The organism is Pantoea cypripedii (assembly GCF_011395035.1).
GTDB classification, from domain to species: Bacteria; Pseudomonadota; Gammaproteobacteria; order Enterobacterales; family Enterobacteriaceae; genus Pantoea; species Pantoea cypripedii_A.
Window position 1 is genome coordinate 333,965 of record NZ_CP024769.1, and the last position, 57,671, is coordinate 391,635.

General features: G+C 53.7%; 53 protein-coding genes (1 of these 53 cut by a window edge). 25 read left to right on the plus strand and 28 right to left on the minus strand.

Features of this window, described 5'->3' with window-relative positions; all coding sequences use genetic code 11:
• Positions 1–385: 385 nt before the first annotated feature.
• Positions 386–1,036, plus strand: coding sequence for a LysE family translocator (locus tag CUN67_RS21930; protein ID WP_208717571.1), 651 nt, complete (start codon positions 386–388; stop codon positions 1,034–1,036).
• A gap of 24 nt (positions 1,037–1,060) precedes the next feature.
• A complete protein-coding gene (locus CUN67_RS21935) occupies positions 1,061–1,888 on the plus strand; it encodes a substrate-binding domain-containing protein (RefSeq protein WP_208717572.1) in 828 nt (275 codons plus the stop codon).
• Positions 1,889–1,953: 65 nt separating this feature from the next.
• Here the strand turns inward: CUN67_RS21935 and CUN67_RS21940 are convergent, their stop codons facing one another.
• Together CUN67_RS21940 and CUN67_RS21945 are read right to left on the minus strand one after the other, a co-directional pair.
• Positions 1,954–2,739 (minus strand): SDR family oxidoreductase, encoded by a 786-nt coding sequence (locus tag CUN67_RS21940; RefSeq protein ID WP_208717573.1) that lies wholly within the window; start codon positions 2,737–2,739, stop codon positions 1,954–1,956.
• A 52-nt stretch (positions 2,740–2,791) separates the two neighbouring features.
• Entirely contained in the window at positions 2,792–3,688 is an 897-nt protein-coding gene (locus tag CUN67_RS21945) for a GntR family transcriptional regulator (RefSeq protein WP_208717574.1), read from the minus strand.
• A 185-nt stretch (positions 3,689–3,873) separates the two neighbouring features.
• On the opposite strand from CUN67_RS21945, the gene CUN67_RS21950 reads away from it, so the two are divergent.
• The 7 genes from CUN67_RS21950 to CUN67_RS21980 are packed head-to-tail and all read left to right on the plus strand — an operon-like array spanning position 3,874 to position 10,560.
• Positions 3,874–4,686, plus strand: a complete 813-nt coding sequence (locus CUN67_RS21950; protein WP_208717575.1) for an ABC transporter substrate-binding protein — start codon at positions 3,874–3,876, stop codon at positions 4,684–4,686.
• Between the two features lie 30 nt (positions 4,687–4,716).
• Positions 4,717–5,442 carry an amino acid ABC transporter permease gene (locus CUN67_RS21955; RefSeq protein WP_208717576.1) on the plus strand — a complete coding sequence of 242 codons (726 nt, stop codon included), beginning with the start codon at positions 4,717–4,719 and terminating at the stop codon, positions 5,440–5,442.
• The gene (locus CUN67_RS21960; RefSeq protein ID WP_302882496.1) at positions 5,439–6,185 is read left to right on the plus strand and encodes an amino acid ABC transporter ATP-binding protein; all 747 of its coding nucleotides are present in this window, start codon (positions 5,439–5,441) and stop codon (positions 6,183–6,185) included. The genes CUN67_RS21955 and CUN67_RS21960 overlap by 4 nt, the downstream gene beginning before the upstream one ends.
• Positions 6,186–6,198: 13 nt before the next feature.
• Positions 6,199–7,374, plus strand: a complete 1,176-nt coding sequence (locus CUN67_RS21965) for a M20 family metallopeptidase (RefSeq protein WP_208717577.1) — start codon at positions 6,199–6,201, stop codon at positions 7,372–7,374.
• Entirely contained in the window at positions 7,371–8,471 is a 1,101-nt protein-coding gene (locus tag CUN67_RS21970) for a mandelate racemase/muconate lactonizing enzyme family protein (protein WP_208717578.1), read from the plus strand. Before CUN67_RS21965 ends, CUN67_RS21970 begins: the two co-directional genes overlap by 4 nt.
• A complete protein-coding gene (locus tag CUN67_RS21975) occupies positions 8,458–9,627 on the plus strand; it encodes a M24 family metallopeptidase (protein ID WP_208717579.1) in 1,170 nt (389 codons plus the stop codon). Before CUN67_RS21970 ends, CUN67_RS21975 begins: the two co-directional genes overlap by 14 nt.
• A 9-nt stretch (positions 9,628–9,636) precedes the next feature.
• Positions 9,637–10,560 (plus strand): dihydrodipicolinate synthase family protein, encoded by a 924-nt coding sequence (locus CUN67_RS21980; protein WP_208717580.1) that lies wholly within the window; start codon positions 9,637–9,639, stop codon positions 10,558–10,560.
• On the opposite strand, the gene CUN67_RS21985 is transcribed toward CUN67_RS21980, so the two are convergent.
• Positions 10,544–11,620: a glutamine amidotransferase-related protein gene (locus CUN67_RS21985; RefSeq protein WP_208717581.1), complete on the minus strand. Its 1,077-nt coding sequence runs from the start codon at positions 11,618–11,620 to the stop codon at positions 10,544–10,546. The genes CUN67_RS21980 and CUN67_RS21985 overlap by 17 nt on opposite strands.
• Before the next feature lie 68 nt (positions 11,621–11,688).
• On the opposite strand from CUN67_RS21985, the gene CUN67_RS21990 reads away from it, so the two are divergent.
• Both CUN67_RS21990 and fdhA read left to right on the plus strand, forming a co-directional pair.
• A complete protein-coding gene (locus CUN67_RS21990) occupies positions 11,689–12,897 on the plus strand; it encodes a pyridoxal phosphate-dependent aminotransferase (RefSeq protein ID WP_208717582.1) in 1,209 nt (402 codons plus the stop codon).
• Between the two features lie 333 nt (positions 12,898–13,230).
• A complete protein-coding gene (gene fdhA, locus CUN67_RS21995; RefSeq protein ID WP_208717583.1) occupies positions 13,231–14,430 on the plus strand; it encodes a formaldehyde dehydrogenase, glutathione-independent in 1,200 nt (399 codons plus the stop codon).
• 132 nt (positions 14,431–14,562) lie between these two features.
• Here fdhA and CUN67_RS22000 read toward each other — a convergent pair whose 3' ends face one another.
• Positions 14,563–15,399, minus strand: coding sequence for an oxidoreductase (locus CUN67_RS22000; RefSeq protein ID WP_208717584.1), 837 nt, complete (start codon positions 15,397–15,399; stop codon positions 14,563–14,565).
• A 108-nt stretch (positions 15,400–15,507) separates the two neighbouring features.
• On the opposite strand from CUN67_RS22000, the gene CUN67_RS22005 reads away from it, so the two are divergent.
• Positions 15,508–16,443: an AraC family transcriptional regulator gene (locus tag CUN67_RS22005; protein WP_208717585.1), complete on the plus strand. Its 936-nt coding sequence runs from the start codon at positions 15,508–15,510 to the stop codon at positions 16,441–16,443.
• Positions 16,444–16,554: 111 nt separating this feature from the next.
• Here CUN67_RS22005 and CUN67_RS22010 read toward each other — a convergent pair whose 3' ends face one another.
• The 6 genes from CUN67_RS22010 to CUN67_RS22035 form a co-directional block, all read right to left on the minus strand.
• Positions 16,555–17,682 carry a M20 family metallopeptidase gene (locus tag CUN67_RS22010; protein WP_208717586.1) on the minus strand — a complete coding sequence of 376 codons (1,128 nt, stop codon included), beginning with the start codon at positions 17,680–17,682 and terminating at the stop codon, positions 16,555–16,557.
• Positions 17,679–18,437: a glutamine amidotransferase gene (locus CUN67_RS22015; RefSeq protein WP_208717587.1), complete on the minus strand. Its 759-nt coding sequence runs from the start codon at positions 18,435–18,437 to the stop codon at positions 17,679–17,681. The genes CUN67_RS22010 and CUN67_RS22015 overlap by 4 nt, the downstream gene beginning before the upstream one ends.
• A gap of 11 nt (positions 18,438–18,448) precedes the next feature.
• Positions 18,449–19,528, minus strand: coding sequence for a phosphotriesterase family protein (locus CUN67_RS22020; RefSeq protein WP_208717588.1), 1,080 nt, complete (start codon positions 19,526–19,528; stop codon positions 18,449–18,451).
• Positions 19,529–19,531: 3 nt separating this feature from the next.
• Positions 19,532–20,542, minus strand: a complete 1,011-nt coding sequence (locus tag CUN67_RS22025; RefSeq protein WP_208717589.1) for an ABC transporter permease — start codon at positions 20,540–20,542, stop codon at positions 19,532–19,534.
• A gap of 10 nt (positions 20,543–20,552) precedes the next feature.
• Positions 20,553–21,299 carry an ATP-binding cassette domain-containing protein gene (locus tag CUN67_RS22030; RefSeq protein ID WP_208717854.1) on the minus strand — a complete coding sequence of 249 codons (747 nt, stop codon included), beginning with the start codon at positions 21,297–21,299 and terminating at the stop codon, positions 20,553–20,555.
• A gap of 353 nt (positions 21,300–21,652) precedes the next feature.
• Complete coding sequence (locus CUN67_RS22035) at positions 21,653–22,675, minus strand: LacI family DNA-binding transcriptional regulator (RefSeq protein WP_208717590.1); 1,023 nt, start codon at positions 22,673–22,675, stop codon at positions 21,653–21,655.
• Positions 22,676–23,042: 367 nt separating this feature from the next.
• Between CUN67_RS22035 and CUN67_RS22040 the strand changes: the two genes are divergently transcribed.
• Complete coding sequence (locus CUN67_RS22040) at positions 23,043–23,927, plus strand: ABC transporter substrate-binding protein (protein WP_439332294.1); 885 nt, start codon at positions 23,043–23,045, stop codon at positions 23,925–23,927.
• A 15-nt stretch (positions 23,928–23,942) separates the two neighbouring features.
• On the opposite strand, the gene CUN67_RS22045 is transcribed toward CUN67_RS22040, so the two are convergent.
• Positions 23,943–24,812 carry a PfkB family carbohydrate kinase gene (locus CUN67_RS22045; RefSeq protein WP_208717592.1) on the minus strand — a complete coding sequence of 290 codons (870 nt, stop codon included), beginning with the start codon at positions 24,810–24,812 and terminating at the stop codon, positions 23,943–23,945.
• Between the two features lie 24 nt (positions 24,813–24,836).
• On the opposite strand from CUN67_RS22045, the gene CUN67_RS22050 reads away from it, so the two are divergent.
• Together CUN67_RS22050 and CUN67_RS22055 are read left to right on the plus strand one after the other, a co-directional pair.
• Positions 24,837–25,682, plus strand: coding sequence for a BtpA/SgcQ family protein (locus CUN67_RS22050; RefSeq protein WP_208717593.1), 846 nt, complete (start codon positions 24,837–24,839; stop codon positions 25,680–25,682).
• Positions 25,682–26,323, plus strand: a complete 642-nt coding sequence (locus tag CUN67_RS22055) for a TenA family protein (RefSeq protein WP_439332284.1) — start codon at positions 25,682–25,684, stop codon at positions 26,321–26,323. The genes CUN67_RS22050 and CUN67_RS22055 overlap by 1 nt, the downstream gene beginning before the upstream one ends.
• Here CUN67_RS22055 and CUN67_RS22060 read toward each other — a convergent pair.
• Entirely contained in the window at positions 26,320–26,826 is a 507-nt protein-coding gene (locus tag CUN67_RS22060) for a phenolic acid decarboxylase (RefSeq protein WP_208717595.1), read from the minus strand. The genes CUN67_RS22055 and CUN67_RS22060 overlap by 4 nt on opposite strands.
• A 99-nt stretch (positions 26,827–26,925) precedes the next feature.
• Here CUN67_RS22060 and CUN67_RS22065 point away from each other — a divergent pair, with 99 nt between their 5' ends.
• Positions 26,926–27,828, plus strand: a complete 903-nt coding sequence (locus CUN67_RS22065) for a LysR family transcriptional regulator (protein ID WP_208717596.1) — start codon at positions 26,926–26,928, stop codon at positions 27,826–27,828.
• Here CUN67_RS22065 and CUN67_RS22070 read toward each other — a convergent pair.
• Positions 27,799–28,314, minus strand: a complete 516-nt coding sequence (locus CUN67_RS22070; RefSeq protein WP_208717855.1) for a GNAT family N-acetyltransferase — start codon at positions 28,312–28,314, stop codon at positions 27,799–27,801. The genes CUN67_RS22065 and CUN67_RS22070 overlap by 30 nt on opposite strands.
• Positions 28,315–28,411: 97 nt before the next feature.
• On the opposite strand from CUN67_RS22070, the gene CUN67_RS22075 reads away from it, so the two are divergent.
• Positions 28,412–29,296 (plus strand): LysR family transcriptional regulator, encoded by an 885-nt coding sequence (locus tag CUN67_RS22075; protein WP_208717597.1) that lies wholly within the window; start codon positions 28,412–28,414, stop codon positions 29,294–29,296.
• A gap of 29 nt (positions 29,297–29,325) precedes the next feature.
• Here CUN67_RS22075 and CUN67_RS22080 read toward each other — a convergent pair whose 3' ends face one another.
• From CUN67_RS22080 to CUN67_RS22115, 8 genes are all read right to left on the minus strand, one after another.
• The gene (locus CUN67_RS22080) at positions 29,326–30,693 is read right to left on the minus strand and encodes a hypothetical protein (protein ID WP_208717598.1); all 1,368 of its coding nucleotides are present in this window, start codon (positions 30,691–30,693) and stop codon (positions 29,326–29,328) included.
• Positions 30,694–30,738: 45 nt separating this feature from the next.
• Positions 30,739–32,115 carry a hypothetical protein gene (locus tag CUN67_RS22085; RefSeq protein ID WP_208717599.1) on the minus strand — a complete coding sequence of 459 codons (1,377 nt, stop codon included), beginning with the start codon at positions 32,113–32,115 and terminating at the stop codon, positions 30,739–30,741.
• 56 nt (positions 32,116–32,171) lie between these two features.
• Complete coding sequence (locus CUN67_RS22090; protein ID WP_208717600.1) at positions 32,172–33,557, minus strand: hypothetical protein; 1,386 nt, start codon at positions 33,555–33,557, stop codon at positions 32,172–32,174.
• A gap of 13 nt (positions 33,558–33,570) precedes the next feature.
• Complete coding sequence (locus CUN67_RS22095) at positions 33,571–34,581, minus strand: hypothetical protein (RefSeq protein ID WP_208717601.1); 1,011 nt, start codon at positions 34,579–34,581, stop codon at positions 33,571–33,573.
• Positions 34,582–34,788: 207 nt separating this feature from the next.
• Entirely contained in the window at positions 34,789–35,412 is a 624-nt protein-coding gene (locus tag CUN67_RS22100) for a hypothetical protein (RefSeq protein WP_208717602.1), read from the minus strand.
• A gap of 115 nt (positions 35,413–35,527) precedes the next feature.
• Complete coding sequence (locus CUN67_RS22105) at positions 35,528–37,627, minus strand: FUSC family protein (protein ID WP_208717603.1); 2,100 nt, start codon at positions 37,625–37,627, stop codon at positions 35,528–35,530.
• Positions 37,628–37,982: 355 nt separating this feature from the next.
• Entirely contained in the window at positions 37,983–38,696 is a 714-nt protein-coding gene (locus tag CUN67_RS22110; protein ID WP_208717604.1) for a substrate-binding domain-containing protein, read from the minus strand.
• The gene (locus tag CUN67_RS22115) at positions 38,665–39,735 is read right to left on the minus strand and encodes an ABC transporter substrate-binding protein (protein ID WP_208717605.1); all 1,071 of its coding nucleotides are present in this window, start codon (positions 39,733–39,735) and stop codon (positions 38,665–38,667) included. Before CUN67_RS22115 ends, CUN67_RS22110 begins: the two co-directional genes overlap by 32 nt.
• Positions 39,736–39,910: 175 nt before the next feature.
• On the opposite strand from CUN67_RS22115, the gene CUN67_RS22120 reads away from it, so the two are divergent.
• The 5 genes from CUN67_RS22120 to efeB all read left to right on the plus strand — a co-directional run bounded on the left by CUN67_RS22120 (position 39,911) and on the right by efeB (position 47,494).
• Positions 39,911–42,034 carry a TonB-dependent receptor gene (locus tag CUN67_RS22120; RefSeq protein ID WP_208717606.1) on the plus strand — a complete coding sequence of 708 codons (2,124 nt, stop codon included), beginning with the start codon at positions 39,911–39,913 and terminating at the stop codon, positions 42,032–42,034.
• A 13-nt stretch (positions 42,035–42,047) separates the two neighbouring features.
• Positions 42,048–43,067: an ABC transporter substrate-binding protein gene (locus CUN67_RS22125; protein ID WP_208717607.1), complete on the plus strand. Its 1,020-nt coding sequence runs from the start codon at positions 42,048–42,050 to the stop codon at positions 43,065–43,067.
• Between the two features lie 320 nt (positions 43,068–43,387).
• Positions 43,388–44,980 (plus strand): iron uptake transporter permease EfeU, encoded by a 1,593-nt coding sequence (efeU, locus tag CUN67_RS22130; RefSeq protein WP_208717608.1) that lies wholly within the window; start codon positions 43,388–43,390, stop codon positions 44,978–44,980.
• A gap of 30 nt (positions 44,981–45,010) precedes the next feature.
• Positions 45,011–46,225 (plus strand): iron uptake system protein EfeO, encoded by a 1,215-nt coding sequence (gene efeO, locus CUN67_RS22135; protein ID WP_208717609.1) that lies wholly within the window; start codon positions 45,011–45,013, stop codon positions 46,223–46,225.
• Positions 46,226–46,228: 3 nt separating this feature from the next.
• Positions 46,229–47,494 (plus strand): iron uptake transporter deferrochelatase/peroxidase subunit, encoded by a 1,266-nt coding sequence (gene efeB, locus CUN67_RS22140; RefSeq protein WP_208717610.1) that lies wholly within the window; start codon positions 46,229–46,231, stop codon positions 47,492–47,494.
• A gap of 51 nt (positions 47,495–47,545) precedes the next feature.
• Here efeB and CUN67_RS22145 read toward each other — a convergent pair whose 3' ends face one another.
• The 6 genes from CUN67_RS22145 to CUN67_RS22170 all read right to left on the minus strand — a co-directional run bounded on the left by CUN67_RS22145 (position 47,546) and on the right by CUN67_RS22170 (position 54,638).
• Positions 47,546–47,851 (minus strand): DUF1471 domain-containing protein, encoded by a 306-nt coding sequence (locus CUN67_RS22145; protein WP_208717611.1) that lies wholly within the window; start codon positions 47,849–47,851, stop codon positions 47,546–47,548.
• 318 nt (positions 47,852–48,169) lie between these two features.
• Positions 48,170–49,642 carry an efflux transporter outer membrane subunit gene (locus CUN67_RS22150; protein ID WP_208717612.1) on the minus strand — a complete coding sequence of 491 codons (1,473 nt, stop codon included), beginning with the start codon at positions 49,640–49,642 and terminating at the stop codon, positions 48,170–48,172.
• 11 nt (positions 49,643–49,653) lie between these two features.
• The gene (locus tag CUN67_RS22155) at positions 49,654–50,769 is read right to left on the minus strand and encodes an ABC transporter permease (protein WP_208717613.1); all 1,116 of its coding nucleotides are present in this window, start codon (positions 50,767–50,769) and stop codon (positions 49,654–49,656) included.
• A gap of 5 nt (positions 50,770–50,774) precedes the next feature.
• Positions 50,775–51,878 carry an ABC transporter permease gene (locus tag CUN67_RS22160; RefSeq protein ID WP_208717614.1) on the minus strand — a complete coding sequence of 368 codons (1,104 nt, stop codon included), beginning with the start codon at positions 51,876–51,878 and terminating at the stop codon, positions 50,775–50,777.
• Entirely contained in the window at positions 51,875–53,623 is a 1,749-nt protein-coding gene (locus CUN67_RS22165; RefSeq protein ID WP_208717615.1) for an ATP-binding cassette domain-containing protein, read from the minus strand. Before CUN67_RS22165 ends, CUN67_RS22160 begins: the two co-directional genes overlap by 4 nt.
• Positions 53,613–54,638: an efflux RND transporter periplasmic adaptor subunit gene (locus tag CUN67_RS22170; RefSeq protein ID WP_208717616.1), complete on the minus strand. Its 1,026-nt coding sequence runs from the start codon at positions 54,636–54,638 to the stop codon at positions 53,613–53,615. Before CUN67_RS22170 ends, CUN67_RS22165 begins: the two co-directional genes overlap by 11 nt.
• A 116-nt stretch (positions 54,639–54,754) precedes the next feature.
• Between CUN67_RS22170 and CUN67_RS22175 the strand changes: the two genes are divergently transcribed.
• Positions 54,755–55,408, plus strand: a complete 654-nt coding sequence (locus tag CUN67_RS22175; RefSeq protein WP_208717617.1) for a TetR/AcrR family transcriptional regulator — start codon at positions 54,755–54,757, stop codon at positions 55,406–55,408.
• 300 nt (positions 55,409–55,708) lie between these two features.
• Entirely contained in the window at positions 55,709–56,356 is a 648-nt protein-coding gene (gene zinT / locus CUN67_RS22180) for a metal-binding protein ZinT (RefSeq protein WP_439332285.1), read from the plus strand.
• Here the strand turns inward: zinT and CUN67_RS22185 are convergent.
• On the minus strand, positions 56,353–57,261 hold the full coding sequence (locus CUN67_RS22185; RefSeq protein WP_208717619.1) for an alpha/beta hydrolase: 909 nt from the start codon (positions 57,259–57,261) through the stop codon (positions 56,353–56,355). The two genes, zinT and CUN67_RS22185, sit on opposite strands and share 4 nt — an antisense overlap.
• A gap of 291 nt (positions 57,262–57,552) precedes the next feature.
• Here CUN67_RS22185 and CUN67_RS22190 point away from each other — a divergent pair, with 291 nt between their 5' ends.
• On the plus strand, positions 57,553–57,671 hold the beginning of the coding sequence (locus tag CUN67_RS22190) for a sugar dehydrogenase complex small subunit (RefSeq protein WP_208717620.1). It continues 448 nt past the right edge of the window; the window shows 119 of its 567 coding nt (coding positions 1–119); it begins with the start codon at positions 57,553–57,555; the stop codon falls past the right edge of the window.

Here is a 57,671-nt window from a genome sequence, read left to right on the forward strand (position 1 = left end):
CTCCGGAAAACAAAATGGCGTATAGTGTTAACCGGTTCCCGACCTCGTCATCAGAGATTGTTCAGCCTGCCTTGTGATGCGAAGTCAGTCTCGCGAGAGAAAGCTTCCTGGTACTCTTCGGCCCGGACAAGGAGGCGGGAGCCACTCTACAGACGAAGTCACTGTGATAGCTGCTTCCAGCGGCGCGCGGCTTCCCGGTTATCAGTTCAGATTTCAGAGAAATCATAATCTGACCCTCCAAACATACAAGCGGCGCGATTTATCGCGCAATTCTGTGCACGGGACCAGAAAACCCGGCGTGATAAATCACGCCGCTACAATACGGCGCTAGCTTCCTGTTGTGGGTTGGTTAGAATCAACCATCGGCCACTGACAGGAGCGCTCCATGCTGGACATCACCCACTTTCCTCTATTTCTCGCCTCAGTCTTTTTACTCTGTATCACGCCTGGCCCTGATCTGGCCTACGTGGTCGGGCAAAGTGTGGCGAACGGGCGACGTTCCGGGGTGATCTCGGCAGCAGGGGTGGCGTTAGGTAGCTGCACCCATGCGGTTGCCAGTGCCATTGGTCTCACCGCCTTGATTGCCGCGTCGCCGCTGCTGTTTACGGTGATCAAATATATCGGTGCCGCCTACCTGCTTTTTCTCGGCAGCAAGATGGTGTGGGGGACCTTTGTCAGCCGCAGTGCAGCCAATCAGGAAGAGGGAATGGCCGTCAAAACGCGCAGCAGTGCGCGCAGCCTGTTAACACGTGGGCTGATTACCTCGGTGACCAATCCAAAAGTATTGCTGTTTTTCATCGCCTTCTTCCCGCAATTTGTCGTGGTTGATGGCAATTACCACGTGCAATCCTTCCTGATCCTCGGTCTGACTTACGCTTTGATGGGTTTAACCACCGATATTCTGTTTGCGTTGTTAGCCGGTGGTGCCGCCAGCGCGGTGGCGAAAAACGCCACGATGCAAAAGTTACTGGATCGGGTGGTGGGTGTCACCTTTATTGGTCTTGGTATTCGTCTGGCCTTAACCCGCCGTGGTTAAACCTGATGGCAAAAGGAGCCGTTCATGACAGCAAAGCACAATATCATCGGTATCGTCAGCGATGAGTTCGCCAACCCCGGCAGCGTAAAAATGCTGAATGAAGTCACACGACAGCTGAATGCGCGTGGATATCTGGCGTTGCTGCTCAATGTTGATTCGCGCGAGCATTACCTGTCGTTACTCACTAAGGCCTCTGAACTGGGCGTAAAAGGATTGATTTTCCTCACCTCCCGTTATCGTCAAGAGGCGTCAGCCTTCCCGGCTATCTGGCTGAGTGGGGAGAATGCCCTCAGAGCTGATGGCTATGATGCAGGCGCGGAGATTGGCCGTCTGCTGCTGGCGCAGGGACATCAACGTTTTGGTTTTATGCGCGGCGAAGATTCCCCAACCGTTCCGCGCCAGATGCAGGGCTTTGTCGAGAGCTTAAGCGCGGCGGATAAAACCCTCGATCAGCGACTGGTTGCCGGTAACAACGATCGTGAACGGGCTTATCAGGTGATGATGGCTTACCTGAAAAAAACGCGTGCCTCCGAACGTATCAATGCGTTGTTCTGTGAAAATGATGTGCTGGCGTTTGGGGCCTTGCAGGCGGTGCGCGATTTTGGTCAGGGCGCGCATATTGGCGTGGTGGGTTTTGATGATGTGGACGAAGCACGTTCTTCGACCTGGCATCTGACCAGCTGGGCGCAGCGAGGTGATTTGCTGGTGACTGAAGCGCTAAATCGCTTGCTGGATAACAAAGCAGATGACACCGGAGCCTGGCAGCAGGGCGAATTGCAGGTCCGTCATTCGCATCATGGCAAACATGTGCATGGTGAGATGTCAAAGTGCGGCTGTGCCAGCCGCCACTAATTGCCAGAGACCCCGCACCAACCTGGTGCGGTATGAAGCGCGATTTCTCGCGCTTTTTTTATCCGTTAAATCGCATCAATCATCCCGCCATCCACTCGCATCACCGTGCCGGTGATGTAACTGGCGGGCTTGCTGGCGAGAAACGCCGCAGTGGCACCGTATTCTTCTGGTGCACCATAACGGCCCGCAGGAATACCCTGACGGCTTTTCTCTGCTACGGCATCCGCTGTGCTGTTTTCGCGTTTCGCTTTGATGGCATCCAGCTGGCTGACGCGATCAGTAGCGATGCGTCCTGGTACCAGCACGTTCACCGTCACACCGTCCGCAGCCACTTCACTTGCCAGTGTTTTAGACCAGCCGAGTAAACTCATCCGCAGGGCATTGGACAGGGCCAGATTAGGGATCGGTGCAATGACACCGGATGAAGTCGAGGTGATAATACGTCCCCAGCCACGCTGGCGCATGGCGGGCAGCACTTTGTCCGTCAGCTGGATCAGTGAGGAAACCATCAGGGAAAACTGCTGCTGCCAGACATCGGCATCCGTGCCCTGGGCGCTGGCGGGTGGCGGGCCACCGGAATTGTTGACCAGAATATCGACATCGCCCCAATGCTGACGAATATCATTTAGCACATCATCAAATTTCTCTGGCGCAGCGAGGTCGAGTTGCCAGGCCTGGGCGGTACCGCCTTGCTGCTGGATAAGTGCCACCGTTGCGGCCAGCTTTTCCAGGTTGCGGCCGGTCACCGCGACTTTTACCCCTTCCTGCGCCAGAGACAGCGCCATCGCCCGGCCTAAACCACTTCCCGCACCACAAACCAGCGCGACCCGTTGTTGAATTTGCAAATCCATAAACCACTCCTGATTGTATTTTCAGGATCATGATGTGCAAAATCGATGCCGATTATTTGCGTGGCCGCTTAATATTTACCTGGTCATAGGCGAATTGCAGATGTTGCTGCATCAGGCTGGCGGCCAGTTCCTGTTTGTTTTCCCGCAACGCATCGATGATCGCCACATGTTCTTCACACCATTCTTTCACGCGCCGCTTGTTATGGTAGCTGCCAAATTCCATCAGGCGACGTAAGCGGTTTTGCTGCTGAATTGCCTGTAACACAAACAGATTGCCGCTGGCTTCCGCCAGCAGCTCATGAAAGGAGGCGTCGGTTTCGAAGATATCCTTCGCCGGGACCAGGGTGATATCCGGGTGAGTAATCAGCCACAGATGCTGCGCGCGCAGCCGTTTTAATAACTGGCGATCGACATGTAAATGTGGCGTCAGCAGGGCGGCTGGCTCAATCATCAGGCGGAAACCGTAACTGTTGCGTAAAGCCACGTCTGAGTTCAGGGTTTGCAGGAAACGCCAGCCATGCCCGGCATTACGTGCAATCAGGCCATCTTCCGACAGCTTCACCAGCGTGCGTGTCAGTATCCCGCGGTCCACCTCATAGCGTTGCACGATTTCGGTCTGGGTAAAGGACTCGGGTAGCGTACCGGCAATACGGTCGCGTACCAGCAATTCATACAAATGCTGATCATTGCTTTTGGTTTGTTCGATACTCAGCTGCTGTAGTTCATCGGCGCTCTTTAACAGGAAGAAACCCTGATTGGGCCGGGCTTCCACCGCGCCCAGACGGGTCAGTTCTTTTAATCCGGCGCGCACCGGTGTACGTGAAACGCCCAGCGCATCGGCAAGATGTTGTTCACGTAAATGATGACCTGGATCGAATCTTGCTTCATATATCAGGTCAAGGATTTGCCGGGCGATCCGGCGACTGCTCGCAGTTGAGTCAGGCTGCATGGAGAACGTTCCCTGAAAGTGTATTGTTATGGTCTGAATATACAATAACACGGGAAAAGTTTTGCAGCGAAATAAAGCAGGAGCTGCACGATAAGCGTGCAATTGCACCAGGAAGGGACGTGTTTTTGTCATCATGATTGTATTTGTTGATTCATAAAATCCAAAATATTAACCAGGAGACGACTATGTCCAGCTCGTATTTCACCACTCGCCGCATGCGCGGATTGATGTTCACTCTGGCGTTGTTGCCACTTGCCAGCCATGCCGCAGGGGAAAGTGTGACCCCAGGTAAACTGACTTATGGCACCGCTGCCACCTTTATGCCGTTCGAATTTGTTAAAGACGGCAAGCTCACTGGCTTCGATATCGACCTGATCACTGCCCTGAGTAAAGAACTCAAACTCACGCCAGCCCCAATGGCGATGGAGTTCAAAGGTTTGATCCCAGCCTTGCAGGGCAAGCGTCTCGACATCATCAATTCAGCGATGTACGTCAACCCGACCCGCGCCACCCAGGTGGATTTCGTGCCTTACCTGAAAATCGGCAGCCGTGTGGTGGTGCGCAAAGGTAATCCGGCGGGCATCACCGGACGTGATATGTCGCTGTGCGGCAAAAACGTCGCTGTGACCCTTGGCGGTATCGAAGAGAGCCAGGCGCGTGTGGACAACAAAAACTGCGTGGCCGCCAGCAAAGCCGCCATCAACGTGCTGACCTTCCCGGCAGCCACTGACTCAGCAGTCGCTGTCGCTCAGGGCCGTGCCGATGCGGAATATCTCTCTACACCGGGCACCGTAGCGCTGTTCAGCGAGAAACCTGGCATGTTCGAAGCGGTAGGTGCGGAGTTTGAAGCCGACACCCATATCGCCTTTGCGGTACGTAAAGGTGATAGCGAAACCCGTGCACAACTGGAGAAGGGACTGCAAAGCCTGGTGAAAGATGGCACCTACAAGCAACTGATTGAGAAATGGAACTTCCCGGATTCCGTTGCCATTTTTTAATGCGTTTCAAGCCGTTAACCGGAGATAGCTATGTCGATTGATTTAATGTGGCAGTACTTCCTTTCCCCTGAGTTTTTACAGGGGGCGTGGATGACACTGCTCATCACCCTCTGCTCACTGTTGTGTGGCGTGGTGCTGGGTCTGGTACTGGCCCTGCTACAGGAGGCTCCTTTCCGCGCCGGAAAAGCGCTGGCTTTTTTCTACCTGTGGCTGTTTCGAGGCACGCCAGTGCTGTTCCAGATCATCTTTGTCTACAACGTGCTGCCAGGCTTCGGCTTACGCTTCTCCGCGTTTACCTGTGCAGTGCTGGCGCTTTCGCTCAATGAAGGCGCGTATATGGCTGAGATCCTGCGTTCCGGTCTCCAGGCGGTGAAAAGCGGGCAACGTACCGCTGGCATGGCACTGGGCATGACCAACGCGCAGATCATGCGCAAGATCGTGTTACCGCAGGCGGCACGTATCGTACTGCCGCCGATGGGTAACCAGATGATCAGCATGCTCAAATCAAGTGCGCTGGTGTCGGTGATTGCGGTACAGGAGCTGTTGCTGGTGGCAAATCAGGCTGCCAGCGCCAGTTTCCGCTACTTCGAAGCGCTGTGTGCTGCCGGTATTTACTATCTGCTGCTGACCACGCTGTTCATGATTTTCCAGTCATGGCTGGAGCGCAGCCTCGACCCGAAACAGCGCCGCCGCAAAAGCCAGAAAGCGCAATCCCATGAAATGAAACTGCCTAAACCAGCCCGGGAGGTGTCATGAACCAGGAACGTAAACCGCTGCTGGAAATGATCGGTATCGATAAAACCTTTGGTCGTCAGACCGTACTGAAAAACTGCTCACTGAGCGTGAATCGCGGTGAAACCGTGGTGCTGATTGGCCCGTCCGGTTCGGGCAAATCGACGCTGCTGCGCTGCGTCAACCTGTTGTCCCCGGCTGACAGCGGCGATGTGTTTTTTGCCCGGCAAAATATCAGCCGTGGCGAAGTTCCGCCTCATCAGCTGCGCCAGCGTATTGGCATGGTGTTTCAGAACTACGAGTTGTTTTCGCATCTCACCGCTGCGGAAAACATCATGCTGGCCCCGATGACGGTGCTGGGTATGAACCGTATTGAGGCGCGGAAACAGGCCGAAATGCTGCTGGCAAAGGTACGTATCAATGAACGTGCCGACCACTTCCCGGATGAGCTTTCCGGCGGCCAGCAACAGCGTGTAGCGATTGCCCGCGCGCTGGCGATGAAACCGGAACTGATGTTGTACGACGAACCCACCTCGGCGCTGGATCCGGAGATGATTCGTGAAGTGCTGGATGTGATGGCGGAACTGAGTGCCGAAGGCATGACCAGCATGGTGGTGACCCATGAAATGGGCTTTGCCCGCCGCGCCGCCAATCAAATCCTGTTTATGGAAGAGGGCGAAATTCTCGAACGCGCCAGCGCCCAGGACTTTTTTACTGGCCAGGTCAGCGAACGCGCCAAACGTTTCCTCGACCAGATCTTACATTAATAGCGGAGTACCTATGAGTAGTTACCAGGCAGACAGTGTGCGCATGAAGCGGGATCTTACCGCACTGGTCGCCATCAATACCGAAAACCCGCCAGGGCACGAACGTGAGGCCGCTGAGTGCGTAGCAGGCTGGCTGCGCGAGGCGGGTTTTGATCTCTCCTTCAGCGAGTATGCGCCAGGACGCACCAACGTGATCGCGCTGCTGAAGAATGGCGACGGCCCCTGCTTTGCTTTTAATACCCACCTCGATACCGTCCCGGCCGGGACGGGTTGGTCGAGCGATCCGTTCACCCTGACCGAGCGTGAAGGGCGTTTATATGGCCGTGGTGCCTGTGATGCCAAAGGCCCACTGGTGGCGATGGTAGAAGCGCTGCGTATGCTGGCGGCCAATCGACACAGCTGGTCCGGCACGCTGATGGGTGTGTTTACCGCAGATGAAGAGGTGGCGAGTGAAGGCGCGAAGTTTTATGTGCGCGATCAACCGCCCGCTATCGACTTTGCGGTGATTGGTGAACCGACGTCCAACGCCACCTTCTCGGCCCACAAAGGCAGCCTGCGCCCGCGCGTGCGGGTAAAAGGCGTCACGGCGCATTCCGGGACGCCAGAGCTGGGTATCAACGCGATTTACCAGTCGGCGAAGCTGCTGGGGTTGATCGAAGAAGCGCATCACCAGCAGGTGCGCTGCCGCTGTCATGCGCTGGTGGGTAACGCCAGCTTAACCGTCACCCGCGTGCACGGTGGACACGCCGATAATGTGGTGCCGGACAGCTGCGAACTGCTGCTGGACCGTCGCATGGTGCCGGGCGAAGACGAAACAGCGGTGAAAGCGGAGCTGCAACAACTGCTCGATCACGCCAGAGAACAATCCGGCGTTGAGGCAGAAATCATCGCCTGGCAGCCCACCACGGGCGGCGCCACCGAAACCGACAGCAGTGAAGCCATCGTGCAGCACAGTCTGACGGCCTGCCGTCGGCATGGTCAACCGGAACCGGGTCCGTTTGGTTTCCAGGGCGGCTGCGATCTGGTGCATTTCCGTACCCTCGGTGCCAAAGGCGTGGTAGTCGGCCCGGGTGCACTGGCGGTGGCGCATAAGCCGGATGAGTTTGTGCCGGTGGAAGAGTTTATCGCTGCGGCCTACATCTACCTTGATATCGCGCTGGCCATGCTGCCTGCTGAGGCCCAGGCGTGAAGGCGCAACTGTGGCGCGGTGACCTGCATTACGCCGGGGTAACGCTGCATACCGCCGCATCCGGTGCGGTACATGCACTCGATACCCTGTGGCTTCAGCTGGAAGACCAGGGTGTACAAGGCATCGGTGAAGTGCGGCTCAACATCGCCTATCTGCATGGCTACAGCGAACAACAGGTGCTGAACAATCTGCTGGCGGCGCTGACGCAGTGGGACTGGCAGGCCGATGCGCAAAGCATGCTGGCGACTATCCATGCCGACGATAGCCCGCTGCTGGCTCCGTCACGCATGCTGCTGGATATGGCGCTGCATGACCTGCTGGCGCGTCAGCAGGGCGTCAGCCTTGCTGCCTGGCTGGGTGTCCCGGCGGCAGCATTGGGTTTCGCCACTAACCAGACGCTGTTCTGGGGCAGCGAAGCGCAGATGCTGGCGCAGGCGAAAGGCTATGTCGAGCGCGGTTTCACCCAGTTGAAACTGCGTACCGGCGTGGCGGATTTCGCCACCGATCTGGCGCGTCTGCAGATGCTGCGCGACACCTTCGGTGACCGCATCAAGCTGGCGATTGACGTCAACGGCCAGTGGTCGCTGGCGCAGGCCCACCAGGCGCTGCCGCAATTGCGTGAGCTTCAACTGAGTTATATCGAGCAGCCGCTGGCGGTTGCGGACGACCGGCATCTGGCGGAGCTGTACCCCTACGGCATTCCGATCATGCTCGACGAAAGCCTTAACAGCAGCGCGGCCATCGATCGCCTGATTGCCGCCGAAGGGGCGCTGTGGGGGCACCTGAAGCTGGTCAAGTTAGGGGGGCTGGCTCCGACATTGGCAGCGGCACGCCGTCTGCAAAGCGCAGCTGTCCCTTTCATGATTGGTCAGATGAATGAAGGCCATGCCGCGACGGCAGCGGCGTTACAGCTGTGTCGCGTGCTGCAACCGGCGTTCGCCGAACTTTACGGCGCTGATGGTTTAACCGATGACCCGGTCAGCGGCCTCGCTTATGCCCACGGCCAGGTCGCCGTGAATGATTCTCCCGGCCTGGGTGTGCAGTTTTCTGCCGCCCGCGCCACTTTCCTCCAGGAGTTTAGTGATGCAACAGCTTAATAATGTGGTTCAGGGCAGTGAATCCGCGTTCAGCGCGGATGAGTATGCACTGCGTATTCAGCGCACCCGTGAGCGTCTTAGCGCCGCAGGTGTCGATGTGATGATCGTCACCGGGCCGGAAAATATCTTCTGGCTCACCGGTCAGCAAACCCCCGGTTATTACACCTTCCAGGCGCTGCTGCTGCCGGTAGAAGGGGATCCGGTGTTTGTGATTCGTCAGCTGGAATACTTCAACTTTATCGCCAACACCTTTATTTCTGACGCCGCCATCTATCAGGACGGCGATAACCCGGTGGATTTTCTTGTCGGCATGCTGCAACAGCGTGGCTGGCTGAATAAGCGCATCGGGCTGGACAAACGCGGCTGGTTCCTGCCGATTGCGGTTTATGAACTGCTGCAAAGCAAGCTCGGCACCATCGCCGACACTGCTGGGGTGATCGAACCCCTGCGTGCGGTGAAATCAGCGGCAGAAGTGGAAAAAATCGCCACCGCGGCACGTTATGTCGATGCCGGTATGCGCGCCGGTATGGCGGCGATTCGCAGCGGCAGCGATGAGAACGCGCTGGTTTCGGCCATGATGGGTGCTGCCATCGCGGCCGGTTCTGAATATGTCGGTATGGAGCCGCTGGTGTCCAGCGGGCCGCGCAGTGGTGTGCCGCACGGCACCTGGCGTCGTCGCGTGATGCAGGATAACGATCCGGTGTTCCTCGAAATGGCCGCCTCTCATGACCGCTACCACGCTGCGCTGATGCGTTCAGCCTGGATTGGTCGTCCACCGGCGATTGCGCTGGAAATGGAGAAAGTGTGCCAGGAAGCGTTACAAGCCGCGCTGGATGCCATCCGTCCAGGTGCGACCTGCGCCGAGCCGCATATCGCCTGCCAGAAGGTCATCGATCGCGCCGGTTTCACCGAACATTTCAAAAAGCGTACCGGTTATTCCATCGGTGTCTCTTTCGCACCGGACTGGGGCGAAGGCGGCATTCTCAGCCTGTACAGCGGTGTCACCACCGAATTGCAGCCGGGTATGACCTTCCATATTCCACCGGCACTGCGTATTTACGGCGAATTCACCGTCGGTGTCAGTGAAACCGTGGTGGTCACGGAAACCGGTTATCGCCAGCTTGGCAGTCTCTCTCGTCCATTAACTTTGCTGTAAGGAATTTCCATGAAAGATATTAACGAATGCCGTGAACGCCTGCGTGGCATTTTCAACATCACCGTCACGCCGTTTGATGCCGCTGGCGCTATCGACTTCGCTGCCCTGCGGGAAAACATTGAGCGCGTCATTGGTCTTGGTTATGACGGCATTCTGATTGGCGGGACGTATGGCGAGTTTCCGGTGATGTCACTGGCTGAACGCCGTGAATTGTTCCATCAGGTCATGGACTGCGTGCAGGACCGTATCCCGGTGATGTTGTGCAGCGCCAGCTCAGACCCGCGTGATGCGCGCGAGCTGACCATGCTGGCTGGCGATCTGGGTGGTTTACCGATGGTGACTGCACCTTACGTCAGCGAAATCACCGATGCACAAATCCTGTCTTATTTCAAAGAGATGGCCCCGTTATCAAAAACCGGCATTCTGGTCTACAACGCACCGGGCATTGGTATCACGCTGTCGCCCGCCTTGCTGGAACAGCTGGCGGATGTCGCGGGTGTGGTCGGTATCAAGCAGGGAGATCTCAACCCGACTGCCATCGACCAAATCGCCAACCGTCTGCGTGGACGTCTGCGTCTGTTCTGCGCCTCGGACCTCGCGTTCTTAGGCCCAATGATGGCCGGTTTTGATGGCATCAGCACCACCAACAGCGGGGCACTGCCGGAGCTGGTGTTAGCCACGTTCCGTGCGGTGGAAAAAGGCGATGCGGGTACGGCACGCGATCTTCATCAGCTGTGGTACGACTACCGCGCCCTGGCGCGTCAGCACGGACAACCGCAACTGGTGAAGGCGGCGATGGCGCTGCGTGGCTTTAATGGTGGTCGCGTGCGTGCACCGCTGCTGGACATTTCTGCGGAAGCCCAGACAGCGCTGACCAGCGTGATGCGCAAACTGGCCAGCGATGCGCGTACCGGCGTTACCCTCGCTGAGTAAGCGCCGCCTGAAGAAATGCGGTGATCAGCGGGTGCGGGGCGTCCGGGCGTGAAGCCAGTTCGGGATGTCCCTGCACCCCCTGCCAGAAACGATGAGCCGGCAGGGTGATGGCCTCAATGATGTCGTCGGTCTGCGCGTTAACCTGCACGCCACTGGCGCTGAGGGGTGCTAACAGCTGCGGGTTGAAGCGATAGCGATGGTTGTAGTGCATGGCAGTGTCATGAAATGGCAGCACCCCACAACGGTGTCGGCCATCGCTAAAGGCAACAAAGCTGTGCAGCGCGGCATCGGGGGCGACTTCCGCGAGGATCGCCTGTTCACATCCCGGTTGCTGGCGCACGGCAGCGGTAGCCATGCTCTGCATGCCCAGGCACAGCCCGAGGGTGGGGAGCGGGCGAGTAGCGGTGGCCTGGGCGACGCGGATTTGTCCCTGTACCGCTGCCATCGACGAACCCCCCGGCAGCAACACGCCGTGCAGCCCCTCCAGCTCATCCAGGCTGGCGGAGAGTGAGGCGGGTGGCAGGAAGTGGATGTCGAGCGTCAGATGCAGTGCCGCTGCGGCATCACCCAGCGCGGCCAGCGTCGCCGGGTAGGCCTGACGATGATCCGCTTCGCGACCAATCAGGCCAATGCGTAACGTGCTGGTGGCCTCAGCGGCTGGCGAGGCAGACCAGCGACCATAGTGGTCGGTATGCAGCGTTAGCAAGGTTTGGGTGTGGTCGCGCAGGACCAGCGTCTGACCGCTGTCGTGGCTGTACAGCCGGGAGCCAGGCCGATCGGCGATCTCAGCGGCACGCGCGATCGGTAAGACGATCACCGCGTCAGCGTTCGGTAGCAGGTCGGCGTTGCTCACCTCCTGTTGCAGCGTATCGCTACGATACAGGCCGCTGGTGACGCAGTAACCGGCCGGGATGACGTGTTGATGGCTATCGGGTACATCGCCGTTAAAGCTGGGGCGCAGGCTCCACAACGGCAACCCGAGTTGGTTAGCCCACTGGCTGGCGGTGACACCGTAACGGGCTGGTAAGGGTGAATCATCGAGAATGAATATCAGTGACACGGCAATTTTCCTGCTGATGTTGGATGAATAATTGTATTAGTTGAATCATCAGATACAAAAGAGGATTTATGAATAACAGTCAAACGGCCCGGCGTATGCAGCGGGTACGACCTTCGCCAACCGCGACCATATCTGACCAGGTACGTGAACTGGAAGCGGCAGGAAAAACAGTCATCAATCTGGGTGAAGGCGAGCTGGACTTCGCCACCCCGGCGTCCATCAGCTATGCCGGTATCGAAGCCATCGTGCAGCAGCAAACCAAGTACACCGCCGTGGCGGGTACGGCAGCATTAAAAGCGGCGATTGCCGGCAAATTTGCCCGCGACAATCAGTTGCAGTTCGCGCCAGATGAAATCATCGCCGGTAGTGGGGCGAAACAGTTGATTTTTAATGCGCTGCTGGCGACGGTGGATGCAGGTCAGCAGGTGATCATTCCCGCCCCGTACTGGGTTTCTTATCCTGATATGGTGACGCTGGCGGAGGGTGAGCCGGTGATCGTTCCCTGCACTGAGGCAGACGGCTGGAAGCTGCAACCGGCGCAACTGGCTGCGTGCCTGACGCCGGAAACGCGCTGGGTGATCCTCAATTCGCCGGGTAATCCTACCGGTGCGATTTATAGCGCCCAGGAATTGCGCGCGCTGGCAGATGTGCTGTCCGATCATCCTCATGTGCTGATTATGGCGGATGATATCTATGAACCGCTGCGCTATGACCAGACGCCGTTTGCGACCTTTGCCGAAGTGGCACCTCAGCTGGCACATCGCACCCTGACGGTGAACGGCGTGTCAAAAAGCCATGCCATGACGGGCTGGCGTCTGGGCTATGCGGCGGGACCGCGCTGGCTGATTGCGGCGATGCAGGTGTTGCAATCGCAAAGCACCTCCAATGCCAGCAGCATTGCGCAGGCGGCGGCGGTGGCAGCGTTGAATCAACCGGCAGATTTTCTGGTGGGCTGGCTGGAAAAACTGACACAGCGCCGTAACCAGGTGCTGGCGATGATTGCGGCAACTGACGGGCTGAGCGCCAGCGCACCACAGGGGGCGTTTTATGTGTTCGCCAATTGCCAGGGGTTGATTGGTCGCCGCACGCCGGGCGGTGAGGTGATCAGCGACGATAAAGCGCTGGCATCCTGGCTGCTGGCGGAAGCCCAGGTGGCGGTGCTGCACGGCTCGGCATTTGGTACGCCCGGCTACCTGCGTATTGCTTACGCGGTGGACGATGCGCTGCTGGCAACGGCGTGTCAGCGACTGGGGCAGGCGTGCGCCAGCTTGCGGTAATGGGTCCAGGTGCGCAGCCATGCGCACCCTCATTCACCCTGACTTTGATTACAACATACTACAACATCAACTAATAAAACCCGGCCACAGCATCGTTGTCACCCTGCGATATAAGCGAAGCAGCAAATAACTTTCATTTCGAATAAATCCCGCACTGAAATTACCCACAAGTTGAATGATATTTAATTTAATTGTGACGCTTTGCACACATCACGAATAATAAATGCAGAAAGCCCAACTGCCTGCGGGGGAGTAATTAAGCTTAGAGGCGCGAGTATGATTCTATGCTCAACGGCGACATTCAAAACTTAATACTTTCTGAAAGGTGCTCACATGTCTGAAAACCGCGGAGTGGTATACAAAGGTAAAGGCCAGGTTGAAGTCCAGTCGATTGATTATCCGAAAATGCACGACCCCAGGGGCAAGAAAATAGAACATGGTGTGATCCTCAAAGTACTCTCAACGAATATATGCGGCTCCGACCAACATATGGTACGCGGGCGAACTACCGCTCAGGTTGGGTTAGTGCTGGGGCATGAAATCACCGGGGAGGTGATTGAAAAAGGTCGCGATGTGGAAATGTTCGCGATTGGCGATGTGGTCTCGGTGCCGTTCAATGTGGCCTGCGGGCGCTGTCGTTCCTGTAAAGAACAGCACACCGGCGTATGTCTGACGGTGAATCCGGCGCGTGCTGGCGGAGCCTATGGCTACGTGGACATGGGGGATTGGGTCGGTGGCCAGGCCGAATATGTGCTGGTGCCTTATGCTGATTTCAATTTACTCAAGCTGCCGGATCGTGAGCAGGCGCTGGAGAAAATCAAAGACTTAACCTGCCTTTCCGATATCCTGCCCACCGGCTTCCACGGGGCGGTGACGGCGGGTGTGGGACCCGGCAGCACCGTTTATGTCGCGGGCGCGGGTCCGGTGGGCATGGCTGCGGCGGCATCGGCCCGCCTGCTGGGTGCGGCGGTGGTGATTGTCGGCGATATGAATGAAGCGCGTATCAAACATGCGGCCGAACAAGGTTTTGAAGTGGTTGATTTAAGTAAAGATACCCCACTGCATGAGCAGATTGCCGCCATCCTCGGCGTGCCGGAAGTGGATTGCGCCATCGACGCCGTGGGCTTTGAAGCCCGTGGACACGGCCATGAAGGTGCACAGCACGAAGCACCGGCAACCGTCCTCAATGCGCTGATGCAGGTCACACGTGTGGCAGGTAAGATCGGTATTCCCGGTCTGTACGTCACCGAAGATCCCGGTGCTGTCGATAAGGCGGCGAAGATGGGTAGTCTGAGCATTCGGCTGGGACTAGGCTGGGCCAAATCCCACGCCTTCCATACCGGACAGGCACCGGTGATGAAATATAATCGTCAGCTAATGCAGGCTATTCTCTGGGATCGTATTCCGATTGCCAAAATAGTTGGTGTAGAGGTGATTTCACTGGAAGACGCGCCGCGTGGCTACAGTGAGTTTGATTCTGGCGCACCGAAAAAATTTGTTATTGATCCGCATTTCTCCTTCTCGAAACCCTGATCAAAAAACCTATTTTCTGTGCGGTAAAAGCGTCGGATAAACTTTAATAAACTGCGCCAGCATTAATCAGAGAAATAAGGTGCTGGCGCGTCTTTCATTCAGCTAAAATTATTTACATAACCTGACAAAATATTATGCACCATCGGTTGAGCGTGTCAGTTTTTCCCAGCGTTTAATATCCGCATTCATTGTGGTTAATTTATCCTGTACCAGCGCCAGGGCATCGCTGCCCAGCAACAGGTGTGCCGGAGGGTTGTCGCTAGCGATGATATCCAGCATCGCCAGCGCGGCTTTTTGTGGATCACCTAACTGCTTACCACTTTTTTCCGCGCGCGCCTGGCGGATGGGGTCAAACAGCGCGTCGTAATCGGCAATGCTTCTTTCACTGCGTACCATCGAACGACCGGCCCAATCGGTGCGGAAAGATCCCGGTGCGACGGCAGTGACAAAGATACCCAAGGGCTGCACTTCTTTGCCCAGCGCTTCAGAAATCCCCTCCAGCGCAAACTTGCTGCCGCAGTAATAAGTGATACCCGGCATCGTGATAAATCCGCCCATCGAGGTGATATTGATGATATGCCCGCGACGACGCTGACGCATAAACGGCAGCACAGCCTTTATCATGGCGACAGCGCCAAACACGTTGACATCAAACTGACGGCGCATCTCCTCCAGCGAAGACTCTTCCATCACCCCTTCATGCCCGTAACCGGCATTGTTGACCAGTACATCAATCGGACCCACTTGCTCTTCCAGTGCAGCAACAGCACTGTCGATGGCGGCGAAGTCGGTCACGTCCAGCAGGCAGGCAATGGCATCACCCGGTTTGATCGCTTCAAATGCTTCTCTGGCTGCCTGATTACGCACGGTGCCGATCACCCGATGACCCTGGTTCAGCGCCTGTTGTGCCAAAGCACGGCCAAAGCCGCTGCTGACGCCGGTGATGAATATTGTTTTGGTTGATGACATAAGACTGGCTCCTGCTAAAAGTGAGAATGCATAATATTCTTCCTTCCATCTTGTATTGAGGCCATATCTTCTGGTTTTATTGCCTAATCTTATGAGTGGGTATTTTTTATGAGTGAGCAGATTCAGACCAGCATGGTGGCATTGCTACGTGCGCTGGCACCCGATGAAGGCTATAACCTGACCGCGCTGGAGCAGGTACGTATCCTGCGATCCGACCGTCCTCTGGCACGTACCCCGGTGCTGTACGATCCGGGTATTGTCATTGTCTGCCAGGGGTGTAAGCGGGGTTATCTTGGCGATCGGGTTTATGTCTATGACGCGCAGCACTACCTTGCCGTTTCAGTGCCGGTGCCCTTTGTGATGGAAACCGATGCCAGCCCCGAGCGGCCTCTGTTGGCCATTTATATGCATCTGGATTTCACAGTGGCGGCAGAGTTGATGCTTCAGCTCGATCAGCAGGGCGGAACCGAACCGATACCCGCACCGCAAAGCATGGTGTCCAGCCCGATGGATGTGGTGATGCAAGGCTCCGTGTTGCGGTTTCTGCAAGCGATGAACCACCCGCGTGATGCCGTTATTTTGGGACCCGCCCTGATGCGTGAATTGTATTACCGGGTGCTGACTGGCGAACAGGGCAGTGTGATGCGTTCAGCCCTGACGCAGCAGGGACAGTTTGGCAAAATTGGCAAAGCGCTGCGCCAGATCCACGCCACCTATGCGCAGGCACTGACGCTGGCGCAACTGGCCGCCGAGGCGGGCATGAGCGTACCCACTTTTCACAGCCACTTTAAGGCCATCACTGGCGCTGCGCCGATGCAATATGTGAAATCGGTACGGCTGCATCAGGCACGAATGTTGATGGTACGGCAGGAGATGACCGCTGCCGCCGCCAGCTTTGCCGTGGGTTATGAAAGCCCGTCGCAGTTTAATCGCGAATTCAAACGCCTGTTTGGCCTGCCACCTGCAGAGGAGAGCCGCAGAATGCAGCAGCATTTTGCTGTGCCACCAGAGCACCGGGACGCGGCGTTTGTTTCTTCGCATTGACCGAAGGCGCGATAAATCGCGCGGTTACGGATATCTGCGGTCGGTAGCGGCGCAATTTATTGCGCGCCTTTGGCCGCTGCTCTGAAGAAGATAGCGCGATAAATCGCGCGGTTACGTGCAGTCTGGGGTGGCCATCCACGCGGCAATCATTTCCCCGTATAGATTCTCCGCCTCCTCCAGCCGCGACAGCAGGCAATATTCATCGGTCTGATGGGCCATGGTGGGCTCACCAGGCCCGAGAATGACGCACGGCGGGGCACCCAGGGCCGGTAGCAGCAACGACGCATCGGTAAAGTAAGGCACAATCCGTGCAGTCAGCGCTTCGGCGTGTAATGGCTGGCATAACTGGAATACCTGCTGCATCCAGCGATGTTCCTCTGCACTCAAAACCGGAGGTAAATCGACCAGCGTGGTGACGAATACGTTTTCCCCGAGGGTTGTCGCCAGGCGCTGGCGGATCTCGCCATGTTGCAGATTCGGTGCGGTGCGGATATCGACATCAAAGGTAGAGCGATCGGGCACCGAGTTGATGTTTAACCCACCCTGGATGCGTCCAACGTTAATCGTCGGTTGCTTCATCAGCGGATGCGCCGCGCCAGGTGAGAAATGCTGGATTTTACCCAGCGCGTCTGCCGCCAGATAAATAGCGTTGATGCCCAGATGTGGCATCGCGCCATGTGCGGTTTTCCCCCGGGTTTCACAACGCAACCACAGCGCACCTTTGTGCCCAATCACCGGATAGTTAGCGGTCGGTTCGCCGACAATCAACGCGCCCGGTTGCGGCAGCTCAGTCTCATCGATCAACGCCTGCGCGCCGTCGCAGCCGGTCTCTTCACCACCGGTGAGGTACAGCACCACGCCACTACCCGCCATGATCGCGGGTTTGTGACGCTGACAGGCGGTGATAAAGGCGGCAATCGCCGCCTTCATATCGCTGCTGCCGCGGCCATAGATGCGGTCATCAACAATATCCGTACCGAAAGGATCATATTGCCAGTCAGCCACGCCCAGCGGCACGGTATCCAGATGCCCGGTAAAGCCGAGCGGTTTACCATCGGCTTTGCCAGGTAGCGAAGCGATCAGATTGGCTCGCCGGTCACCAAAACGATGCTGCTGCACCTGAAAACCCGCATCGCGGAGGTAATCCGCCAGCCACGCTATGCATTCAGCTTCGTCGCCGGGGGGATTGATGGTGTTGAAACGCAGCAATTGCTGCGTCAGATCGATTAACGCGCTCATGCTGGCGATCCGGTCAGCCAGTCGAGGCAATTGATCCACAGCTGGCGAAATCCGGCCCACTGGGCAAATTCCGGCGGCAGCCAGTGTGCAGACATATCGCTGGTCCACACCAGCGTGCGCCCCTGCTGATATTCACGGATCGCCAGCAGCGGATGCGGGGTACCGGCGATGGTCGCCAGTAACTGGCCCTCGGGCTGCATCTCCACTTCGTTATAGCCCAGCAGCCACGGCATCTCCGCAGGCAGGTTTTCCAGAATGCCATGCGCCTGCGTTTGTTCCAGATAACAACCTTCAGGACGTTCAACCCGGTCATCCCAGGCCAGGCAACGCACAGGCAGGGTTTGTTCCACCGCCGTGTTGCGGTAGCGTGCGCCGCCATTGATACCCTGAAAACTGTAGTAACCGCCAATCATCATCAGCGCGCCACCCTGGGCGACATAGTCATGCAATAACGTCAGACGGTTGGCGGTACGCTGACTTTTCAGCCAGGTGGCGGGGTGCAGCAGCAGGGTATTGGCCCCGATATCCGACAGGATGATCACATCCCATTCCTGCAACGCGGCCAGCGTCAGCGGGAACTGTTCGGGGGCCTCGTGCACCGGCATATGGGTGATCTGATAAGCGCTGTCCTTCAACGCCGCCAGAAAATCCACCGCGCCATTGTGCCAGGTGGCGGTGGCAAATTGATCAAAGCCTTTAATATGCGTTGCGGTGCTGGTCCAGGATTCACCCACCAGCAGAACCTTTTTCGTCATGATTTTCTCCATTACGCGCCAAATACCCGCTGTGGGTTGGCGATCATCAACGTTTCTAACTGTTCACCGCTGACGCCGTGGCGGCGCAGGCGCGGTACGAAATTTTTCAGGATGTGGCCATAACCGTGGCCGCCATAACGGGTCAGCATGGTTTTGAGAAACACGTCCTGCGACAGCAAAATCTGGTTGAGATAGCCGTCATCGATCAGGGCGCAGATCGCGCGGGCATTCTCTTCATCGGAGGGCGATTGCGCCTGTTCATCGGCGTAGTAGTAACTCATGCCGATCATGTCGTATTCGAGGTACGCACCTCGATCGGCCAGTTCGCGCTGATAAGTTTTGTCCGCGTGGCTGGGGTTCATATGACACAACACGGTATGCCGCAGATCGGCACCTTCCTGCGCCAGAATATCCAGCACCTTGTGGCCGAGACGTTCCCAGCCAGGCAGATGAACCTCAATCGGCACTCCGGTGGCCGCACTGGCGCGTCCCGCTGCCCGCAGCGATTTTTCTTCATCGGCGGTGAAGCGGCTTGATACGCCAATCTCGCCGATCAACCCGGCCAGCACCTCAGGTTTTTCCGCCAGCCCACCGAGGTCATAAATCAGCTTTTCCGTCAGCTGTTCCACGCTGGTGGTTTTTACCCACTCCGGGTGCGACGGTTGCAGATACAGACCGGTGCCCATAATGATATTCAGGCCGGTCAGGCGGGCGATGCGTTGTAACGCTTTAGGATCGCGGCCAATGCCGATATTGGTGGGATCAACCACCGTTTCCCCACCCAGAGCGCGGAACTTCATCAACTCTTCAATCGCCACATCAACGTCAAACAGCTGGCAGTTATCGCGGCTCATCAGCGGATTGAGCGATAGCTCACCAAGATTTTCGATACGTACCGGCATCTCGGCGACATGACGCTCGCTGCAACAACAGGGCGGTACCCATTTGCCCGAAGCATCCAGCAAAATGTGTTCATGCATCAGCGTGACACCCATCTGGTCCAGCGGCAGCGGGCCGAGGACCGTCATCACATAACCGCTTTGCACGCCGAGCGGCAGCGGTTCGGGATGACGAAAAATAGAACCTTTCATCAGCTATCCTTTGGCAGAGGCGCGTGCCGGGTTGAGAATACGGGTGTTGATCCAGATGGCGAGCAGGATGATCGCGCCGGTAGCGATTTGCGTATAGAACGGTGAAATATGCGACAGAATCAAACCGTTCTGGATAATGGCGATGGAAAGCGCCCCCAATAGCGTGCCGATCACCGTGCCAAAACCACCGAACAGGCTGGTACTGCCGAGCACCACGGCGGCGATTACCTGCAATTCAAACCCTTCGCCCTGATTAGATGAACCGCTGCCAAGACGGGCAGTGATGATCATGCCAGCCAGCGCGGCGGCCATTCCGCTGATAATGTAAACGCGCATCACCACCGCTTTGGTATTAATGCCACTGCGCCTTGCACCTTCGGCATTGGCACCGATGGCGGTGACATAGCGACCAAAGCGCATATTATTGAGCACCACATGTCCGACAATCAGCACCACAATGCCGATCAGGGCGGGCATCGGGATACCGATTAGCCAGGCGCGGCCCATAAAGGTAAACGGGCTATCGGCGGGGATCGGGATTGAGTAACCCTGAGTCATTAACAGCGCCACGCCTCGGACCACCGCCAGGGTTGCGAGGGTGACGATAAACGCCGGAATCCCCTCATACGCGATAAAAAATCCGTTAATCGCGCCGACTAACGCCCCCATTGCCAGGCCGCCAATCAGCACGCAATACCACGGCCAGCCCCAGCTGTTGAGGGCAATGGCGGACAAGGCTCCCACCAGCGCCAGGGTTGAACCCACCGAGAGATCAATGCCACCGGTGGTGATCACCAGGGTCATCGCCGTCGCCACAATCAACAACGGTGCGCTCTGGCGAATAATATTGAGCCAGTTGGGCGTGGTGAGAAAGTTACTGGTGATGAGTGAAAACACCACGCAGCAGAAGACAAAAAACAGCGCAATGCTGACCACGCCAGAATGGTTATGCAGCAGGCGTCTGGGTAGCGAATGCTGGATCATGCGTGTACCGGAAAGGTTAACCATACTCATACTCGTTCCCTTAATGGGCGTGGGCGGACGGCGCGCTAAACTTCTCGCCGACAATCAGGTTGACGATTTCGCTCAGGCTGGTATCGGCCACCCGGCGATCCGCCACGTTGGTGCCCTCGTACATCACCATGATGCGATCGCACACCAGGAACAGATCCTGCAAACGGTGGGTAATCAGGATCACACTGACGCCACGGGCGCTCACGCGTTTGATCAGGGCCAGCACCGCTTCCACTTCGGCCACGGCCAGCGCCGCTGTGGGTTCATCCATAATCAGCACTTTCGGGCCGAACGCCGCTGCGCGGGCAATGGCGATGGCCTGTCGTTGCCCACCGGATAAATTGCGCACCAGCAGGCGGGTATCAGGAATGGAAATTCCCAACCCCTTCAGCATTTCACGTGCATCGGCATGCATTTTTTGCTGATCGAGGAAGGGCACCCCCAGCCAGTGCTTCATCGGTTCACGGCCCATAAACAGGTTTCCCGCAACATCCACGGTGTCGCACAGTGACAGATCCTGATAAACCATTTCGATGTGGCAACGTCGGGCATCGGCGGGGTTAGCAAAACGTTGCTCCTCGCCATCAATACGAATCGCACCGCTGGTAGGCACCACGGCACCGGACAGCACCTTGGTCAGCGTAGATTTACCGGCACCGTTGTCACCGACCAGACCCAACACTTCACCGGGTGCCAGCTCCAGATTCACGCCGCGCAGCGAGCGAATCGAGCCGTAGGTTTTGGTGATATTGACCATCTCAACCCGTGCCGGGGCGGCACGTTGCTGCTGTTGCATCTCAACACTCCCCTTGTGATTCAAACGGAGACGTTGCGTCAGCGGACGCCTTACGCGGTAAAGGCTTACATCTTGTAAACCGGTTTACCCGATGCGCGTAATGCGTGTCGCTGACCAACGCATGTCTTGCAGAGATATTTGTTCGCCACTCGAAAGATAGCAGAGACTGTGCCAGGTGAAAAAATCACCGCATGCAACCTTGTGCAACCCAATGTTTACTTTGGTGAAATATTTTTTTCACGCAAGTAAACCGGTTTACCAGGTGGCGGAGATTTCAGGCGTGATGAGCCAGCAGGGTGCAACGATGCGCCAATTTAGCGCACGTTGTGCCGTGGGCTGATGGAGTCGCGAGCGATCCATTCCACCGGCAGACGGGTTTCCTGCGGTAGCGGCAAATCGCCATGCAGCAGATTCAGCATCTGTTCAACCGCTGCGCGCCCCATTTCACGCGCAGGCTGACGAATGGTGGAAATACGTGGCTGGGTGAAATCGGCATAGCTGGCATCATCGAACCCCACCAGCGACAGGGCCTCCGGCGCACGTAACCCACGTTCACGCAGGCCATCCAGCAGCCCGAGTACCAGATAATCACTGGCGGCGAACACCGCGCTCGGGCGTAATTCGCTGGCAAAGAAGTGGTGCAGGGCCTGCGCGCCAAAACTCCGCTCGTATTTGCCAAACATCACCCATTCCGGCACCACTGCCAACCCGGCCTGCTGCATCGCCTGGCAAAATCCCTGATAACGTTCGCGCACGCTCATCAACGCATCAGGACCACCGACAAAGGCAATCTGCTGATGTCCGGCAGCGATCAGTTGCTCCGTCGCCAGCTTGCCGCCCTGGACGTTATCGGCGAAGACTTTCGGCACGTTGCTGCCGGGAATATCTTCATCCAGCAAGACGATACGCTGTTGGCGCTGCACCTCTTTGCGCAGCAGGCCATTATCCGGGCGGTTGGTGGTGAACAGCAGGCCATCCACCTGGCAGGTATCCAGCCAGCGGATAAACTGACATTCCTTGTCTGGGTTGTTGCGGGTGATGCAGAGCACCAGGCTGTAGCCGCGCTGTGACGCCGCTTCTTCTGCGGCATCGGCCAGTTCGGCAAAGAAGGGGTTGGTAATATCGGGCAGCACCAGGCCAAGTGTTTCGCTACCGCCTTTGCTCAGGCGACGCGCCAGCGAGTTGCCGCGATAATCCAGTTGGCGGATCGCGTTTTCGATCCGCGTGACGGTATCCTGCGGCAGAACCAGCGAATGATTGAGATAGCGCGACACAGTTGCTTTTGACAACCCAGCCAGTTGCGCCACATCTGAAAGTAAAACGCGTTTTTTTGTCATGAGTGCACACCTTTTATCGGCCACAGCATTAACACATTTTTCCCTGCCAGCGACAGACTTTTTACTGCGGCTGCACTTAAAATATTCGCTTGACATTTTATTGCGTTCGGCGAATGTTAATACCCAGTTTATCCGATGCCGTTTTTCCTTTTGCGCTTTTCCCCCAGTCACTGAACGGAGTTCGTGACGGAAAAGTAATAAAGGCCGCCAAAGCAGGCAGCAAATATGACGTTTGCTGTTACAGATATTTGTCCCGCAAAAAACTTACCCACCAGGGTGCAGACACTTTTTGATGAGGGCAACGATGATGTTATTTAACACCAGCAAGAAAACCGTTCTTTCCTGTGTTGTGCTTCTCTCTTCGTTAATGACCACTGCCGTTATGGCTGCTTCGGCTGATTATGCTTTGGTGCAAATAAATCAGCAGGCCTTGTTTTTTAATCAGATGAATAAAGGTGCGCAGGAAGCGGCAAAGGCCAGCGGTAAAAATGTCGTTATCTTTAATGCTAACGATAATCCTGTTTCACAAAATGATGCGATTGAAAACTATATTGAACAAGGCGTGAAAGGCATTATGGTGGATGCTATTGACGTCAATGGCATCATGCCTGCAATAAAAGAAGCCGCTGGGAAAAATATTCCGGTGATTGCTATCGATGCGGTATTACCTGCTGGCCCACAGGCCGCCCAGGTGGGGGTGGATAACGTTGAAGGCGGTAAGATCCTCGGCAAATATTTCCTGGGTTATGTTGATAAAAGTATGGGCGGCAAAGCGCGTGTCGGTATTGTTGGCGCGTTGAATTCTGCTATCCAGAATGAGCGTCAGAAAGGCTTTGAAGACACCATTAAAAGCAATAAAAACATCAGTGTGGCCGATGTGGTTGATGGCCGCAACATCCAGGACGACGCGATGACCGCCGCTGAAAACCTGATTACCGGCAACCCGGACATGACCGCGATTTATGCCACCGGTGAACCGGCGCTGCTCGGCGCGATTGCGGCGGTGGAAAACCAGGGGCGTCAGAAGGATATCAAGGTGTTTGGCTGGGATCTGACTGCCCGCGCCATCAGCGGCATCGATCAGGGTTATGTGGTGGCCGTGCTGCAACAGGACCCGGAAAAAATGGGTGAAGAAGCCGTCAAAGCCCTGAATGCGATCAACGCCGGTAAAACGGTGCAGAAACACATCCAGGTACCGGCGACGGTGGTAACCAAAGAGAACGTGGGCAGCTATCGCGCCATGTTCAAATAAACCGCAGGCCCGGCATTAACGCCGGGCCAGAATGGCCTGTAACTCCGGGCGGGTGGGAAACGCGCTCCAGGTCCCCCGGCGGCTGACGGTAATCGCTGCGGCAGCAGTGGCATGGCGCAGAGCCAGTGCGTCCGGCAGGGTCTGGCGCAACAGGCTGGAAGCCAGCATCACGGCAAGGAAGGTATCACCTGCGCCGGTGGTATCAATAACACGGGCTTTGGCGGCGGCAACCAGCCAGCTTTGCTGGTCGCGCTGTAGTTGTGCACCGGCTGCGCCCAGCGTGGTGATCAGGCTGCCGTGCGGTGGTAGCGTCGGGGTCAGTAACGCCGCTTCTCCCTGATTGACCACCGCGATGTCTACCCAGGGCCAGCAGTGGACAAAATCCGGGTTGACTGGCGAAGGATTAAATACCGTGGTCATGCCACGGGATTTAGCCAGCTGGAACAGTGCCAGGGTCGTTTGCGGGGCGAGGTTTCCCTGCTGTAAAAAAATATCGCCTGGCTGCGCCACCGTTAAATGTGCGCTCACCGTGTCCGGGTTCAGGCTATTTGCAGCGGCATTGCTGGTCATAATGGCATTATCGCCCTTAGCCGTGGTGAAAATAACTGAATTGTCACTAAAGGGAACGGTGGCAGCAAAGGGTAGTAGTGCCAACCTTTCATGGTTGACGCGCTGGCGCAGCCATTCACCCTGTGAATCTGCGCCGGTAGCAGTAATTAATGAGGTGGGAATGCCACAGCGGGATAATACCATGGCCTGGTTGGCACCTTTGCCACCTACATCGCTATGAACTTTATTTCCCAGAGCGGATTCGCCCTCGGCAGGAAAATGATCGACCTGCCAGAATTCATCAACGGTAATATTACCGCATACATAGATATGCATGGTTTTCTCGAAAAGGTGATTAAGATGGCAGTTATCTCATCAGAAAAGAGCAACGCAATACAAGCAATATTTTCACGTTCAAAAGCAGTGATTGGTGTTATTCATTGCGATGCTTTTCCTGGTTCACCGAAATATCGTGGTGCATCAGTGAATGATATTATCGAACGCGCACTGCGTGATGCGGAAAATTACCTGGCAGGTGGCGTACATGGTTTGATTGTGGAGAATCATGGTGATATTCCATTTTCGAAACCGGAGGATATTGGCCCGGAAACGGCTGCTTTCATGGCGGTGATTACCGGGAAAATTCGTAGCCGGTTTGGCGTACCCCTGGGGATTAACGTGCTGGCGAATGCGGCGATTCCGGCACTGGCAACGGCACTGGCCGGTGGTGCGGATTTTATCCGGGTTAATCAATGGGCCAATGCCTATGTGGCAAACGAAGGTTTGATTGAGGGAGCAGCGGCCAAAGCGTTGCGCTATCGCAGCCAGCTACGCGCTGAGCATATCCGGGTATTTGCCGACAGCCATGTGAAGCACGGGAGCCACGCGATTGTCGCCGACCGTTCCATTCCTGAACTCACCCGTGACGTGGAGTTCTTTGAAGCGGATGCGGTGATTGCCACCGGGCAGCGCACCGGCGATAGCGCCACCTTAAGCGAAATCGATGAAATCCGCAGTGCCACTTCGTTGCCGCTGCTGGTGGGATCCGGCGTAACGCCGGGTAACGTCTGCGAAATTCTTGGCCGTACACAGGGCGTGATTGTGGCCAGCGCGCTGAAACGTGATGGGGTCTGGTGGAATGAAGTAGAACTGGCGCGTGTGAAACATTTTATGAACGTGGCAAAAGCCGCGCTGGAGGGGGAGTGATGTCATTCACCGACCGTCTGTTACAGGAACATCAGGCCATCTGGCAGGAGATGCAGCAACATCGTTTCGTGCTGGATATTGAACAGGATCAACTGGATGAGGCGGTATTCAATCGTTATCTGGTGTTTGAAGGCAACTTTGTGGCTACCGCTATCGCCATCTTTGCGCTGGGCATCAGCAAAGCTCCCGGCATCCGTCAGCAGCGCTGGCTGATTACGGTGTTGAATGCGCTGGTGGATACGCAGATCGCCTGGTTTGAAGAGGTTTATGTGCGACGCAATATTGATCCGGCCAGCGTGCCGGGTGATCTCCCTGGGGTAAAACGTTTCGACCAGGGGATGCTGCAAGCGGCGCAGCAGGGCAGTTATGCCGACATCATCACCATCATGTTTGGCGCTGAATGGATGTATTACCACTGGTGTGCACGGGTGGCAGAGAAAAGCCAAAGTGATGCGGACATTCGTCGCTGGGTGGAGTTGCACGCGGAGGAGGCGTTTTATCAACAGGCGAGCTGGCTGAAAGCGGAACTGGATGCCTGTGCCGCGACGCTGCCGGAAAGCGAACAGCAGCGGCTGTCAAAGCTGTATGCAGAGGTGCTGCGCTGGGAAATTGATTTCCACAGCGCAGCCTGGCTGGATTAACGCAGGTTAGCCGGGAAGTCGGCGGGCAGTTCGCTCGCCGCACAGGCAATCACGTTCTCATTATCGGGACCGCAGTCACGAACAAAGGTAATGGTGGCGAATTCATCAATCACTGTGGTCGGATAAGTCGGTCCCTGTTCACGAAACGCCGCCATTTCACTCAGATGATCATTCTGGAAGCAGACGGTTTTTTCCGGGTTTAGCATTACCCATTGCGGGAAGAAAATGGTGCCGTGAAAGACAAGGTCAGCGAGGTTAGCGATCAGGCTGACGTCGGTGCCGGTTGGCTCGGTCCAGGAAATTTTATACACCGCGTCGGCGACCCGCACGATGTAAGCCTGCTGATCTTTCACCCAACGATTTCCCACCAGACCGCTGTGAATACGGTAGTCGAGGGTGGTGGCATTTTTCACGTAGATCTCGTAATTCCAGCCATTGTCGTAGGTGTAGACCAGGTGTTTACCAATAAAACCGCTCAAATCTTGTTTATCAAAGTTGCTCATTTTTCATCTCCTTCAGTTGATGAACTTACGATACCCCTTTAAAAATTGAATGAATAACGCTAATTTTGGATAGTTTTAATCTAAATATTGGATGTGTTGATGTTTAAGACCACGCTGGAACAATGGGCGATCCTTGATAAGGTCGTCGAGCTGGGCGGATTCAATCAGGCAGCGGAAGCGATGAATCGTAGCCAGTCATCCGTCAGCTACAATCTTTCGCTGTTACAGGAACGTCTTGGGATTTCATTGCTGCGCATTGAAGGCCGGCGAGCGCTCTTGACCCCGCAGGGGGAGACGCTGCTGGCACAGGTGCGCCCATTGCTGAATGCCTTCCATGTGCTGGAGTCGCGCGCGGCAAGTTTGCACGACGGCGCGCGTACTCAGCTGGAACTGGTGGTTGATAATATTTTTCCGCGCCAGACGCTGTTTCGCGTGTTGCAGCAGTTCCAGCAACAATATCCGGCGACGCAAATCCAACTTACCGAGGTGCTGGAATACGACGATCCGCTGCATCCGGCGGTGCCTGACGCCGATGTGATGGTGATGACGCGCCGCGAAGACGTTTCCGGACGCGGGCAGTGGCTGATGAATGTTGATTTTCTGGCGGTCATTCACCGCGACCATCCGCTGCTGACCTTAGCGCAGCCGCTGACGGAATATGACCTGTCACGCTATCCGCAAATTCGTATCGGTACCTCGCGCTCGCAAGCGCCGAACGCCTCGGTGGGGCAATCGGAACAATGGTTTTTCTCGACGGTGGATACAGCGGTTGAAGCGGTGATGCACCAGGTGGGGTATGGCTGGCTGCCGCAGGAACGCATTTCTGAAGCACTGCAGCAGGGAGTATTGCAGCTCTTACCGTTAAATCATGGCGGTCGCCGCAGTACCCCGATGCATCTGATTGTGAAAAAGGAACTGATCCCGCTGGATGATCAGGTAATTGCGTTGGTGGATCTGTTTACCCGTTATTGTTCAGGGCAGAGTGCTGTCACCGACACCTAACTGGCGTTGCATAATCACCGTATCCAGCCAGCGTCCGTGTTTGAAGCCAACCGAGCGCAGTGTGCCGGTCACGGTAAAACCGGCTGAACGATGCAGGGCAATGGAAGCGTCGTTCTCGCTGTTGCCTACCACGCCCACCATCTGGCGATATCCCTGCTGTTCGGCCCATGACAGCGCCTGCGCCAGCAATTTTCTGCCGATACCGCGCCCGGTGTAACGCTGGTCGATATACACCGAATCTTCAAGGCTAAAACGGTAGGCAAAACGTTCGCGCCAGCGCGAGAGGTAGCAATAACCCAATACCACGCCATCCTCGATTGCCACAAACCACGGCAGTCCGGCGGCGTTTATTTTTTGCAGGCGGGCCAGCAGGGTGGCTTCATCGGGTGGATCGGTTTCAAAGGTTGCGCAGCCGTATAAGACATGGTGCGCATAAATCTGTTGAATGGCGGGGATATGTTGTTCTTCTGCCAGCAAAATTTCCATTGTATGGCTCTCGTTTGTTATCTGCATTCAGGCTACCCTGTTGGCTTAATCTGTGGCAGCCCGGTGCGCTTATCCGCGCTATAAGGAATTTTTAGAGATGGCCAGCCTCAATCTCGATCATCTGGACACTTTCCGCCTGGTTATCAGCCGGGGGAGTTTTTCCGGCGCGGCTGATGCGTTGGGGCTTTCGCAGCCTGCGGTCAGCCTGCAAATCCGCCAGCTGGAGCAATCACTGCAAACACGCCTGATTGAACGCACCGGGCGCGGAGTCAGGGCCACCGCAGCAGGGCAGGCGCTACTTGAGCACAGTGAACATATCACCAGCGCGGTTGCCACGGCACGGGCCGCCGTCACCCAGCATGCTGACGAGATCAGCGGTACGGTGATCATTGGCACGGGGGCGACCGCCTGCATCCATTTATTGCCCCCGTTGCTGCAACAATTACGTCAGCAGCATCCGCAGTTAAAAGTGGATGTGCGGACCGGCAACACCGCCGCCATTATACGCGCAGTGGAAGAAAATCAGGTGGATATCGGGTTGGTGACGTTGCCGGTAAGCAGCCAAAGCGTGCATGTCAGGCCGTTATATGAGGAGGATTTCAGAGTGATTGTGTCCTGCGACAGCAGGGAGGCAGTGGCATCACCTGTCACGCCAGTGGCGCTGGCTGCGCTGCCGTTGATCGTATTTGAACCGGGCAGCGGCACACGGGCAGTGACCGACGCCTGGTTTCGCGAGGCGGGTTTGCGTCCAACACCCGTGATGGAGCTGGGTAGTATCGAAGCCATCAAGCGTATGGTACGTGCCGGTTTGGGCTACAGCCTTGTGCCTGTGATGGCACTGGAGCAGGAAGAGGACCGGGCAGGATTAAGCGTGTTTGCTCCTGAGCCAGAGTTGCAGCGCAGCCTTGGCATTGTGATGCGTCATGACCGTGTGGTGAGCCGCGGGATGACGGTGGTACTCAATGGGCTGCGTCGGGCATAAAGTCTGCTAAAAAGGTAAGTTCGGTCTTATCAATCTCCGGCAGCGCCCCGTAATAACTCCTGACAACCAGTTGGGAGTATGTGGATATTTTGCCACCAAATATTGGGGGGTTCCATGTTGTTTAATTTTTTCAGCACGGAAATGACAGGCAATAAATCTGATTCATTATCAAAGTGCATTTTGATTTTATTTGCGATGAGTCTAATTGCATCACCAGTGTATTGATAAAAATCATCTCTGGTCATATCTATCAAAACGCTTAATACCAGTGGATTACTGTTTTTACTTTGAATTAGAGCATACAAGGCGGTATGTCTCTGCTGCTTAGGGAGTTCTCCAATGGAGCTGGCGAGTTTGAGTTGGATCTTTTTCCGTATATCGTCAGGCATTTTATCAATATTCTTCTCAATTAAGTCAGAAAGGATTTCGAAGCTATGGCGATTTATCAGCCTGGCATGGTGAGATTGGTTGTCATTGAATGTTTTTATTTTTTTATTGATGGATGTGATAATTTCTGCCAGTGCTATCCGCGACTCATTTAATCTCTGTTCCATTCGATCTGAGTTACACTGTGTAGCAAGTAATGCTTCTCTTTTTTGACTTATTTTTAATACTAAGGTGATAAGTCTTGTTCCCGCCAGTTCAGATGCTTTTTTTATTCGTTCTTTTAATGGGGTGTTTTTGTTCTCGCCACAGGCATTATTTATATCCCAATGACTTTCCCTCACCTTATGGAAAAATAGCAGGTTTTTGGCTTGCTGGAGTTTTGTATCCAGGTTAATAATTATTTGTTCGCGCCTGAGCTGAGTTATTGTTTTATTGATGCAATGATTTTCAAAATTTGCTAAATTTTCCGGCAATAGTTTTTTTTCAGATCGAAACGTCATGTCAAATACGCTTAACCTGCCAATGCATTCAATCAGGTTAAGTATGATTCCCCCCATGGAATTCCCATCTGATTTCTTATCGGAAAGGATGAAATATATAAAAACAATGAAGGTATCGAAGTGTTGTATTCGTTTAATAAAATTTTCGCTGATGGCATTTATTGCATCCTGTTGCCACTCATTTGGAATCTCAGTTAACATATCCAGCAGTGTCTGGGCATTTTCTGCATTGGTTTGTGTTGCCGAGCAGTCCAGAAGCCTCGAATAGGGTTCAGGCATAAAATTCTGCCACGGGTGGTTGACCTGGCGTGTTGGATGCAGCCCCCTGACAATTTTAAGGAGAATTTCATCAGGAAAAGTCTGTTTTAAAATCCTTTCAAATGACGTCAGACTTTCTGTGCTATTGGTGATGGTTGCTACATTTTCGCTTACCTGAGCAACGGGTTGTTCTGCCGCAGACAAGAGAGGACTTACAACGGGATTTGTGGATGTTGAGGGGACGGTATTCATGCTATTCCTCGCTGAATTTTCAGACCGCGGCCTTTATCTTAAACTTTACAGGAGATCGTTTAATAACAGATTCTGACAGTCACGGGAAATCAGATGAAAAAAGGTCAGAAAGTTTCTTATTTCTTCCAGTCTCGGCGCTATATAGGATCTTAGTGCGGCAATGACGTGTGATACATCTTCATTATTGTTATAAGAAACCTCCATTTTATTCGCAATCAACGCCATGGCAACAAACGGCTGTGCAAAAAAATCGCCATCAAGTTTTTTTGCTAAAATTGCCAATACCTCCGGGGTACTACTATCACTTTTTATCAGGCAGGATAACGCGGAGTGGCGCTGGCTTTGCGTTAATTTTTCCATAGAGTTGACCAGTTTTACTCGTAAATTTTCCCGATCTGGTGAGGTCATTCGGCTGGCGTTCTGGTCAAGGGTGCTGATGATAAGCTCGAATACATGGCGGTTTATGATATCTGCTGCCTGATGTTTTTTCGTATTGAAGAGGTTAATTATTTCGTTGATATCCCGTATTTCATAATGGTTGTTTTTCGATCCCGGTTGAAGGGGTTTATAAACCGTCTTATAGCTAAGAGCAGCGCAATCAGTGGCATTTTTTTTACGAACGATGTTTTTTATCTGTTGCTTTGTCCTTTTTATCTCTCTGTTGAGAGACTTTTCCTCATTAGTTTTTGTTTTTATTTCAGGGTTTTCACTGTTGAGGTCCTTAATCTTCCAGTTAAATTTTATTGTTTCACGAGCAAAAAGCGCTGTGTGAAGCTCCAGAAGTTCCAGGTTATAGAGGGAGCTAATTTTCAGAAGGGAAAGGTTAGCCATTTCATAGCATATATTTCCTTCACTATCCTGATGTTCTATCGGATCCCAGGATAATAAGGCATGATCTGCTCCCCAAAAGTCGTCATTAACTTTAAAATCCCCAACCTGTTCTATTAGAGTCTGCATCATTAACATAAATGAATGACTGTCTGATTTTTTATTGGTGATAATAAATTCAATTACAGCGCAGAAAACGGGAAATTCATCTATTCTTTTGATAAAGTTTTCACAAACAGCCTTGATGGCATCATGCTGCCAGGCCTGTGGAATAAAAGGAATTATTCTTATAATTTTTTTTAAAATGCCAATCTCAGGATTTTTGGTGGACAGGTCCAATAACTGTGAGTATTGGCTGGGTAGAAAATATCGCCATACGTGCTCAGCCTGTCTGGTTGGATGCAGGGTTCTGAAAATCCGCGTGATGATTTCCCTGGGTAAGATCTGCTGCATTTCTGTCTCAAATGAAGACAGGCTTTCCGTGCTATTGGTGACGGTTGCCACATGCTCGTTCATCTGAGTGATGGGATGTTCTGCTGTGTAGAGTTCGGTGTTAATGGAGGAACTGCCAGATGTCGTTGGGGTGATATTCATTCCATTCCTCATTAAATTCTTTCCTGGGGTCGCGTAGCACCAGGCTTGTCAGCAATTTACACGGAGTGATCACGCAATATTTTTTGACAACTATGGGTAAGCGAGTCGATATCATTCCACCAGTTATCCTCGTTCTCTGATTTATTTTCGACACATACGCGCAGCGTAGAAATGATGTGGGAGACATCCTCGCCATTATTAAAGTATTCTTCCATTTTACCTGCCACTAATCTCAGGGCCGCATATGAAAATTCATAAAAACCGTCATTCAGTGTTTTTGCCAGTGTCGCCAGGACCGGGACGCTGCATATTTCGCTTTTGACCAGAGCACATAAGATAGGATAGCGCTGATTTATCGATAATTTTCCCAGACAATCGACCAGCTTTATCTTTATTTTTTCCAGGGCATTCTCAGAAACTTTCACTGTGTTGGCGCATAACAGGCTGGCTATAATTTCAAAAACGAATCGATTTGTCTGTTCAGTGATATGAAGATTGCTGTTGTTTAATAGATTGATCTTGAGATTGATATCTTTTACCAGGTCATTTGTTATGTTAAAGCTCTCGTGGTATGACATCGTTTTAGTTAAGCGACCGATGTCTGCACGATCGATTTGTGCTTTTCTTCGGTTAATTGCCGCGATTTCCCTGCTTAAATTTTTGACTTCACCATTAAGTCTGTTTTCCTCCTGTTCTTTTATTATTTTCTTTTCTATATCGTTGCTGTCAACCTTAATGGTTTTTATTTTCCATTGAATCCTTCTGATTTCGTTTAGAAAGAGTTTTTTCTTCTTATCCTGACGTTGGATATCAAAGCCAAGGCTATCCTTCTGGTATATGAGTTCTGCCATTTTGGTTGCGATATTTTCTTTTTGATGCTTTGGGTTTACCGGAGCAGGTGGCGGTAACAAATGGTTTTCCTGAAACATCTCTTCATTCACGTTAAAACTGCCGATGCGAGAGATCAGGCTATGCACCATCAGCTGAAAAGAATGGCTATCTATTTCCTTACTGGTGATGAGGAAGTCAATTGCTGCACTGAAAGCGGGGAAGCTTTCAATTCTTTTGATGAAGTTTTCGCATATTGTATTAATAGCATCATGTTGCCAGTCATGGGGTATGAGAGGAAGCAACGCGATCAATCTATGGAAATTGCTGGCATTCGGCTGTTTTGTTGAGCACGCCAATAACTCAGCATAGGGTTGCGGTAACAAGTATTGCCAGGGATGGCTGACCTGGAGAGGGGGAGAGAGTCTGCGCAGAATTTCGACCAGTATTTCGTTAGTAAAAGTATGTTGTAAAAGGATTTCAAATGAGGAGAGATTTTCTGCGCTATTATCGATAGATATTAAATTTTCAACCACCGGAGAAATATGTTCTGATTCAATGGTCAGGGAAGAGGTTGCAGCCCGACTGGTTGATGCCACGGGGGTGGTATTCATTGTGTACCTCATTTTAATACGGGAGCGAAGACTGTGGCGGAAGTGTGACAACCACTTCAGTAACATCATAGATTCCTCTGCCATGCGATATCTGGCCACCGCTTTGTAAAACATCGGAAAGTTTACAGGTAATTGTGTTGGAGGATTCTCCAGTGCTAATTAATGAAACCTTGAAATGAATACCATCAGTTTGGCTGTCAAAATTATAGGCGAGCGTGTTGTTGTGAAGAATAACCTGATTATGGTCCATACAAAGATGGAGATAAATGTTCTCGGGAGCAATATTGAAATGACCGGGTAGATTTAGTGCTGAAGCGATTGTTTTTACGCTTTCAGTATCTTGTGTTTGCCATTTATTCGCCTGTTTTACAATATCCGCTTCATATTGTGCCCGAAGTGAGTTTTCATAGTTTTCCAGTGTCTCCGTGGGAATCGATACGTCCGGTGGCAGTATCACGACCACGGCTCTTGAGTCATTAGCCACGGGATTATTAATGATTTTTCCACCGCATTGGATAACATCAGAAAGTTTGCACATCTGGGGGATATGCCCTGGTTTTGCATAGGGATCAGAGACTTTTCTTTCTAATGAGATCAGCAAAGGGACACCGCCATTTGGAAAATATCTCGATTGTGCTTCACCCTGACTTTGCGTTATATAACTCCCCTCAGAATTATATGGGGAGACGGAACGGTGGAGAAAAATATTTTCAGGAGATAAATGCGCGAGTTCATTTAAATTAACATCAAGGCGGTTTGCAATGGTCTGGACTGTATAGGTATCCCGTAGCCCCCATTTTTTAACAATATCATTGATTATTGTTTCACGCTGCGATGGATCATAACTATTTGTATGCCGAGGGGATGCCGTATTTATCTCGGGCTGATTCACGGGAGTTTGCTGACTAAGGAGCGTTTCACCGGTACTTTCTATATGTTGTATATTAGCGGCCACGCCCGCGACGGGTGATTCTGCTGGCTGTTCGGATGCATTGCCAGAGTTTACAATAGGGGATATCTGCATGTTTTTCGTTCTCATCAGAATGGGGTGCCTATCGTATGAAATGTTGTAAGTCGTCACCATGCCGAAAATATGAAGTATCTCTGATAATATAATGAATGGATAAGGTAAGAATAACCACAGATTGACATGAATGAACGACTTTCAGGTCATCAGGGACGGCGTAAAATCCGCGCGATAAATCGCGCCGCTACGGTGTGGGTCAGACAGTTATAAATCTTTTGCCAGAACAAAAGGAATAAACTCATTTTTGGGCAGTTTGACAAAGACCGCCCCTTGCAAAAAACTATAGGGGTCATCAATGATCGTGCCACCACAACGTAGTACATCAGACACACGGCAGACAAGTTCAAAAGAATCATGCTTAGCATATGGGTTGTGTTCTTTTTGTTTCAGTGAGGCCAAAAAATAAATTCCGTCCCCAGGAAAGCAAGCATTTATTTTATTACCTATCTTGTTTGATTTTAAATTTGTGTATTTTTTCGGCTGGGCGCGGTGCAGATAAATACGTTCTGCATCAAGTTCGGTGATCATTAATTTTTTTTCCCGTTCGATATCAGCCAGTTTTTTTACTATCATTTTGACAGTGTCGAAATCCTGCATACCCCATTTTTTTGCCACGATATGTATTTCAGCATTCGTTTTGAACGCGGGATAAACGATCTCTTCAATTGATTGTTCGGTTACCAACGATGGCGATTCTGAAAAGGGATAACGCACCATCGCTACCAGTGAATTCCCGATGCTGCGCAGGCTCTCCAGCAAACGACTCGTTGCTGATGGGCATGGCTGAGCGGGAGCAGCCACAGGTGTTGAAGATGGCGTGATATGCATGATTTACGGCCTCATCAAAGGGCCTTCAATCCTATGCGTGACGAAAACCTATCGCCATGCAGAGGATATGAAGCATCCCTGATAATTAAATGATCGGAGACCGATATCAGCCAGGCTAGCGCGGCGGCAGACGATACATTTTTTGCTGCATCAGCTCAGCCTGACGCGCATTCATTACCGGCCAGGCCTGCTGTGGAAACAAATACAGGCGCACGCTGGCAAGATGGAACATCGGGGTTAACAGATTTTCGTCCCACATCGCCAGGCGCTCCAGCATCAGCAGCAAGGTATCGATTTCATCCAGCAGGTCGGGATGGGGTGTGGCCTGCAACGATTTCAGACGTCGTTTAAGAAATAACCCCAGCTCGTGGAACATTTGCCCGCTATCGAGATGATATTTCGCCAGCAAATCTTTATGGCGCGCGTAGTAGTCAAAGCTGTTGACCCCTAACCATACCTCGTTCAACAGCATACCCGCCGAGGTCATGTCAGGTTGCGGATCGAGGCGCAGACGCGGCAGCACCACATTCAGCTTATCCAGCATCAGGCCGATAAAACGTTGTCGTCCCAGCAGCGACGAGCCGTTACGCTCCGTTTCTTTAATAAACCTCAGCAGTTCGCGCAGACCAATACGTACCGCGCGGCGTGCCGTCCACGAGGGTTTTTTATTACGCAGGATAGCGGTGAGAATGACCGCGAATAACACGCCGGTCATCGAAGAAATCGCAGTATTGGTCAGTGCCACCAGATCAGGCCGCAGATGATGGCCCAGGCCAATAAAACCCGGGATCTGAATCGCCACGCTCAGACCAATCATGTTGGTGGTAGGGCGGGCAATCATCAATCCGAGCAGCACCAGGCCCGGTGCGAGACAAATTATCAGCGCTTCAAAGGATGTCGCCTGCGGCAACAGGATAGCCACGTAGATCACGCTAATAAAGATGGCGACGATAACACCACGGATAAAGAGTTTCATCGAGGTCAGTGGCGTATCCAGACTGGCAAAAAACGAGCTAAGAATCGCGGCCATCACCGGGGCGGATGCGCCATCACGCCACCCTGTTGCCATCCACAGCAGACAGGATCCGAAGGTGGCACAAAAGGCGGTGAGGGCGGATAAGCGGATCAGCCCCTTGTCAAAAAAGCGATGGGTACGTTTGCCGCGCGCCAGAGTTGTATCGCCTGAAAGGTCGCTCACCAGACCTCCTACGCTCTGATAGGCTCCGGCAATGCGTACAAAGTCGGTCAGACGCTCCAGTACACCGATGAGTAACAGGTGGGACTCGGTGGGCAGCTCCCCCAGACGCCAGGCGTCGTTAAGTTCTTTCTGACAGGTTGCCAGCGCCTGCTGAATATCGCTGGTTTCGCCCACGGTTTCGCCGTCATGTAACCAGAGCAGAAACTGGCGAAAAGTCTGCGCCACATTTTCCGGGAAGGTGATTTGCAATGCGGATAATTTTTGCAGGCGAATTTCAATGGCGATAAGCGTTGGGATCAGATAGGAAAGATGCTGATATTGCACACTGACCAGACGAATCAATCGACGCGCAGCATCCCCTTCGTATACGCAGTGGGTGATAAGAATTTCTACCTGCTGCGGATTGGTCGCCATGCGGATCAGAATGTCGTCACGTTCAGGAGACTTATCCGTGGGGATACCGGACAGCAGATCGCTACACAGTTTGCGTCCGTTGAGATACCACTGGCTGACACTTTGCTCCAGCAGGCTGCGCATCGAAACCGGAAACAACAGGCCATGTACCAGGCTGCTGCACACGATACCCAGGGTGATCTCTTCAATGCGAGATAGCACCGTATTGGTGATTGCCAGTGGGGTAGTGACTTCCGGAAACCCCATGATCGCCGCGCTGTAACCGGCCAGCATAAAGACATAACTTTTTGGCGTGCGATCGTGCAGCGACAGATACAAGCAAACGCTGACCCAGAGCGATACGCACAGGCTAAACAGCAGCGGATGCTCCACCATCAATGGAAAGATAAAAAAGATAAATACGCCACCCAGTAAGGTGCCCATCAGGCGGAACACCGATTTGGAGATGGTGGAGGCTGAATAAAGCTGGGACGAAACAAATACCGTGGTCAGTGCCCAGGCGGGTTTATCCAGGTTCAGTTCCAGTGCGAAATATAATGCCAGAAAGGCGGCCAGACAGGTTTTAACAGCAAAAAAAACGGCGTTTTTTGAAAACCACGGCATGACAGTAATAAGACCAGGAGGAGGCGCTAAGTGCGGCGTATCCTGCCAGAATTAAAAAACCACTCACCCCGTTAAATATGACAAATTGTTTCGCAATCAAAAATGATGTTCTTACGCAGTGATCAATTCGCGATTAATTATTAAATATTTCTTATGCGGCAGACGGAAGGAAATGCCGGGAGAAATGCCAATGTGGCGCTATTTTGCTCAGGTTGCGCCGTTTTCAGGGATTTTACCCGGGTGTGCCTTCAATATGTTAAATGTGATCTGGATCATATTTTTGCTAATTCCCACAATTTTCGTGTTGTCACCATAAAATAATTTCGCGCTGGCTGGCGCTATTCCCTGCGCCAGATCAATCCATTACCGCTAAGAATCCGTATTGCCTGAGGATCTGCTGCGCTGCCGGCGATTGCAGGAAATCGGCCAACGCCATCGCCTGAGGATGACAAAGCGCCCAGGCATATTCCGCCCGAATGTTATAGGGGGCCGGGATGCTGAAAACCTGAAGCGTCGGAAGTAACGACAGGCGCGGGGCATAACTGGCGTAACCAATAAACATATCGGCGTGATGGTGGGCCAGAAGCCAGCTGGCAGCCAGTTCACCCGGCGGGACTGCCAGGCTGTCTGTCCCGCCGACCAGGCTGCGCGCTTTGGCCTGAATCTGCTGACCTAATCCGGGGTGACGCTGCTCGATGGCGGCAAACAGCTGCCAGGTATAGTCACCCGAGGGGTCGCTGCGCGGTGTCGAGGTGGCGAGCGTCAGATCAGGGCGTGCCAGCAGCGATAGCCAGTCATCCTGTTCGGTGACGCGGTCACGTTTTACTGTCAGGCAGAGCGCATTGGCCGCAAAGCGGCCCGTTTTTAGCGCCAGCCCACGCTGAAGCAAATCTTCAGCGTGGGCGAGATTCGCCGAGGCAAAGAGATCACAGCGTTCGCCCGCCACAATACGTTCGCGCAGCAGACCTGCCGGACCGAAGTCGGTCTCGACAGTCGATCCGAATTCGGCCATTAACGCAGGCCATAGCGGTTTCAGGCTACCGGCTGCCAGTATGCGCAGCGTTGTCATGATAATGCGTCCGGTAAAATTGTTGATACCACTGGTCAGCCTGTTTCTGCATATCAATATCGCGGAATTTTTCCGGATAGAGTTTCTTCGCCATCCACAGTTCTCCCAGCCCAATGGCTTCAGGCATCGGATAACCCCAGGCCTTGGCATATTCTGGCATTAACCACACACGATGATTTTTCACCGCATCGATAGTTTGCCACTGCGGGTTATGGGTAATTTCATCCACTACCTGCGGGTATCTGTCCTGGACAAAAATCACCTGCGGATTCCAGGCAATTACCTGCTCCATACTCACCTGCTTAAAGCCCTGAATGGTCGACGCCGCCACATTGAGCGCCCCGGCGTGGGCCATCATCAGCCCGGTATATTTGCCGGAGCCATAGGTGGTGAGGTCCGGGTTTGCCATATAGGCGCGCACGCGTTGTTGCTCAGGAACTGACCGTAACCGATCGGTCACCAACTGGCGGCCAGCAAACGCAGCCTTGATCAGCGCTTTCGCCTGTTGCTGCTTATTTACCACCTCACCAATCAGCGTGATGCCTTCCTTAATACCCTGGTTATAGGCTTGTTCCTCATCCTGCATGGATGGATTGATTTTGCCCTGCTGACCGGCGTCGTCATGGCGTAGGGAGATCGCAATTACCGGGATACCCAGCGCAGAAATCTTATCAATCATCTCTTTCGGCGCGTAGTTGGTGACAAACACCACCTGCGGATGGAGTGCCACCAGGCTCTCCACATCCACATGGGTAAGATCGCCAAGCATCGCTTTATGATTGAGTTCTGGCACCAGCGTGGCGTAACCGTCACCCAACTGTTGCTTCCAGTTGGCCAGGATGCCGACGATTTTGTCGGTAGCGTTCAGTTGCACCAGCAAATTAAGGGTCTGATGTTGTAACACCACCACGCGATCCACCTTGTCGGGAAGGGTAACCTGGCGACCTATCTGGTCGGTGACCACCCGGCTGGCAAAGCTGTGCAGTGAGGTGAGTAGTAAAACGCCGGCTAAGGCAAAGCGGGAAAAAGGGCGGTTCATAATGGCTCCTGATATCGATATGCACAGGATTATATAGCGAAGTGTGCCATGACTAAATATACGATTGCTCTTTTAAAATTTAACGATATATAATGATTTACACAACGATAATAATAACCTTACAAAACAATACCATAAATCAATCTTTTTTATTCAGTAAAGCAATGGCCAGGAAATGAAAATTCATTCGCGCAACACCCCGGTTATCAGTTTAATAAGTTTAAGCGTACTGATAGCGATTAATACCAATGCGGCAGAAAGCAGCACCGAGCAGCCTGCTATTACCGTCACCGCAGCACCTAATCAAACCCCTTCATCTGTCGATAAAAAAGCCACCTTAGGTAATTTAGGAAGCCAGGAAATACGCAATACACCCTGGTCGGTTGAGACAGTTTCTCCACAATTAATGAAACGTCAGCAACTGAAAAGTATCACCGATATCTATCGTTATATGCCTTCGGTACAGGGAGATGGCGCGCGTCCGCAGACGCGGGGTATGCAGGGCAGCGTGGTACAAAACAGCATGATCGATGGGTTGAATGTCGTCTCAACCACCGATTACGCCGCCGAGCAGTTTGATCATCTGGAAGTGCTGAATGGTCTGGCCGGTTCGCTGTATGGTCCCGCCAACCCGGCTGGGTTATTTAATTTTGTCAGCAAACGTCCCACCGATATCCCGCAGCATAGCATCACGGTCGGTGGCGGAACCGGGCTTAGCCATCTGCTGTCGGGTGATTTTAGCGGCCCGCTGGATGCTAATGACCGGCTGCGCTATCGCCTGAATATGCTGGATGATGAAGGCGATGGGTACGTAAAAGGCAGCAAGAAACGTCGTCAGTTAGTCAGCCTGGCGCTGGACGCCAACCTTACCGATAAGACGGTGCTGGAGACCAACTTCAGCTATTACCATTTCTATGACAAAGGCTTGCCGGGTAAATTTGCGCTGGGTAGTGGCCTGACATTTCCCGCCGCACCCGATCCGAAAACAGCGCGTCTGGGCCAGTCCTATGCCGGTGACAACAACCATACGTTGACCGCTGGCGTGCATCTGAAGCACGATTTTAACGGCAACTGGCAGGGTGAAATCGGGGTGTTGCGGCAAATCGCCGATCGCGAATCGACGGCGGTTACCAATACGTTTACCGACAATAAAGGCCATTACACCACCACCACGTCCTCCGCCACTGCCAGCCGTTTTACCATCAACAGCTATATGGCGAATCTGAACGGTGAAGTGGATACCGGCTGGATTCATCACCAGATATCCACCGGCATGCGCGGTTTTGTCTGGAAAAATATGAATCCGATAGCGGGAGGGACTTCAACGCTGGGTAGTGCCTCGCTGGACAATCCGCAGGCCTTTGCTGAACCGGATTACCCGGATTTCACCGATCGCTACCATTCGGCCACTGCCACGCAACACGCTTTTTTGCTGAGCGATAACCTGTCGTTCTCACCGCAATGGAGCCTGTTACTGGCGGGCAGCGAAAGCCTGCTGAGTTCGTCCAACTACAACAAGGCCGGCAGCCGTACCAGCGAATCGTCGAACAGCGGCTTTAGCGGCTCTGCCAGTTTGATGTATAAGCCGGTGGATCCGCTGACGCTGTATGTCAGCTACGCCGATAGCCTGCAACAGGGCGATACCGCGCCCACCGGATCGAATAACGCTGGCAACATCCTCGCACCTTATCGCAGCCGTCAGGTTGAGATGGGCAGCAAACTGGCGATTAATAAACTTCTCCTCACCGCCGCAGTGTTCCAGATCAAGCGTCCGTATGCTTATACCAATGCCAGCGGTGATTACGCCATCGATGGTGAACAGCGTAACCGGGGTATTGAGTTGATGGCTGATGGGGATGTCACCGATCGCCTGCATATTTACGGTGGTATGACGTGGCTGGACCCGCGCTTGTTAAAAACTGCCAGCAAACAGACGGAGGATAAGCAAATCGTCGGTTTGTCACGCTACGTCGCCAGCCTGTTTGCCGCCTATGACTTGCCGATGCTGAGTGGCACGGATATCCACGGTGGCCTGCATTATGTTGGTCGTCGCAGCACTGATAACCAGAACGATGGCTGGGTGAGTGGCTATACCACGCTGGATGCCGGAACGGCATGGCGGACCCAACTGTTCAACACCGCCACCACCTTCCGTCTGGATGTGACCAACCTGACGAATCGCCACTACTGGACCAATATCGTACCGGGCGGGCTAAATGGCTATAGCGGCTCGGGTTACGCCAGTGCTCAACTGGGCGAACCGCGTATGGTTCAGGTCTCCATGCAGCTTAACTTCTGACGGGAACACACCGATGTTGAAACCGATTTGCCGGTTGGCGCTTGCGCTGCCGTTATTGCTGGCCAGCGCCACTACCCTGGCGCAAACCGTGACAGACGATCGTGGTAACCGTGTGGAGATCACCCACCCGGTCAACCATGTCGCTGATGCCTGGTTCGCCCATCATTCGTTAATGATGACGCTGGGGGCGGGTGACCGCATTGTCGCGACGGTAAACCATCCGGCAGATCGGCCGTGGATGTTTAAGGTTCAGCCGTCACTGAACCAGGCTTTACAGGCGCATGGTAAAACCTTCGCCAGTGAAGCACTGGTGGCGCGGCATGTGGATGCGGTCTTTGTTCCGGCCAATGATCCGGATGCCCAGTCCTATCGTCTGGCGGGTATTCCGGTGCTGGAGATGCAGTTCGATGACTTCGATTCGATGAAACGTTCCCTCACCACTACGGCGGCGGTGATTGGCACACCGGAGGCGCAGGCGCGGGCTGTGGCTTATAACCACTATCTGGATCAGCAAATTGCCCGCATTCAGGCTAAAACTCAGGGATTAACCACCAGCCAGCGCCCGACGGTGCTGCATATTCAGTCGCTCCATCCATTGAAAGTGGATGGCCGCAACACGCTGATTGATACCTGGATCAACCTCGCGGGTGGGCGCAATGTGGCTGCGGGGATTGATGGCAATATGAAGCCTGTTTCTCCGGAGGATGTTATTCGCTGGAACCCGGACGTGATTATCATTGGTGCTGGTGCGGGAAATCTGGCGGATTCTGATTACGCAGGTCTTTTCAATAGCGTGAAGGCGGTGCAGAACCATCGCGTCTGGCAGAATCCGGCTGGGGTGTTCCCCTGGGACCGTTATGGTACTGAGGTGGCATTGCAGATTCAGTGGGCTGCCGCGAAGCTCCACCCGGAATTGTTTCCCGCGCTGAATATCAATGAGGCCACGCGCAGCTTTTATCGCCAGTTTTATCAGTACCCGCTAAGCGCTGCCGAGGCCGATCGGATATTGCAGGCGCTGCCGCCAGCCAGCTAACAAATAAAATCCCTGTCATATCAATCTGTTTCCTTTACATATCTCTACAATCGAAAAATAAATTTTGCCAGCTGTGTATTTTTAATACTGAAAACCGCCACACAAGAGCCCCCTGATTAATCAGGGGCTTCCTTAAGGTTAACTTAATGTTGTGATGTTCGTCGTGATGGAATACCAGATAATATCTGGTGAACCATGGATCAATTAGAGTTTTTCCTTTTTTTACTGCGTCGTGAGTAGGGAATATTTATTATTTTCATGTGTAGTGATACTAATAATTATTATCATTACGCTTTTAGCGACTATCTGGAGCACTCTACTTGCTGGCGACGTTCATTATCGCACTGCGCGAAGGCCTCGAAGCTGCATTAATCGTAGGTATTATCGCCGCTTTCTTACGCAAAAATGGCAAACCTCTGACCGCCATGTGGGTGGGCGTGGTCTGTGCCGTCATCCTCTCCCTTGCGGTTGGTTTTGTGCTGAACCTGACCGAAAACGCGTTACCGCAGGCTCGTCAGGAGATGATGGAGTCCATCATCGGTCTGGTAGCTGTGTTCTTTGTCACCGGCATGGTGATGTGGATGAACTCTCACGCCCATAACCTGAAGCGTCAGCTGGAAACCGAAGCCGCAGAGGCGATAACCCGTTCCAGCGCGATGGCCCTCGCCAGCATGGCTTTTTTGTCGGTGTTGAAAGAAGGGTTCGAGACCAGCGTCTTCTTACTGGCAACCTTTTCTGCCTCACAATCGGCAATCTGGGCGGCGGTAGGCGCGGTTCTGGGCTTGCTGGTCGCGATCCTCGTGGGATGGGGGATTTATGCCGGTGGAATTCGTATCAATCTGTCGCGTTTCTTCCGTTTTACCGGGCTGTTCCTGATTCTGGTTGCCGCCGGATTAATTATCTCCGCCTTACGCAGTGCCCATGAAGCGGGCTGGTTGAATGCCGGGCAGCAGCGTGTTGCCGACCTCACCTGGCTGGTGACGCCGGGTACGATTCAGTCTGCCCTGATTACCGGCGTGCTGGGTATTCCGGCCGATCCCCGACTGGTTGAGTTTGCCGGCTGGCTGATTTACATCGTCGCGGTTGCGGGATTGATCTACTGGCCAGCCCATCTGCGACCGGCACCGAAACGCGCAGCACAATTCACCGCCGTGACCGGGGCAGGCCTGGCACTCACCGCCGTGCTGCTGTTTCTGGTGTACCCGGCACCGAATGCCGATATTCCCGATGAAATGCCGCTGGTTAGCCGCACTTCGCAGCAAACCGTGGGCCATATCAGTAGCCAACCTGCCGCGGGCAAGCCACAGTTTGCCGTCACCCTTGAGGGGCTGCCAGCAGCATCGCTCACGGTGCCTGACGATCAGTTAAGCAAGGTCACCACTTCCGGTAAGCAGGAGTGGCAGGCGAATTACAGCTATGAGCCAGCCGATGCCAGCTCGCCACTGACGCTGGACCAGGTAATGGCAGCTTACGGCAACCGCATTCCTGTGGGGTTAAGCCCGGCGCAGCATCCCGGACCTTATCAGGCGAAATGGACGGTGAATTGCAGCGTCGATGCCACCATGATGCGTGGCGTGGTGGTGACCGCAGAATCGCACCCGGCAACCTTTATCACTCTATCAGGCAGTGGCTTACAGTCGCCACGCACCATCAGCGCCCGCGCCCGCAGCGCAGAAGCGGGCTGCGACTGGCAAATCAGCCCGGCGTTTTCGCAGGATATCGAACAACGGTTACGTGATGCGGCGGCTGCGCAGGATGTTTACCACTTCTGGGCCGTTATTTTACCTACGCTTTTTGCCATTCTGGCCTTCACCTGCTTTTTCTCAGCCAGTCGCCAGTTCAGGCGGCTAAAAGGTGTTCGTGCCCGAGGACGCAGCAAACAGGGACTGCTGGACAGTTCAACTCACCAATGATATTGCCTGAAAAACAAACAGGAAGGCACGATGAAGACAAAACCGTTCACCAAAAAATACGCGCTCATTGCGGCAGGGATTTCCGCGGCTCTGCTGCTTTCGGTTGATGCGCAGGCCGCAACGCAGGCACCTGTGAAAAACGGTGTTTCGCAGGTCAATATCACCATGACCAGTGAAGGCGATGGCACCTGCCATATCGACCATACCACCGCGAAAGCGGGTCCGGTCACCTTCACTGTTGTGAACAAAACCGCGACGTCACTGACTGAGCTGGAGCTGCTGAGCGATAACCGTATTCTGGGTGAAAAAGAGAATCTGGCACCGGGCCTGCCTGCGGTGAAATTCACGCTGACACTGGATGGCGGCACCTATCAGATTTATTGCCCCGGCGCGAAGCAGGAGCTGACCAACTTTACCGTGACCGGTAAAAGCGCAGCACCCGCAACCGGTAGCGTAGCAACCTTGCTGGAAGAAGGTACCAAAGGTTACGCGGGGTATGTGAGCGGTGTGGTTGATGCCATGGTTGTGGCAGTTGATCGCCTGAAGGCCGATATCGATGCGGGCGATGTAGAAAAAGCCAAAGCCGATTATGCGAAAGCGCGTCCGTTCTATGAACGTATTGAATCTGACGTCAGTGGCTTCGTGTTACCGGGTTTCAAAGCGACCGATAACGCGGGCAATCTTGACTACCTTGTTGACATGCGCGCGTCCAACATCGATCCGAAAGTGGGCTGGCATGGCTTCCACGCACTGGAGCGTGACCTGTTTGGCAAAGGGGTGATCACTGCGGAAACCAAACAGTTGGCAGCAGAGCTACAAAGCAATGTTGGCAAGCTGGATAAGCAGGTAAAAGCACTGACGTACAAACCTGAAGATCTTGCAAACGGTGCCGCAGACCTGCTGGAAGAAGTCCAGAGCAATAAAATCAGTGGTGAAGAAGAAGCCTTCAGCCATCTCGATCTGATTGATTTTGCAGGTAATATCGAAGGTGCAGAGCAATCATTTGCCTTCCTGAAACCGGGACTGGAAAAAATCGATCCTGAACTGACTAAACAAGTGAGTGAGCAGTTTGCGGCAGTACGCACGCTACTGGATACCTACCGTGACCCAGCGATTCCGGGGGGTTATAAATACTACACCGCCGAACTGAAAGCCTCAGATGGTGCAAAACTGAGTCGTGCTGTGCAGGCGTTGCAGGAACCCTTGTCAAAAATCGCTGAAAAAGTAGCAACCAGCGGAAAATAATCGATGAACGATAAGACAAAACCGGCCAGGGAGGCCGGTAATTTCACCCGACGCGATTTGCTGAAAGGGGCGGTGGCCAGCGCATTGACCATTCCGGCCATCAGCGCGGCGCATGGACAGAATGAAGCGATCCATAACCCAGAGGATCGGGTTGATCTTTCACGTGAGCATGCTTTCTATGGCACTGGCGGGCAGGTGGGCATCGAAACGCCACCGCAGCGTCATATTATGTTTATGACTTTCGATTTAACCTCGAAAAACCCACGTGATTTGCAGGTTTTACTGGCGCGCTGGTCTTCTGCCATTGCACAGATGATGCGTGGCGAAACCATTGGTCAGGTTGAACCCACTCGCACCAGCGGCGTAGGCAATGATACCGGCGAAGCCATGGATTTGGGGCCAGCGTCGTTAACCGTCACCGTAGGTCTGGGGCCGCGCATTTTTAGCGATGATTTGGGCCTGGCAGCTAAGAAACCCGCCCTGATGCGTGAGCTGATTCAACTGCCCAGCGACAATTTCAGCCCGGAACTCACCGGCGGTGATCTCTCTATCCAGGCGTGTGCGGATGACCCGCAGGTGGCTTACCATGCGGTCCGCAACCTGGCGCGTATCGCCAAATCGACGGGTACTGCGGCCACGCGCTGGTCGGTATTGGGCTTTGGTCGCGCTTCGGCGGGGAAAGGGCAATCCACGCCGCGTAATCTGTTTGGTTTCAAAGACGGCACGCGCAATATCACCGAGAAGACCGATTTTAACCGCCATGTGTGGATTAAAGATGACGGTCCAGCCTGGCAGCAACAGGGCACCTACCAGGTGGTGCGGAAGATTCGTATGCACATTGAAAACTGGGACACTGACCGCGTCAGCGACCAAAACAACGTGTTTGGCCGCCATAAACTCTCGGGTGCGCCACTGAGCGGGCACAAAGAGTTCGATCAGCCTGATTTTGAGGTGAAAGATCAGGCGGGGGAACTCGTTATCCCGGCCACTGCGCATATCAGCCTGGCCGCGCATGAGAATAATAAAGGGATCCGCATACTGCGTCGTTCCTACAATTATACCGATGGCCTTAATAATCTAGGCTTGCTGGATGCGGGGCTGCTGTTTATCAGTTATCAGAATGATCCGGCGCACTTTGAAACGCTGCAGGCTAAACTGGGCGCGGCGGACGCGCTTAATGAATATATTTCACATATTGGTTCCGGTATTTTCTTTATTCCACCGGCACCTGCGGAAGGCTCTTATATTGGTGCGGAGTTGTTCAGCTAAATAACCACACATCGCCAGGGGAAGCGTACCTGGCGATGTGCCTCACGCGCGTTAGCCATAAGCCACTTTGTCATTGATATGATACAGCGTTGCGGTGGCAGCCATCACATGCTGTCCATCATTGCCTGGCTGATGAGCATCCACATTGGTGATGTGGTAACCCACAGCGCCCGCTTCAAGTGCCTTTTTCACAAAGGCGTCGTTGAGTTCTTCCATTGATGTCACCCAGCTGACGCTGGTTACGCCCACGGGGTGGATCGACGCAATTTCACGGTGAGATAATCCTGAGCGGACCAGTACCGGATTAATTGTCTTCTCGGTAAAAATAGAAATGATGTCATTCACTAATGCTTTCATATCTGACTCCTCAAACGCTACTGTTAAGCCAGTTATACGTATGGTAATAGGGTTGTTGTCGTTTAATCTTCGTTGATAAAAATCGACGGTTGCGCACGGCAGGTAATCACCACCGTTAGGAATAATAAATACCTTTTAGCCGAATGACTTTTAGCTTTAACTGCTAATTAACACGCAGGTAACTTTCTGCCACAACTCAATTAAAATTGAGCGAGTGCATTTTCAGATGATTACAAATTACATAATTTTGCAATGAATCATCCCTCAATTGACCTTGCCATCACTCTAAATGTTAATTTTCGCCCTGGGAGGAAGTCATTAATGGGGATAATTCCCGGTGGCCCGGTTAACGGCAGCCCAGGCTGTCATTAAATCTCGCTGACTTAATGCCAGTGCCTGCCGTGCCTGAATAGCACTGCGCTGAGTATCGAGCACATCGATAAAATTGATCACACCACCATCATAACGTGCCTTAATCAGGGTCAGCGCCTGTTGTGCGCTCTGTGCGCGCTGTTGTTGTTGCTGGAGTTTTTGCTGTGCCGCCGCGTAGCGGCTCAGTGCATCATCAATTTCCTGCCAGGCTTGCAACACGGTCTTGTGATAATTGATAGCCGCCTGTTGCTGGTCAATTTCACGCAATACGACGGTTGCTTTGCGTCGTCCCCGGTCAAATATGGGCAGATCGAGAGTCGGGCCGACCGACCAGGTGCGGCTGCCCCATTCGGCGAAATTGTTTTCACTGTAAGAATCAAAACCAAGGCGTGCACCGAGCGTGATGCTGGGATAAAGCTCAGCCTCTGCAACCCCGATGCGTGCGGTGGCAGCATGTAAACGCGCTTCCGCAGCACGAATATCCGGACGCGCCTGTGCGACAGCGGAAGGGATGCCCAGTTGCAGGGAAGGTAGCTCCGACGTCGCCGGTGTGGCTGGATTGAAAGCCAGTTGCTGGCGCAGAGCTCCCGGATGTTCACCCAGTAATAACAACAGCTGGTTGATGGCGACAGTTTCCTGCGCCTGCAAATCAATCAGGTTAGCCCGGGTGGCGGCCAGCTCACTTTGCTGTCGTTCCTCAGTGCTATAATCCAATGCGCCACCGGCGGTGCGGGCTTTAATTAGCGTAAGACGTTCATCGAGAGTGTTAACGTCCTGTTTTGCCAGCGCGATTTGTTGCTGAATCGCGCGCAGATTGTAGTAATTATTCACCACATCAGCCACGATACTGAGTCTGGCCAGGTCCAGCATGGCTTGTTGTGCCGATGCATCCGCATTCGAGGCTTCCACTGCCCGTTGTACATGGCCCCACAGATCAATTTCCCACGAAAAATTCAGCCCGGCCTGATACCAGTTATAAGGATCGGCCATCAAATCCACCACCTGATCCGGGTTGGGTAAAATTTCTTTCAACGCACGGGTGGACGGACCATTGCCGCTTTGTTGCTCCCGGCTCACTTTGGCACTGGCAGCGATTTCAGGCACCTGTTGGGCACGGGTAACGCGGTATTGCGCGCGGGCACTGGCGAAATGTAATGCGGCGGTTTTGATATCCGGGCTGGCAGACAGGGCACGATCGACCAAAGCGTTAAGTTGTGGGTCGTTGTAGCGTTTCCACCATTGGCGGTCAGTCATTATCCCCGCATTTGGCATTGCGTGTAGCGAAGCGTCCCCGCTGCGCCATTGGGTCCAGTCCGCCGGAGCGGCAGATTTTGGTTGCCGATAGTCCGGGCCGACGGTACAGCCGCTGAGGCCAATCACGGTCAGCAGTGTCAATAAAGCGCAGTGGCGATTCTTCATAGCAAATCCAGTTAATAAAGTCGGTTACGGAACAACCAGGCCGCGAGGGGCAGTGTGATCACTGCCAGCGCCAGCATGGGAATAAAATCAAACGCGACATCGCTGAAACCCGCACCTTCGAGATAGACCCGCCGTACCAGGTCAATGGCAAAACGCAGCGGATTGGCGTAAGTCAGGATATTGAGTGCGGTGGGCATGGTCTGCACTGGCGTCAGCAGGCCGGAAAGCAGCATCAGGGGCATAATCACCAAAAAGGTATAGAGCATCGCCTGTTGCATGTTGATTGATACCGCAGAGATTGACAGGCCGAGACCCACCGCCGCGATGTTGAAACTCAGCAGGCCGAGATAGAGCAGGGCAATCGATCCATTCATGGGGATTTGGAACCAGAACAGAATGATCAACAAAATCAGCGTGGACTGAATCAGCCCGACCAAAATTGAGGGGAGCGCCTTGCCAATCAACAATTGCATTGGCGTAAAGGGGGTGACCAGCAATTGATCAAAGGTTCCCTGCTCACGCTCACGCGCCACAGATAACGCGGACAGCATCAGCGTCTGAATCATACTCAGGGCGGCGATCAGGGTGGGCATCAGACCCCAACGCGATTCCAGATTAGGGTTATACCAGGCACGGGTTTCCAGCGAAACGGCAGCCTGCTGGCCCATGCTGCGTTGGTTAAAATCGCTCACTACCGCGCTGATATAAGCTGCCGCTGCCCCGGCGGTGGAGGAATTGCGCCCATCGAGAATCATCTGAAGGGGGGATGACTCACCGTTATTGAGTCGGCGTTCGAAATCTGGCGGGAAGACCAGCACCAGCAATGCATCACCCGTTGTCACCACATGATCAATCTGTGATGAGGCGCTGAGGGTCGCAGTGCGGTTAAATACCCCGGTGCCATCGAGATGGGTGAGCAGTGCATTCGATGCCTGGCCACGGCTTTGATCCAGCACCGCGTAGTCCACATGGTTGACATCATAGGTGGCGGCATAACCGAACAGCAGCGCCTGCATCAAAGCCGGGGCGAACAGAATGACCCGATTGGCAGGTTCTTTCAGGATCGCCAACATCTCCTTATGGATAAGAAAGCGAATATGGCGCAGCCAGAGGCTCAACAGGGTCATCGGGATTATCTCAATCGTTTACGCAGTGACATACGCGAAGCGCTAATAAACACCAGGGCAAACACCATCAGAATGCCGCACTCCTTCAGGAACAAGGGCCAGTCATCTCCGGCGAGGAACAGGGTTTTGATGAGCGACATAAAGTGAGTTGCAGGTAGCAACTGGCTGATAATCTGTACCACCAGAGGCAAATTGCGGATGTCAAAAACAAAGCCAGAAAGCATCAGAGCAGGCATAAAACTGGCAATCAGCGCGATCTGGCTGGCGAGGAATTGGCCGGATGCGAACCCGGAAATCGTCAGACCCATTCCCAGCGAGACCAGCAGATAGAGCAGGGAAGCGAAAACGATGGCCCAAAGTGAACCGCGGATCGGAACGTCAAACAGAAAGTGCGCCGCCAACAGGCAGATCAGCAGATCAATTGTGCCGAGCACCACATAAGGTGCGAGTTTGGCGAGGACCAATTCCAGCGGACGCACCGGGGTGACAAACAATGCTTCGAGCGTGCCACGCTCACGTTCACGGGCTATCAGCAATGCGGTGAGAAATGCCCCGACCAGCGTCAGGATCAACACAATTAATCCCGGCACGATGAACCAGGTACTGTTGCCGGATTCATTGAACCACATGCGTTGCTCAATGGTCACTGCGCCTCCGCTGCTCATTGGTGCCTGGCGTGCCAGGGCACCACTGATATAACTTTGCGCTGCTGAGGCGACGCTGGTCGAGGCCCCATTCAGCAACAATTGCAGCCTGCCACGTTGTGCACTCAGCGCGGCGGCGAAATCAGGTGGAATGCGTAAAATGGCGTCAGTGTCGCCACGCCGCAAGGCAAGCTGTGCACTTTGCAGGTCGGGGTATTGCTGCACTGTCAGATAGCGGCTCCCTTCCAGCGCGGTGATCACCGCATGGCTTTGCGGCGTGCGTTGTTCCTGTACCACTGCAATTCTGGCGTTGGATAAATCAAAAGAGATGCCATAGCCAAACAACAGGATTAACACGATGGGTAACAGCAGGCCCACCGCCAGGTTGCTTCTATCGCGCAATAGCTGACGTGTTTCTTTACGTGTCAGTGACAGCAGGCGGCTGATAAAAGAAGAATCGTTCATAGCGGCTTCTCCTGATGAGAGCGACCTTGCTCAACGATGGCGATAAATGCCGCATTCATATCCGCAGCATGGGCTAAACCTGCCTGCTGGCGAACTTCATGGGGTGTGCCAAGCGCCAGCAATTTTCCGGCGTCCTGAATGGCAATGCGGTCGCAATATTCCGCCTCCTCCATAAAATGCGTGGTCACGATCACCGTGATCCCTTTATTAGCCAGCTCTCCGATGGTGTACCAGAACGCGCGCCGCGCCAGTGGATCGATGCCGCTGGTGGGTTCATCAAGAAAGACGATCTCAGGTTCATGTAACAATGCCGCTGCCATCGACAATCGTTGTTTATAGCCACCCGGTAATTCGCCGCTGATGGCATCAGCGGCAAGGTTGAATTGATGCAGGGAAGTGGTGATTTGTTGCGCCAGTCGCTGCCCAAACAGGCCATAGGCACCGCCGAAAAAAGTCAGGTTTTCCTTCACTGTCAGATTGCTGTAGAGCGCAAACTTTTGTGAAACATAACCAATCCGCGCCCGGGCTTTAGCGCGCGCGGTGCGCAGGTTGAGCCCCGCGACTTCCAGTTGCCCGCTACTGGCAGGTAACAATCCACACAACATACGGAAGGTTGTCGTTTTGCCGGCCCCGTTTGGTCCGAGGAGACCGAAAATCTCACCGCGCTTCACATCAAACGAGGTACTGGCAACGGCGGTGAAATCACCAAATTTCCTGACCAGATTCCGCACCACAATCACCGGTTCTGCTGACTGTTGCGGCGCGGGTGAAGCCCTGTCTGCCGTTACTGGTTGTGCGGTTGCCTGTGGTTGTGCCTGATGCAACAGCAACATAAAACCATCTTCCAGGTCGGCTTCCCGTGCTATGGCTTTCACTTCAGGAGGCAGGGCACTTTCGCCACCCGGCTGACAGATAAAACGCACCTTATCCCCTTTAGGGACGGCATCAATTATCTGTTGGCGATTTTCCAGCAGTCGCGCTTGCAGAGTGCGTGCTTTGAGTCCGGCAGGCGGGCTGGCCTGCCATGTCAGGCCGTGTGCTTTGCGCCGTAAGGCATCAGGCGTGCCCTGTGCGAGAATCTTTCCCTGGTACATGACATAAACCTGCGCACAGCGCTCCGCTTCATCCATATAGGCGGTGCTAATGATGACGCTCAGTTGTTCATCGCTTACCAGCTGCTCAATGATTTGCCAGAGGTCACGGCGAGATAAAGGATCGACGCCTACGCTGGGTTCATCCAGCAAGAGCAGATCCGGGGATCGCACCAGCGTGCAGGCCAGACCAAGTTTCTGCTTCATCCCGCCGGATAACTTGCCTGCCGGTCGTGCTGTAAAACGACTGAGATCGGTAATTTTCAGTAGTCGGGCAAAACGTTCCTCCCGGACTTGCTGTGGCACGCCATGGAGATCGGCATAAAGGTCGAGATTCTCTTGTACGCTGAGATCTTCATACAGACCGAAACGTTGTGGCATATAACTGATGCGATTCTGTACTGCTTGCGGATAGGTTGCCACATCGTTCCCCAGTACAGTGAGGTCGCCTGATGTCGGGGCATAAAGTCCGGCGATCAGGCGCAGTAACGTTGTTTTCCCTGCGCCATCGGGGCCAACCAGCGCTGTCAGCTCTCCGGCGCGAATGTTCAGCGTCAGGCCGTCGACGGCCTGTACTGTCGCGTCGGATTTTGCTGAAGCCGCAAAGCTACGCACCAGATTGCGGGCAACCACCACATCCTGCTCAGTTGCCATAATGCTTACCGTGGTCGATGGCGGCGGTATCCAGCGTTACGGTGGCGGGTTGCCCCATGCGCAGCTGGTCATCAGGATCGTTAACCACAATGCGCACTTCATAAACCAGGTTAGTTCGTAGCTCCTCGGTCTGTACTGCCTTAGGCGTGAATTCCGCGACTGAAGAGATAAAACCTACCGTACCGGTTATGGGTTTGTTCGGGAAAGAATCGGTCACGATACGAGCGGTCATGCCTGATCTCACACGACTCAGGTCGCGCTCACTGACCCAGACACGCACCCATTTGGGTTCGCTTAATGCCAGGGTGTATACCGTTTTTTGCGCGCTGGTCATATCGCCCGGTTCCTGCAATCGGGCACGGACCACCGCGTCTGATGGCGCTCGCAACTCGGCTTGCGAGAGGCGATATTGCAGCAAATCGACATCGGACTGGAGTGCGCGTACCTGTGCGACCGAAGCGAGACGTTGTTCGGAACGCACGCCTGCAACCAGCAAGGCCAGGCTGGCCAGCCGTTCTTTGACGCTGGCTTCTGCCACCTGCAGGTTACTGCGGCTCATGTCCTGTTCCTGCTGACTGATCCCTTTACCGTTGGTCGATGCGGAGATGCGCTGTACGCGGCTCAGATCCTCGCGTGCTTTTGCCAGTTGCGCCTGCGCTGAGGCCAGCTGGGCTTTTGCCTGGGCGATCTCCTCGGGACGGGCACCGGCTTGTTGTTCACGGACCGTTTGTTTTTGGGCATCTAATCGTGCCTGAGCCTGTTGTTGCTGGATATTTAAGGCGCTGACGTCGAGGCTGGCCAGTACCTGTCCGGCATGCACGCGATCACCTTCCTCCACCAGCATGCGGTTAATCCGGCCACTGTCTTCAAAAGCCAGCGAAACCTGGCGAATATCCACATTACCGTAGAGGCGGAGCTGATTCGTGTCCTGACTGTTGCGTCCATACAGCCAGACGGCGATCACCACCGCGACAAGTCCAACCGCTCCCAGCGCCGCGATTATTCTTTTATTCATTCGGTAAATTCCTTCTTATGTGCCGTGGTCTCACCTTAGTTTAAATTCAATTTAAACTTAAATTGTGCCAGAATAAAGGCAGATTTTTAAAAATAATGATCAGGCGGATCCAGAGAATGAACAGAGCGCGTCGTAGCGATGGTGACATTACCCGGGAAAGAATTTTAACTGCGGCAGGAGAACTCATCGCGAATCAGGGGCTTGCCAACACCACCAATAAACAAATCGCCAGTACGGCAGGGGTCGATCTTGCTGCCATCAACTATCATTTTGGCGGCAGAGAAGGGTTGTATTTGGCGGTGCTGTCATTGGCACATCAGCATTATCTTGATGGCAACAAACTGGCGGCGTTGGCAAATAGTGAGTTGCCGCCTGAAGAGAAACTGTCGCTATTTCTGGAAGCGTTTATTACCAAACTCAGCGAAGGCAATGGCTGGCACGGTCGCGTTTTTGCCCGTGAATTGCTGGCTCCCTCGGTTCAGTTAGCTGATTTCATCAATAAAGAGGGACTCGGCAAAGTGCAATCGATACGCAAAATCGTCAGTGAAGTGGCGGGAATGTCACCGGATGATCCTGCGCTGTTGCCGTGCATGTTAAGCGTAGTGGCACCTTGCATGATGCTGATGGTGGCAGGCGATCGCATTCCCGGTCCGATACGGGAAATTGTTGCGATGCAACGGCAGGCTTTAACCGAGCATTTCCGTCTATTTTCGCTGGCAGGGCTGCAAGCGATACGTGAGAAACATCAGCATCGTCAGGTGACTGAATAGCCATCAAATCGCGCTTCGCACCATATTATAAATAAGTTGTTAAGCATTGGTTTAATGTGGGTTTGCCTGATGGGAAGTATGTAAATATTTCTCCATGCCACATCATAATAAACATTCTCTACGTCCGATTAGCCCAAAAAGAGTTTGGGCTTTTTTTTGCCATCAAGGGCTTCCCGCCTCGTTCATGTCCCGTTTCTTCCGCCATCACTCCAGCCAGGCATGATGTGTCGTAGCAAACTTTGCGTTACAAAATGTTATGATATAACATATCTCCCTTCATCAAAGGAGAATGCAGTTGTGATGGGTAAATTTAAAAAAATAGCGTTATCTCTGGGACTTATGACCATCAGCCTTCAGGCGTTGTCACATGGCGATCATGCGCATGGCAAACCACTGACCGAGAAAGAACAGCAAGCGGCGGACGGGGTTTTTGCTGATAAGGACGTGCAGGACAGGACGTTGTCGGACTGGGAAGGTGTGTGGCAGTCGGTTTATCCGTTACTGATCAATGGCGACCTCGATCCGGTACTGCGCAAAAAAGTGGAGAAGGACAGCAGCAAAACCTTCGCCAGCGTCAAAGAGTATTACCGCGTAGGCTATGCCACCAATGTGGATACCATTGGAATCGAAAATGGGGTGATGGAGTTCCACATCGGTGATCAATCCAGTTCCTGCCATTACGCCTATGACGGACACAAAATTCTGACCTATGCCTCGGGCAAAAAGGGCGTGCGTTATTTGTTCAGTTGCCAGGATGCTGCCAGTCACGCCCCCAAATATGTTCAGTTCAGCGATCACATTATCAGCCCGCGTAAGTCGTCTCATTTTCATATTTTTATGGGCAACACCTCACAGGAAGCCTTGCTGAAGGAAATGGACAACTGGCCGACCTACTATCCGTGGCAGATGCAAAAGGCTGAGGTGGTGGACGAGATGTTGCATCATTAAGCCTGGCGCGACAGCCACCTTTCATACAGGCCCGGCCACGCCAAAGTGGGCGTGCCGGGCCTTCCCATGCCAAAGCCATGCCCGCCGCGGGTATAACGGTGTAACTCAACGGCCACATGCTGCTGTTGACAGGCCTGCTCCATAATCAGGGTATTTTCAGGGTTTGATACCGGGTCGTCTTCAGCCTGCACCAGAAAGAACGACGGAGAATCGGGACGCACATAATTTTGTACTGACCAGGCCGCATTCTCGGCTGCGGAGGCATGCGGGCCAACCAAAATGCGATGGGTGGACGTGTGGGTGTAGGGTTGTTCAAGGGTGATGATGGGATAAATCAACGCAGCCCGGTCAGCTGTGGCCGGCAGTTGGTCGAGCTCATCCTGTGGGGCATAGGAGGCAAAATCAGGGCGGGTTGCGGCCAGACCGAGAAGATGACCGCCAGCCGAAAATCCCAGTACGCTGACCTGCTTTTCACGTTGCCGCACCATCCGCAGCGCCCGTTGCGCATCCTGCAGCGAGACTCTGTTGCCATCCTTCCATCCTTCGTCCGGCAGACGATAGCTGAGTACATAGGCGGTAATCCCGCGGGCTACCAGCCACTCAGCGGCAGGCCACGCCTCTTTGCCCATCTCAATCCTTTTATAGCCCCCGCCCGCAGCGATCAGCACGGCCTGACCACGCGGAACCGCTGGCCTGATCATCGTCAGGGTGGGGACAGCGATATTACGCTGGGCCCCGGATGTGGAGATGACCAGGCTACCCGCCGGGCCGCCACCTCCGGGCGGTTGTCCCGGCCACAGGGGAATGACCGTGCGTGAAACTGCCGGTGCGGCAAATGCCAGCCTCGTCTGACTCACAACGAAAAAGCTGGCAGTCAGACCCGTAAGAAAGTGGCGACGATTCATAGCAACTCCTTGTTAATGCGGCAGACCTCTATCCCGCCATACAATCCGGGAGAAATGATGAAGTATTCAGCCAGCTGTGTAACAAAATGAATCGACGGGTTCATCGTGGCGATTATTTGTTGTCTGTTTGTTGCGTGAAAATCAACCACATTCACAAACGGTTATCATTTAGTGCTATTCCCCTTGCGAACATGAGGTGTTTTATAAAAACCTGTTAACAGTTTTGAAACTTAACCGGTAGGATGTTACCCGTAACTTTATTGTTCCTTTCGCATTAACATCAGGTAACCCATGAAACGACAAATTCCGGCTGAAACCGTTTCTGTAACCAAAAATGGAACCGGTTCCACCCGCAGAGAATTCCTCTTTGCAACCCTTGGTCTGACGCTCACCAGCGTGGTCGCAACCCT

Coding starts and splice junctions, on each gene's coding strand:
- CUN67_RS22160 (WP_208717614.1), bottom strand. CDS start 51,878: ATGAACGATTCTTCTTTTATCAGCCGCCTGCTGTCACTGACACGTAAA.
- efeB (WP_208717610.1), top strand. CDS start 46,229: ATGAACGATAAGACAAAACCGGCCAGGGAGGCCGGTAATTTCACCCGA.
- CUN67_RS22035 (WP_208717590.1), bottom strand. CDS start 22,675: ATGACAAAAAAACGCGTTTTACTTTCAGATGTGGCGCAACTGGCTGGG.
- CUN67_RS22055 (WP_439332284.1), top strand. CDS start 25,682: ATGTCATTCACCGACCGTCTGTTACAGGAACATCAGGCCATCTGGCAG.
- CUN67_RS22070 (WP_208717855.1), bottom strand. CDS start 28,314: ATGGAAATTTTGCTGGCAGAAGAACAACATATCCCCGCCATTCAACAG.
- CUN67_RS22065 (WP_208717596.1), top strand. CDS start 26,926: ATGTTTAAGACCACGCTGGAACAATGGGCGATCCTTGATAAGGTCGTC.
- CUN67_RS21955 (WP_208717576.1), top strand. CDS start 4,717: ATGTCGATTGATTTAATGTGGCAGTACTTCCTTTCCCCTGAGTTTTTA.
- CUN67_RS21935 (WP_208717572.1), top strand. CDS start 1,061: ATGACAGCAAAGCACAATATCATCGGTATCGTCAGCGATGAGTTCGCC.
- CUN67_RS22155 (WP_208717613.1), bottom strand. CDS start 50,769: ATGACCCTGTTGAGCCTCTGGCTGCGCCATATTCGCTTTCTTATCCAT.
- CUN67_RS21960 (WP_302882496.1), top strand. CDS start 5,439: ATGAACCAGGAACGTAAACCGCTGCTGGAAATGATCGGTATCGATAAA.
- CUN67_RS21975 (WP_208717579.1), top strand. CDS start 8,458: ATGCAACAGCTTAATAATGTGGTTCAGGGCAGTGAATCCGCGTTCAGC.
- CUN67_RS22010 (WP_208717586.1), bottom strand. CDS start 17,682: ATGAGCGCGTTAATCGATCTGACGCAGCAATTGCTGCGTTTCAACACC.
- CUN67_RS22110 (WP_208717604.1), bottom strand. CDS start 38,696: ATGACAACGCTGCGCATACTGGCAGCCGGTAGCCTGAAACCGCTATGG.
- CUN67_RS22175 (WP_208717617.1), top strand. CDS start 54,755: ATGAACAGAGCGCGTCGTAGCGATGGTGACATTACCCGGGAAAGAATT.
- CUN67_RS22125 (WP_208717607.1), top strand. CDS start 42,048: ATGTTGAAACCGATTTGCCGGTTGGCGCTTGCGCTGCCGTTATTGCTG.
- CUN67_RS22075 (WP_208717597.1), top strand. CDS start 28,412: ATGGCCAGCCTCAATCTCGATCATCTGGACACTTTCCGCCTGGTTATC.
- CUN67_RS22150 (WP_208717612.1), bottom strand. CDS start 49,642: ATGAAGAATCGCCACTGCGCTTTATTGACACTGCTGACCGTGATTGGC.
- CUN67_RS22050 (WP_208717593.1), top strand. CDS start 24,837: ATGGCAGTTATCTCATCAGAAAAGAGCAACGCAATACAAGCAATATTT.
- zinT (WP_439332285.1), top strand. CDS start 55,709: ATGGGTAAATTTAAAAAAATAGCGTTATCTCTGGGACTTATGACCATC.
- CUN67_RS22165 (WP_208717615.1), bottom strand. CDS start 53,623: ATGGCAACTGAGCAGGATGTGGTGGTTGCCCGCAATCTGGTGCGTAGC.
- CUN67_RS22145 (WP_208717611.1), bottom strand. CDS start 47,851: ATGAAAGCATTAGTGAATGACATCATTTCTATTTTTACCGAGAAGACA.
- CUN67_RS22020 (WP_208717588.1), bottom strand. CDS start 19,528: ATGAAAGGTTCTATTTTTCGTCATCCCGAACCGCTGCCGCTCGGCGTG.
- CUN67_RS22045 (WP_208717592.1), bottom strand. CDS start 24,812: ATGCATATCTATGTATGCGGTAATATTACCGTTGATGAATTCTGGCAG.
- CUN67_RS22005 (WP_208717585.1), top strand. CDS start 15,508: ATGAGTGAGCAGATTCAGACCAGCATGGTGGCATTGCTACGTGCGCTG.
- CUN67_RS21945 (WP_208717574.1), bottom strand. CDS start 3,688: ATGCAGCCTGACTCAACTGCGAGCAGTCGCCGGATCGCCCGGCAAATC.
- efeO (WP_208717609.1), top strand. CDS start 45,011: ATGAAGACAAAACCGTTCACCAAAAAATACGCGCTCATTGCGGCAGGG.
- CUN67_RS22090 (WP_208717600.1), bottom strand. CDS start 33,557: ATGAATACCACCCCCGTGGCATCAACCAGTCGGGCTGCAACCTCTTCC.
- CUN67_RS21930 (WP_208717571.1), top strand. CDS start 386: ATGCTGGACATCACCCACTTTCCTCTATTTCTCGCCTCAGTCTTTTTA.
- CUN67_RS21965 (WP_208717577.1), top strand. CDS start 6,199: ATGAGTAGTTACCAGGCAGACAGTGTGCGCATGAAGCGGGATCTTACC.
- fdhA (WP_208717583.1), top strand. CDS start 13,231: ATGTCTGAAAACCGCGGAGTGGTATACAAAGGTAAAGGCCAGGTTGAA.
- CUN67_RS22060 (WP_208717595.1), bottom strand. CDS start 26,826: ATGAGCAACTTTGATAAACAAGATTTGAGCGGTTTTATTGGTAAACAC.
- CUN67_RS22080 (WP_208717598.1), bottom strand. CDS start 30,693: ATGAATACCGTCCCCTCAACATCCACAAATCCCGTTGTAAGTCCTCTC.
- CUN67_RS22025 (WP_208717589.1), bottom strand. CDS start 20,542: ATGAGTATGGTTAACCTTTCCGGTACACGCATGATCCAGCATTCGCTA.
- CUN67_RS21980 (WP_208717580.1), top strand. CDS start 9,637: ATGAAAGATATTAACGAATGCCGTGAACGCCTGCGTGGCATTTTCAAC.
- CUN67_RS21990 (WP_208717582.1), top strand. CDS start 11,689: ATGAATAACAGTCAAACGGCCCGGCGTATGCAGCGGGTACGACCTTCG.
- CUN67_RS22100 (WP_208717602.1), bottom strand. CDS start 35,412: ATGCATATCACGCCATCTTCAACACCTGTGGCTGCTCCCGCTCAGCCA.
- CUN67_RS21940 (WP_208717573.1), bottom strand. CDS start 2,739: ATGGATTTGCAAATTCAACAACGGGTCGCGCTGGTTTGTGGTGCGGGA.
- CUN67_RS22185 (WP_208717619.1), bottom strand. CDS start 57,261: ATGAATCGTCGCCACTTTCTTACGGGTCTGACTGCCAGCTTTTTCGTT.
- CUN67_RS22105 (WP_208717603.1), bottom strand. CDS start 37,627: ATGCCGTGGTTTTCAAAAAACGCCGTTTTTTTTGCTGTTAAAACCTGT.
- CUN67_RS22085 (WP_208717599.1), bottom strand. CDS start 32,115: ATGAATATCACCCCAACGACATCTGGCAGTTCCTCCATTAACACCGAA.
- CUN67_RS21950 (WP_208717575.1), top strand. CDS start 3,874: ATGTCCAGCTCGTATTTCACCACTCGCCGCATGCGCGGATTGATGTTC.
- CUN67_RS22115 (WP_208717605.1), bottom strand. CDS start 39,735: ATGAACCGCCCTTTTTCCCGCTTTGCCTTAGCCGGCGTTTTACTACTC.
- CUN67_RS22015 (WP_208717587.1), bottom strand. CDS start 18,437: ATGACGAAAAAGGTTCTGCTGGTGGGTGAATCCTGGACCAGCACCGCA.
- CUN67_RS22170 (WP_208717616.1), bottom strand. CDS start 54,638: ATGAATAAAAGAATAATCGCGGCGCTGGGAGCGGTTGGACTTGTCGCG.
- CUN67_RS22030 (WP_208717854.1), bottom strand. CDS start 21,299: ATGGTCAATATCACCAAAACCTACGGCTCGATTCGCTCGCTGCGCGGC.
- CUN67_RS22040 (WP_439332294.1), top strand. CDS start 23,043: ATGACCACTGCCGTTATGGCTGCTTCGGCTGATTATGCTTTGGTGCAA.
- CUN67_RS22000 (WP_208717584.1), bottom strand. CDS start 15,399: ATGTCATCAACCAAAACAATATTCATCACCGGCGTCAGCAGCGGCTTT.
- CUN67_RS22120 (WP_208717606.1), top strand. CDS start 39,911: ATGAAAATTCATTCGCGCAACACCCCGGTTATCAGTTTAATAAGTTTA.
- CUN67_RS22095 (WP_208717601.1), bottom strand. CDS start 34,581: ATGCAGATATCCCCTATTGTAAACTCTGGCAATGCATCCGAACAGCCA.